39 protein-coding genes are annotated in these 44,682 nt (G+C 37.2%); 12 read left to right on the top strand and 27 right to left on the bottom strand.

The features are described from left to right. Positions 1-287: 287 nt before the first annotated feature. The 9 genes from ASG31_RS05625 to ASG31_RS05585 all read right to left on the bottom strand — a co-directional run bounded on the left by ASG31_RS05625 (position 288) and on the right by ASG31_RS05585 (position 9,224). Entirely contained in the window at positions 288-1,868 is a 1,581-nt protein-coding gene (locus ASG31_RS05625) for an autotransporter assembly complex protein TamA (protein WP_117585819.1), read from the bottom strand. 72 nt (positions 1,869-1,940) lie between these two features. Beyond that, on the bottom strand, positions 1,941-2,783 hold the full coding sequence (locus ASG31_RS05620; RefSeq protein ID WP_056029037.1) for a WG repeat-containing protein: 843 nt from the start codon (positions 2,781-2,783) through the stop codon (positions 1,941-1,943). Positions 2,784-2,800: 17 nt separating this feature from the next. Then, complete coding sequence (locus ASG31_RS05615) at positions 2,801-3,595, bottom strand: SDR family oxidoreductase (protein WP_056029035.1); 795 nt, start codon at positions 3,593-3,595, stop codon at positions 2,801-2,803. 78 nt (positions 3,596-3,673) lie between these two features. Further along, positions 3,674-4,252, bottom strand: a complete 579-nt coding sequence (locus ASG31_RS05610; protein ID WP_056029045.1) for a Uma2 family endonuclease — start codon at positions 4,250-4,252, stop codon at positions 3,674-3,676. A gap of 10 nt (positions 4,253-4,262) precedes the next feature. Continuing rightward, positions 4,263-4,844: a Uma2 family endonuclease gene (locus tag ASG31_RS05605; protein WP_056029033.1), complete on the bottom strand. Its 582-nt coding sequence runs from the start codon at positions 4,842-4,844 to the stop codon at positions 4,263-4,265. 40 nt (positions 4,845-4,884) lie between these two features. Next, complete coding sequence (locus ASG31_RS05600; RefSeq protein WP_056029031.1) at positions 4,885-6,108, bottom strand: 3-phosphoshikimate 1-carboxyvinyltransferase; 1,224 nt, start codon at positions 6,106-6,108, stop codon at positions 4,885-4,887. Next, positions 6,105-7,313 (bottom strand): hypothetical protein, encoded by a 1,209-nt coding sequence (locus ASG31_RS05595; protein WP_056029029.1) that lies wholly within the window; start codon positions 7,311-7,313, stop codon positions 6,105-6,107. The genes ASG31_RS05600 and ASG31_RS05595 overlap by 4 nt, the downstream gene beginning before the upstream one ends. Positions 7,314-7,319: 6 nt before the next feature. Beyond that, positions 7,320-7,646, bottom strand: a complete 327-nt coding sequence (locus tag ASG31_RS05590; protein ID WP_056029027.1) for a nucleotide pyrophosphohydrolase — start codon at positions 7,644-7,646, stop codon at positions 7,320-7,322. Positions 7,647-7,811: 165 nt separating this feature from the next. After that, positions 7,812-9,224 (bottom strand): hypothetical protein, encoded by a 1,413-nt coding sequence (locus ASG31_RS05585; protein WP_056029025.1) that lies wholly within the window; start codon positions 9,222-9,224, stop codon positions 7,812-7,814. Between the two features lie 181 nt (positions 9,225-9,405). Between ASG31_RS05585 and ASG31_RS05580 the strand changes: the two genes are divergently transcribed. From ASG31_RS05580 to guaB, 6 genes are all read left to right on the top strand, one after another. Beyond that, a complete protein-coding gene (locus ASG31_RS05580) occupies positions 9,406-9,657 on the top strand; it encodes a type B 50S ribosomal protein L31 (protein WP_056029023.1) in 252 nt (83 codons plus the stop codon). A 210-nt stretch (positions 9,658-9,867) separates the two neighbouring features. Then, positions 9,868-11,028: a GlmU family protein gene (locus tag ASG31_RS05575; RefSeq protein ID WP_056029021.1), complete on the top strand. Its 1,161-nt coding sequence runs from the start codon at positions 9,868-9,870 to the stop codon at positions 11,026-11,028. Positions 11,029-11,125: 97 nt separating this feature from the next. Beyond that, positions 11,126-11,635, top strand: a complete 510-nt coding sequence (locus ASG31_RS05570; protein ID WP_056029019.1) for an RNA polymerase sigma factor — start codon at positions 11,126-11,128, stop codon at positions 11,633-11,635. Then, the gene (locus ASG31_RS05565; protein WP_231433820.1) at positions 11,610-12,263 is read left to right on the top strand and encodes a hypothetical protein; all 654 of its coding nucleotides are present in this window, start codon (positions 11,610-11,612) and stop codon (positions 12,261-12,263) included. The genes ASG31_RS05570 and ASG31_RS05565 overlap by 26 nt, the downstream gene beginning before the upstream one ends. A gap of 12 nt (positions 12,264-12,275) precedes the next feature. Next, positions 12,276-13,553 carry a DUF4252 domain-containing protein gene (locus tag ASG31_RS05560; protein ID WP_056029017.1) on the top strand — a complete coding sequence of 426 codons (1,278 nt, stop codon included), beginning with the start codon at positions 12,276-12,278 and terminating at the stop codon, positions 13,551-13,553. Between the two features lie 149 nt (positions 13,554-13,702). Next, positions 13,703-15,163: an IMP dehydrogenase gene (guaB, locus tag ASG31_RS05555; protein WP_056029015.1), complete on the top strand. Its 1,461-nt coding sequence runs from the start codon at positions 13,703-13,705 to the stop codon at positions 15,161-15,163. Between the two features lie 74 nt (positions 15,164-15,237). Here guaB and ASG31_RS05550 read toward each other — a convergent pair whose 3' ends face one another. Continuing rightward, positions 15,238-16,305 carry a DUF4407 domain-containing protein gene (locus ASG31_RS05550; protein WP_056029013.1) on the bottom strand — a complete coding sequence of 356 codons (1,068 nt, stop codon included), beginning with the start codon at positions 16,303-16,305 and terminating at the stop codon, positions 15,238-15,240. A gap of 151 nt (positions 16,306-16,456) precedes the next feature. Here ASG31_RS05550 and ASG31_RS05545 point away from each other — a divergent pair, with 151 nt between their 5' ends. Continuing rightward, positions 16,457-16,858 carry a hypothetical protein gene (locus tag ASG31_RS05545; protein ID WP_131725504.1) on the top strand — a complete coding sequence of 134 codons (402 nt, stop codon included), beginning with the start codon at positions 16,457-16,459 and terminating at the stop codon, positions 16,856-16,858. A gap of 6 nt (positions 16,859-16,864) precedes the next feature. Here ASG31_RS05545 and ruvC read toward each other — a convergent pair whose 3' ends face one another. The 4 genes from ruvC to ASG31_RS05525 all read right to left on the bottom strand — a co-directional run bounded on the left by ruvC (position 16,865) and on the right by ASG31_RS05525 (position 20,270). Further along, positions 16,865-17,419: a crossover junction endodeoxyribonuclease RuvC gene (gene ruvC, locus ASG31_RS05540; RefSeq protein WP_185113196.1), complete on the bottom strand. Its 555-nt coding sequence runs from the start codon at positions 17,417-17,419 to the stop codon at positions 16,865-16,867. A gap of 52 nt (positions 17,420-17,471) precedes the next feature. Then, positions 17,472-18,569, bottom strand: coding sequence for a serine hydrolase domain-containing protein (locus tag ASG31_RS05535; RefSeq protein WP_056029007.1), 1,098 nt, complete (start codon positions 18,567-18,569; stop codon positions 17,472-17,474). A 67-nt stretch (positions 18,570-18,636) separates the two neighbouring features. Beyond that, a complete protein-coding gene (locus tag ASG31_RS05530) occupies positions 18,637-19,521 on the bottom strand; it encodes a hypothetical protein (protein WP_056029005.1) in 885 nt (294 codons plus the stop codon). A gap of 41 nt (positions 19,522-19,562) precedes the next feature. Next, positions 19,563-20,270, bottom strand: a complete 708-nt coding sequence (locus ASG31_RS05525) for a diphthine--ammonia ligase (protein WP_056029003.1) — start codon at positions 20,268-20,270, stop codon at positions 19,563-19,565. Positions 20,271-20,334: 64 nt separating this feature from the next. Here ASG31_RS05525 and ASG31_RS05520 point away from each other — a divergent pair, with 64 nt between their 5' ends. After that, entirely contained in the window at positions 20,335-20,949 is a 615-nt protein-coding gene (locus tag ASG31_RS05520) for a tetratricopeptide repeat protein (RefSeq protein WP_056029001.1), read from the top strand. Positions 20,950-21,013: 64 nt separating this feature from the next. Here ASG31_RS05520 and ASG31_RS05515 read toward each other — a convergent pair whose 3' ends face one another. Then, positions 21,014-24,361 (bottom strand): methylmalonyl-CoA mutase family protein, encoded by a 3,348-nt coding sequence (locus tag ASG31_RS05515; protein WP_056028999.1) that lies wholly within the window; start codon positions 24,359-24,361, stop codon positions 21,014-21,016. 233 nt (positions 24,362-24,594) lie between these two features. Here ASG31_RS05515 and ASG31_RS05510 point away from each other — a divergent pair, with 233 nt between their 5' ends. The 4 genes from ASG31_RS05510 (at position 24,595) to rpsB (ending at position 26,872) form a co-directional block, all read left to right on the top strand. Continuing rightward, complete coding sequence (locus ASG31_RS05510; protein ID WP_056028997.1) at positions 24,595-24,927, top strand: hypothetical protein; 333 nt, start codon at positions 24,595-24,597, stop codon at positions 24,925-24,927. Between the two features lie 127 nt (positions 24,928-25,054). Then, complete coding sequence (rplM, locus tag ASG31_RS05505; protein ID WP_047397369.1) at positions 25,055-25,510, top strand: 50S ribosomal protein L13; 456 nt, start codon at positions 25,055-25,057, stop codon at positions 25,508-25,510. Between the two features lie 6 nt (positions 25,511-25,516). Continuing rightward, a complete protein-coding gene (rpsI, locus tag ASG31_RS05500; RefSeq protein WP_056028995.1) occupies positions 25,517-25,903 on the top strand; it encodes a 30S ribosomal protein S9 in 387 nt (128 codons plus the stop codon). Between the two features lie 207 nt (positions 25,904-26,110). Continuing rightward, positions 26,111-26,872, top strand: coding sequence for a 30S ribosomal protein S2 (rpsB, locus tag ASG31_RS05495; RefSeq protein WP_056028993.1), 762 nt, complete (start codon positions 26,111-26,113; stop codon positions 26,870-26,872). A gap of 381 nt (positions 26,873-27,253) precedes the next feature. Here rpsB and ASG31_RS05490 read toward each other — a convergent pair whose 3' ends face one another. From ASG31_RS05490 to ASG31_RS19165, 12 genes are all read right to left on the bottom strand, one after another. Next, on the bottom strand, positions 27,254-27,475 hold the full coding sequence (locus ASG31_RS05490; protein WP_056028991.1) for an addiction module protein: 222 nt from the start codon (positions 27,473-27,475) through the stop codon (positions 27,254-27,256). Positions 27,476-27,656: 181 nt separating this feature from the next. Next, on the bottom strand, positions 27,657-28,094 hold the full coding sequence (locus tag ASG31_RS05485) for a DUF6759 domain-containing protein (protein WP_056028989.1): 438 nt from the start codon (positions 28,092-28,094) through the stop codon (positions 27,657-27,659). 52 nt (positions 28,095-28,146) lie between these two features. Next, positions 28,147-29,760, bottom strand: a complete 1,614-nt coding sequence (locus ASG31_RS05480) for a DUF1501 domain-containing protein (protein ID WP_056028987.1) — start codon at positions 29,758-29,760, stop codon at positions 28,147-28,149. Positions 29,761-29,764: 4 nt separating this feature from the next. Beyond that, a complete protein-coding gene (locus ASG31_RS05475; protein WP_056028985.1) occupies positions 29,765-31,399 on the bottom strand; it encodes a DUF1800 family protein in 1,635 nt (544 codons plus the stop codon). Between the two features lie 170 nt (positions 31,400-31,569). Next, on the bottom strand, positions 31,570-32,268 hold the full coding sequence (locus ASG31_RS05470) for a DUF6759 domain-containing protein (protein WP_056028983.1): 699 nt from the start codon (positions 32,266-32,268) through the stop codon (positions 31,570-31,572). Between the two features lie 18 nt (positions 32,269-32,286). Next, entirely contained in the window at positions 32,287-32,967 is a 681-nt protein-coding gene (trmB, locus tag ASG31_RS05465) for a tRNA (guanosine(46)-N7)-methyltransferase TrmB (RefSeq protein WP_056028981.1), read from the bottom strand. Positions 32,968-33,048: 81 nt separating this feature from the next. Next, positions 33,049-33,852, bottom strand: coding sequence for a DUF6759 domain-containing protein (locus tag ASG31_RS05460; RefSeq protein ID WP_241493137.1), 804 nt, complete (start codon positions 33,850-33,852; stop codon positions 33,049-33,051). A 182-nt stretch (positions 33,853-34,034) separates the two neighbouring features. Further along, a complete protein-coding gene (locus ASG31_RS05455) occupies positions 34,035-34,826 on the bottom strand; it encodes a hypothetical protein (RefSeq protein WP_056028977.1) in 792 nt (263 codons plus the stop codon). Between the two features lie 116 nt (positions 34,827-34,942). Beyond that, positions 34,943-38,356, bottom strand: a complete 3,414-nt coding sequence (locus tag ASG31_RS05450) for a T9SS type B sorting domain-containing protein (RefSeq protein ID WP_056028975.1) — start codon at positions 38,354-38,356, stop codon at positions 34,943-34,945. A gap of 112 nt (positions 38,357-38,468) precedes the next feature. Then, on the bottom strand, positions 38,469-41,315 hold the full coding sequence (locus ASG31_RS05445) for a T9SS type B sorting domain-containing protein (protein ID WP_056028974.1): 2,847 nt from the start codon (positions 41,313-41,315) through the stop codon (positions 38,469-38,471). A 140-nt stretch (positions 41,316-41,455) separates the two neighbouring features. Next, positions 41,456-44,263, bottom strand: coding sequence for a gliding motility-associated C-terminal domain-containing protein (locus tag ASG31_RS05440; RefSeq protein ID WP_056029041.1), 2,808 nt, complete (start codon positions 44,261-44,263; stop codon positions 41,456-41,458). A gap of 80 nt (positions 44,264-44,343) precedes the next feature. Then, a complete protein-coding gene (locus tag ASG31_RS19165) occupies positions 44,344-44,613 on the bottom strand; it encodes a T9SS type B sorting domain-containing protein (RefSeq protein WP_410493181.1) in 270 nt (89 codons plus the stop codon). Positions 44,614-44,682 lie beyond the last annotated feature (69 nt).

The following is a 44,682-nucleotide window of genomic DNA, read 5'->3' as shown; positions in this document are numbered from 1 at the left end:
CTCATTACTCATAGAACTTTTCTTCTCAGAAATAAATATTCTTCTTAGCTCGCTTCCCTAGCCCTGATAGTAGCGGCATCCTTTTTTGTCTTGAAGGGAACTTAAAGAGTGGGAGACAAAAAAGATATAGCGGATAGCAGGAATCAGCTCCTGATAAAAATCCTTTACAACTTTGTCCTATAATTTTATCGTGGAGTTATGTCTTGTGTAAATGCGTGGGATGAGCTTTTTTAAGGAGGGGGGAACCGATAATTGTAACGTAGTTCAATTATCAATACGATTGTTATTTAAAATCTGCTTAGAATTCCCCAATGTATTTTTATGTCGTTGAATTTAAATGGATTTCCGAATTCATTACCGTTTGAAAGCTGGAAACTCATTAATCCGATCGGAATAAAGAAATTAAAGCCAAGGCCCACACTGTAGAGCTTTGGTTTTACACTTAAAGATTTGTTGTTCAACTGGCCGTATTGCCCGAAAACGTCAAAAAACGCCTGATTGCCGATCAAATAGCGGTATTCTAAACTTCCGTAATAGAAGAAGTCGGCGGTGAGAGAGTTTTCGTTAAAGCCGCGCAAAGAATTCCATCCACCGAAGCGGTATAGCTCGTTGGCAGTAAAATCGACTTTCGAATCGAGCATCGCTCCTTCTGCTTTTATATTCAAGAAATGATTGCCTTTAATACGATAATTGTGCTCGCCAAAAAAGTAAAACTGATTTTGCGGAGATTTAATATTCTCTTTGGTATAAGTGGTTGTAAGGTAATCGTATCCGAAATTGATTTTGGTTTTGTAAAGAAAAAGGTCAATGTCACTTGGCTCGGTCATATCGAAATACACCCCTAAACCTTTTTTGTTGTAATCTTTTCCCTGAACATAAAGGCTGTCTATAATCGTTGAGTTTTCAAACGTTGCTCTGAATCCTATCTTCTGGCGGTTATTAATGTGATAGTAAAACGCCGGCAATGCCTTTACATTGGCGAAAGTAGAATCCTGACGGAAAATATTGACTTTCATATTCAAGCCTACATTGGAATTGAATAGGTAGGGAATATCGGTTTGAAGATCGAAATTCTGTCCTTTATCGGGGTTTCTCTGCCAGTAAAGATTGATGGTTTCAAAACCATTGAACATATTTTTGAAATTCACATTCAGTGTACCGTTAAGCGTAAATTTCTCAGTTTTGTCATTTCCAAAACCAATCACGCCATCAAAAGTATTTGTTTTTTTCTTTTCTAAAAAGAGGTATATTTGGGTCGAGTCTTTGGTGAAAAGCGTCTGAGGCTGCCTTTCGAGTGATAAAAAAGGATGCCCCTGAAACTGTTTGTTTACAGCAATCAGATTTTTATCGTCATAGGTTTTACCTTTAAATTCTCTGTTTAGATTTCTCATAAAACGCTTCGGAACTCTGGTGTAACCTTTCATTACAAAACCGTCAATTGTGCGTTTATCGTTTTTGTTGATATCTAATTCAACTACCGGATAGCCATTTTTCTTGGTTTTTACGGTGGATTTTAATCGGCTGAAGGCAAAACCATCATCAATGTAAGCTTTGTTGATTTTCGTCTTGGTAGAATCTAGATTTTTGGTAAAAAATTCTTTTTCAGTCTTCAGTTTTTTGACAATAGAATCTGAAAGTGAAACGTATGTTACATTATAATTTTTTCCTTTATCATAGAAAATTTCAGTGCTGTCGCCTTTTATTTTAACTTCTTTCAATTCAGTGAAAAAATAGTTGCTTTGAGCCAGAGAATCGAGAAATTTTACGGCTGTAGCAGAATCTTTTACCTTTTTTTTGACTTTTGTTTCTGTGTCAATAAGAAAGTACTGTTTTTTTTGCGCCTGCGATTTAGAGCACAGAAAAAACATCGCAAAAATGCAAATCGAAAATAATTTTACAAAGAAAAAATTATGGGTATGTATATTCTTTTCCTGTCTCATCTATAAAAAATTCTTTATCCTTCCTTTCCGCCAGTAAATACCCATTTTGATAGCTTGAGGCGAGTTTATTATACTTTTTTTATTAATAAATTTTCTTTCTTGGATATTGTAAATGATGTAATTTCCTTCTTTGTCTTGCACTTTAATTAATGTTCCGGATTGTAGAATCGGGAAATATGGCATATAACTCTTCAAAAGTAATTTTCCATTGCGGGAAAAATATTCGGTTGGCGCATCACTGGGATACATAAATTTCCCGATAAAATAAATCTCTTGATTTCTCTGTTGGTTGGTAAAACTTTTAGGTTCTGTGAAATCAAAATTTATGGGAACTATTATATCGCCAGATTCATTGGCTACTCCAAATTTATTATTTTTTTTTACTTCGAAAAAGAGGGGAGTATGAGTGATTATTTTAATTCCTTCAAACTGATCAGGTACTTTTTTCTGAAAATCATCAATTATTTTTCTGTCTTCATCTTCTCTAATGATTTTTTTTCTTAGAATTTCGTCTTCGTCAGCGAAGAATACACTTGTCGCAGAGTTTTCACTGTTGCTTGACAGATTTGTACACGGAAGATTAATGTTAGTGGACAGAATGCATTTCATGTTTTTTTTCTCAAAAACTTTTGCTAAAGAAACATTCTTGTATTTTTTTTCTTCCTTATCAAAGATTTTATATTCTGCAAAAGGATAGGCTTGATCATATTGTGCCGGAATAACCAATTTTTTATTCTCATCCATAAATCCCCATTTGTTCTCAATTTTTACTGGAATAAGAGGTTTCTGTGGAAAATAAAATACAGGAACTAAAAGTAATATGTTTTTTATCAAGCGGATCATTCTATAGATAACTTTTATTAAGTAAGTTTATTGTATTTCTTCATGAGATTCTCATAAGTTCCCTGTGGCAAAATCCACTTTAAAGGAACGCCAATTTTCTGTCCGAATTTACCGAAATAATAATGAGCTTTCCATTTGTTTTTGGTTAAAAGTTGATTGATGTATTCAGCAACTTCCAAAGGTTCTGTTCCGTCGCCAACGTGGGAATTCATCAAAGCGTAAACTTTATCAAAAACGTCTTTGTAAGGTTCAGTCACTTTCGTTTTTACACGGTTCTCAGCAATATTGGTCTTAATATCGCCCAAATGAAGCGAACAAACATTCACGTTCCAAGGATAAACTTCATATCTCATTGCTTCCGTAACTTTATCCAAAGCCGATTTCGAAGCTGAGTAAAATCCGCGGAAAGGCAATCCCATCTCACTTCCAATACTTGATACGTTAATGATCTGTCCGAACTGATTTTCACGCATCTTCGGCATCACGGCAGTCATCATCTGAATGGCTCCTACAAGATTCAGATTAAATAATTTTAAAATATCTTCTTTTGAAGAATCCTCTACGGCACCTACCATTCCCATTCCTGCATTGTTGATGAGAACGTCGATTTTAGTTTCTGTTTTTAAAACTTCAGCAATTGCATTCTGAACTGCATCGTTATCTGTGATATCAGTTGGAATTGATTTAAAATACTGACTATCAGTTAATTTACGGCTCAATCCGTAGACACGATGACCTTTCTTTCCGAAATATTCTGCGAGCACGAAACCTATTCCTGAGGATGTTCCGGTGATGATGATGGTTTTCTTCAATGTTTTGTTTGGTTTAATTTTTATAAAATAAAACTTTGCCTGTGAAGCAAAGTTGTTTCAGCATTATGTATATGATCACTAAAATTCATAAAGATCCTGAGTTGAAAATCTAAGATCAGGAAAATGAATTGACTGCAACATTTCTCCGTCAGCAACCGGTTTTCGGCTGATGTATTCGCCATTTTCCAAACTGTATATTAAAATAAATTTTTCGCTGGAATCTACTACCCAGTATTCTGAGACACCTGATTCTTCATATAAACTGAATTTCAGATTCATTTCTTTTTTAGAGTTTCCTGGAGAAAGGATTTCTATAACTAAATCCGGAGCGCCAAGACAACCTTTGTCATCAATTTTATTTCTGTCACAAATGATACAAATATCAGGCTGTACAACAGTTATAATTTCTCCCATCTTGTTTGGAAATCTTACATCGAAAGGAGCGAAAAACATTTCACAACTTTTGTTACTAAATAAATTTCCGATATTTAAACTCAATTTTCTTGCAATTCGTTGATGCATCGGAGACGGAGACGGACTCATTTTCAAAATTTTACCTCTGAAAAGTTCCACACGATCCTTAATTTTCCACATGAGGTAATCTGCAAACGTATATGTTGCATTCATATCGAGCTGGCTGAGACTTGTAATTTCGATGGGTTTCATTTTAAATATTTTCAAAAATTTCTGACGCCGGAAACGCTAAATCTGCAAAAATGTATGATTTGATTTCTTCGTCTTCTGTAATTGGTTTTTTTCCAATAAAAATTCCATTTTCCAAAACAAAAATCTGTATCGTTTTTTCAACCGGATGCACAACCCAATATTCTAAAACACCAAATTCTTCATAGATACTGTATTTCAGGCTTAATTCTTTCTTTGAATTTCCCGGGGAAATAATTTCTACAATTAAGTCTGGCGCACCAACACAACCTTTATCATCAATTTTTTTTGGGTCGCAGATGACACATAAATCTGGCTGGAAAACACTTTTTGAATCCCCGTTCTTAGATGGAAATCTCACGTCAAATGGAGCTGGAAAGACTTCGCAGGGATTGTTTTTAAAAAAGTTGTAAAAAATTCCACTAAATCTAAACGAGATTTTTTGATGAACCGGAGACGGGGCAGGGCTCATTTTCAAAATTTTACCTCTGAAAAGTTCTACTCTTTCCTTGAGTCTCCACATAAGATAATCAGCGTACGTATACGTTGCATCCATATCGAGCTGGCTGAGACTTGTGATTTCCATTGGTTTGATTTTTATTAAACTCCTTAATAAACAAAATTAATCATTTTGAAATTAGCAATTCGGATAAATCCTCCCAAAACATCGGATATGATTTTTCCACCACATTTTCATCTTCAATATTCAATTCCTTAATAAGGCAAAAAGGTGCAAAACTCATTGCCATCCTGTGATCCTGATAGGTTTTGATGGAAATATTTTCTCTGGGTTCTGTGAAGTTGATTGATTTAATAGTTGAATCTCCAATTTCAGTTTCGCAACCCAGTTTTTTTAATTCGATATTTAAAGCTAAAAGTCGATCGGTTTCTTTTACTTTTAATGTTCCCAAACCTGAAATTTCAAACGGAATTTTCAGAGCTGAAGCTGTGACACACAGAGTTTGTGCGATGTCCGGACAGTTATTCATATCCAAAACAATCCTTTCAGGAAACTTAAAATCCTTAATAGGTTGGAGTGTCAATTGGTTTTCTTCTTCAATGAAAATGGTTTTAATTCCAAAAAAATCTTCATAAATCTTCACAATTGCAGAATCTCCCTGAGTAGAATTTTTGTAAAAACTTTTCAGATGAATAGTTTCCTGTCCAATCGCTGCGAGTGAATAAAAATAAGACGCAGAGCTCCAGTCGCTTTCTACTTCATAGTTTATAATTGATGAATGATGATTGATGAATGATTCAACTTTAATCGTGTTTCCTTCGAAACTATTTTTAATTCCAAAATGAGTTAAAATATTGAGAGTCATTTCGATATAGGAGCGTGATGTAACTTCGCCCACAAGATTTATCTCGAGACCATTATCCAGTTTTCCGGCAATCAGCAGGAGAGAAGTAATAAACTGACTTGAAATATTAGCCGGAACATCAACACTTTTCTGTGTAATTTTTCTGCCTCTGATTTTCAATGGCGGAAAACCATCATTTTCTAAATATTCGATTTCTACACCAAGATTCTGTAATGCGGTAACCAAATTTTTTATCGGTCTCTCCTTCATTCTTCCTGATCCTGTAAGAATGGTTGTCTTTCCTTGCTGAATCGAATAGTAAGATGTTAAAAAACGCATTGCCGTTCCTGCATGATGAATGTCTACTGTTTCGGATTTTTCAGATAAAGCTTTTTGAAGTAATTGTGTATCCTGAGAATTGGATAAATTCCTGATTTTTATATTTGAAAACAGACTTTCCAAAATCAATAAACGATTCGAAATACTTTTCGAACCGCTGATTTGTATGGTTTTACTGCTTTTAAGTGAAGATTTTTTCAGTATCATTTTGAATAATATAATTTACCGTTTTGATCTGCGTAGCAGAAAAATTTATAGTCCTTATCAAACATTTTGAAGAGCTGGAAGCCCTTCTTTCCATAATCTCTTCGGAAAAAATAGGGGATCATTTTAGATTCAGGAGTTATAAATTCCTGAGTTTTATTCATAAATACCAGATATTGATAGTTTTCTGAATTTTTAACTAAAAAACCGCTGGCAAAAACGCCATGACCGTCAGCAGTCATGATTTTATCATATTTCGGCATAATCAGATACTTATTTTCTCCTGTAAGAAAATATCCGAATTTGTTTTTCTCTTTTTTGATGTAAGCGTAATCGTAAGAGGCATCAGTCGTTTCAAATGATAATTCTTCAGGTGTTTTATCCTCAAAAGATGCTCTCACACGAATGATTTTTCCTTCCGAGTTTTCCGGAACGGGTTTTTTAGCTGCCTCAATACCTGGCATTCTTGTAGCTTCATACGAGGAATAACCTGAGCGACCGTAACCGTCTCGGTAATCATTGTTGTATGCCAGATCTTCAGTTTTTGATGATTTAATTTTGCCGTTTTCAAAATCAATAATCAGCTTCTTTTTTGTTTGGTTTTCATCATAAGTTATAGAAAAAGATTTTGGAAAATTCTTATAATCTGTATCTACGTCTTTGGAATTTTCAAAGAAAGTTTTGATAATTTTTTTCTGGTTTTTGTCAATTTGGTATAAACCGTAATTGTTTTCAGAGGAGTAGAGAAGTAAAAGAGCCGTTTCTTTTAGAGCAATTCCTTTTGTCTCGCTTTCATCTATTACGACAATGTTGTTATAAGACCGATCGAGAATTTGTTCACCTTTCAGGTTATATAAATTCATTGAAAGATAATTTGGATTTCCGCGCGAATGCTTGTACGATTCCTTATCTATTATGGTAACAGCTTTTATGAATTGTCCTTCGTTTTGAAAATACGCAAAATCAGTATCTTTTAAAATAATTCTGTCTTTCAAAATGTATGATTTTTTTAGTGTCGGAGTGGATTTGATTCCTGTAAAATCATTATTGTAGCCAACCGCAATCTTATCAAACTGTGCAGGAACAACCAATTTTCCGCTTTCGTCAGAAATTCCAAATTTGTCACCTTGACGATAGGGTACATAAATCTGTGAGCTGTAAAAGGAAAATGTCAGAAGAAGGAGTAAGAAAGTAATGCGGAAATTCATGAGTTTCTATTTCAGTTTTTCATTATTCTGATGGCGGTCTTTATCGCGATCAGTTTTTATCTTCATTTTTTTGTCGAATGCTTCCTGCAGATTGACACCGGTTTGATTGGCTAAACATAAAGTTACAAACATAACATCGGCTAATTCCTCGCCCAAATCTTTGCTTTTGTCGCTTTCCTTTTCGCTTTGTTCGCCGTATCTTCTTGCGATAATTCGGGCAACTTCGCCCACTTCTTCCGTCAGCATTGCCATGTTGGTCAGTTCATTAAAATACCGGACACCAATGGTTTTAATCCATTCGTCCACCTGTGTTTGAAGCGTAGTAATTTCCATGTTTTTTAAAGATTCAAGACAAAAGTAAAAAGATTAGGATAAAAGATTCAAGATAAAAGTAAATAGAGCCAAAGGATACAATGGTTAACTTTAGTAAAAATGTTTTACATTAACTATTACCCATTGCTCATTACTAATTACTTATCGCTTATTACCCATTACCTATCATTGATAGGCTCCCAAAGTTATATTTGAAGTTCTCGAAACACCCACGATATCTGTCGGAACTGATGCTGCAATAGTTGCGTTGCCTTTATTTCTTGCCGGAGAATCTGCTTTTACACGGAGGTTCATTTGAGCTGCAAAGAAATTGATAAATTTAGGATCTTCGTTTTTTAAACTTTGAATTACCACTGTCGGGTTGTTGTCAAATGGAAATCCAGCTTCAGAAGTTCCGGAATATTTCAGCAGTGAATTTCTGATTAGAAAATTAAACTGTTGCCCTGGTGTCTGTTCAAAATTTACAGCATTGTTTCTGTCTGAATAAACAATTGAATTCCAGATGTTAAGCTGCTGTAGAGCCCCCTGCTCAATCTGTCCGCTTTCGTTTTTCCATTCGTTTGTGGCAAAAATTCCCAATCGGTTTCTTGAGAAAAGCAGATCTGAATAATTTGCTATTGTAGAATGGATGTAGGAATGATTTCCACCTTTAAAGATCGAGACGCAGGCGTCTCCACAGTTGTTCATGACTAGATTTTTTGCGTTTACGGTGGAAGCTACTGCATAAATACCGTTATCTAAAAAGTTATGAATAAAAGAATTGTTGATATTGGCAGTTGCCTGTCTCATATCCAAACCATTAATCCCCCCGAAAAGCCTTGTGTGATTCATATTAATGGTAGATCCAGCCTCCATTTTTACAGAATTCCAGTTGTTGGGAATCGTGTCATAATAAGTTTCATTACGGTCACCCCGCATGATGATCTGCTCAGTTTGATTTCCGTTCAGATTTAAAGAAGCACCATTTGAAATCTTCATTCCACTGTTTTTGTGGAAATAAATTTTTGTGCCGGATTGCACATTTAGTGCTACACCGCTATCTACTGTAAGATTTCCGTAGATGATTTTAGCTTTAGAATTGGTCCAGTTTGTATTTGCTGAAATTACATTGGGATTGGATGGCGTTTGAATAAAAAATTCTGCATCCTGAACTACTGAAAATAAATTCACATGCTGTTGCCCAGCAGGACTTGTGAATAATATTCTGTCTTCGGCAATCGCTTCCGGTCCGGTAGCTGAAGGTGCAATTTCAACAAAAATATAGAGACTGTCTTTTTTTCGTAAAGGAACATCTTTAAAATCGTAACCGGGTTTACCGTCTACATTGATTTTGTACAAAGAAGCTGCACCTTTTTCAAGATGGATTCTTGGGATCAGAACGTCCTTGTCTTCATTATTGTATACTTTTACGGCATACGTTTCAGACCTTACCTGATGATAAACAGTATCACAAAATACCGTATCTCGGCTGAAACTGAGTTCCTGAGACGGAGTATCAAAAGAAATCTCGTCTCTGTTGCAGGAAACTGCTAGTAAAAGAATCCAGAACGCGCTTAGAAGAATGATTTTAAATTTCATTGAAATTCAGGTTTAAGAGTTCCAAATTTAACGAAAAATACTTCAGTTTTCTTATTTCGGAAAAATAATGTTCAAGGTGTTTGGATATTTTAAAAAAAATTGTATTTTTGCAACCTAAAATTTAGCAGAAGAAATACCATTACTATTTCGAAAGCAAACTTTAATTTTTTAAAAATTTATTATGAAAAACGGAATTCACCCAGAAAATTATAGACTTGTTGTTTTCAAAGATATGAGTAACGACGAGGTATTTTTATGTAAGTCTACTGCAGACACTAAAGACACAATCGAGTATGAAGGAACTGAGTACCCATTGATCAAAATGGAAATCTCTTCTACTTCTCACCCTTTCTACACAGGGAAAACCAAATTGGTTGATACTGCAGGTAGAGTAGACAAGTTTATGAACAAATACAAAAAATTCTCTAAGTAATTTTTTTGATTTTACAATATTTTAAGGTCTTCCGGTTTTTCGGAAGACTTTTTTGTGCAGTTTACTCAGAATTAAAATTCACATAGCACAACTTTACTTAATGATTCGTATTTTTGTTAAACTCGAAACTCGAAACTCGAAACTCGAAACTCGAAACTCGAAACTCGAATCCCGGACCCCGAAACATAAAACCTTAAACCCGAAACCCACATGCAACTCGTATTCTCCGATGCACAATATTGGGAAGATTTTCTTCCGCTTACTTTTACCCGTCCTGTCGCAGAAATGCGTTGCGGAATTCTTACGTTTTCCGAAAGATGGCAGAAAATTTTAGATTCAAATGAAATTTCGTGGTTTACAGAACTATATCTTCAGCAGAAATTCAGAGAACCTGAGAAAAAAGAAAGTCTGTTTTTAGTTCCCAATTTTTTACCTACAGAAACGGTAATTCAGCAAATTAAACACTTGCAAATGGGCGAAGCTTTGGTCTATGAAGACGAGCTGGTTGCCGCAAAAATCAATATGGATGGTTTTTCTTTGAATCAGATTGAGAAAATGATTGATATTAAAGAAGAACTCGTTTTCTTTAAGAAACCAACCGATCTTTTTACTTATAACAAAGAAGCGATTGATTTTGATTTTGAATTACTGACGAAGGGAAAAACATCGCAGGAATTATCTTCTACCAATGGGTTTTTAGGAAATAGAGAAGATTTATTTATCGAAGAAGGTGCGGAAGTCGAATTTTCAACCATCAATACCAAAACCGGAAAAATTTATATCGGGAAAAACGCCGAGGTGATGGAAGGCTGTAATCTTCGTGGTCCGATTGCGCTTTGTGAAGGTTCGAAATTTAATTTGGGAGCAAAAATTTATGGTGCTACAACAGTGGGTCCACATTCAAAAGTGGGCGGCGAAGTGAGTAACATTATTATTTTTGGATATTCCAATAAAGGTCATGATGGTTTTGTCGGAAATTCCGTGATTGGAGAGTGGTGTAATTTAGGTGCAGATACCAATTCTTCCAACTTAAAAAACAATTACGGAAACGTGAAATTGTGGAATTACAGAACTAAAGATTTTCAGGATACTGGATTGCAGTTTGCCGGTGTAATTATGGGAGATCATTCTAAAACAGCGATCAATACGCAATTAAATACCGGAACTGTTATCGGTGTGGCTTCCAATATTTTTAAAGAAGGTTTTCCTCCAAATTTAATTGAAAACTTTTCGTGGGGTGGCTTTAAAGACGATGAACGTTTTAAATTAGACAAAGCCTACGAAGTCGCAGAAAAAGTAATGGCAAGAAGAAAATTACCTTTAACAGATCACGATAAAGCGATATTTAAGCATATTTTTAATGAATATTGATCGATAATTATAAAAACTTCAATTTTTTTTTGAAGTTTTTTTCTTTTCCGTGTAATATATTTCCGATTCAGATTGTCTTACTAATAGAAACCACTTTATGACCCATGAAACTTTTAGGAATACGGTATTTATTCTCAGAGATGAGATGTTCCGTTTTGCGAAAAGGTTTGTGATGAGCAGTGATGAAGCCGAAGATGTAGTTCAGGATTTGATGATCAAATTCTGGCAGAAAAAAGAGGAACTGGCGCAGTTTGGAAATTTTAAATCTTATGCCTTAAAATCGGTTAAAAATGAATGTCTGAATAGATTGAAACATCACGATGTAAAATTAGGCTTTGCAGATCTGCAGCTTCACCGTTCAGAACTGTACAGCATGGATGTGAATAATATGAAAGAGCAGATCATCGGCTTTATCAATCAGCTTCCTGAAAAACAGAAAATGGTCATTCATCTGAAAGACGTGGAAGAGTATGAAGTGTCGGAAATTTCTGAAATGCTGGAAATGGAAGAAAACGCAGTAAGAGTAAATCTCATGCGCGCCAGACAAAAAGTAAAAGAACAAATCTCACAATTGATGAGCTATGAGCAACGACAAATTACAGGATAAATACAACGAGGTCTTCCGGGATTTAAAGGAAGAAAAAATGAACTGGGATTTTGAAGATTTTCTTCAGAAAGCAGAAGGAAAAGATGATTCGGCTACCGTTATTCCTATCCAAAATAAGAAACCAACCTTTCCTAAATGGTTTTGGATGGCAGCAAGTGCCGTGATTGTTTTCGGATTGGGATTAATTTTCAGTTTAAATGAAAGCACAATTTCAGAAAGGGAAAATTTAGTCAAAAACGAAGTTTTAAAACAGAAAAGCGAGTTTGTTGCAGAAAATCATGAGCACGAAACGCAAATGGCAGTCAATTTTGCAGACTCCGTAGCAGGAGAGAAAAGAGATTCAATCTTCGTGGAAAATACAATTGCCGAAAACGATGCTCTGGACGAAATTCTCTCGAAAAAAGCCAGAATGAAAAAGAAAGTTAAGCCAAAATATGTGCAGAATTCTGTATCAGCTCAGGATTCTTCGGGGTACAGAGATTCCTATGTGATTGTGAACGGCAGAAAAATATCAAGTGAAAAAGAAGCGTTGGACGTTACCACTTTTTCGCTGATGAAAATGGGAAAAGAATTCAGAAAAACTGTGGCTTCCTTTAACAAAGATGAGGGTTTTACAGAAGAATATTAAAATAGAAATACAATGAAAAATATAGTCTTATTCATCCTGCTGTTTTTGGGCAGCTTTACAACTTGTACCGCCCAGAATGAAAAAATTGATCAGCTCTTCAATGATATGCAGAAAAACGGAGTGACCTCAATTGAAATTAAAAAACCAATGTTTGCGCTGCTCAACAGCATTGATATCAGCGATGACTATTTGGGAAAAATTAAACCGATAATGCGTGATGTGGATGGTTTGAAGCTTTTGGTTTTTTCTAAAATTACGTTCCCGGATCATTTAAAATCTGAAAACAGAGGTCAGATAAAAATGAATGAGGAGAAAAGTGAAAGAGTGTCAAAACTTCTCTCTGATCTCAATCTCAACGAATTGATGTCATTGAAAAGTGACGATGTTTCAATGAAATTTCTTGCAGAAAATGCAAGAAACGGCATTCTTGAAAATCTGATCTTCAATGTAGATTCAAAAGATGAAATCGTAATTTTTATGCTGAACGGAAAGATGAAGATGGATGATGTGAATAAAATGATCAGCTCGTCAGAAAATATGCTGACTGTAAAAAACGCGAAGAAAGAGGTAAGTATAAACAAAAACAGCGTCTACCTCAGCGGTGAAGACAGGAATGTAGGCGAGTTCTCAGGAATCAGTGCTTCAACAGGGGTTGTGGTAAATTTTAAACAGGAAAATCCAACAAGTGTAAAAGTGGTGGCTGATGCTGATAAAATGCAGTATATCATTACAAAAGTAGAGGGTGGGATTCTGAATATTTACATTGACAATAAAGATCAGAAAAATTTAAAAATCAAAAACATCAGTGTTAATGTTTCTGCACCCAAAATTGAGCAGATAAAAACGTCTTCAGGAGCAATTTTCAATTCTATCAATAATATCAACGAAAAACGTCTGGCAATAGATGTTTCCTCGGGATCCGTTGTGAACGGAACATTGAATATCAAAGATCATGCTGTAGTTGAAATAAGTTCTGGTGCGGTGATCAATTCTCAGATCAATACCAACGAAATTTCGGTTAAATCTTCGAGCGGTTCTACAGCAAACCTGAAAGGAAGTGCAAAATTCGGCTCGGTTGATATGAGCAGTGGTGCGGTTTTCAATGCAGAAGGTTTTAAATTTGATCAGCTGAAGGTTCAGTCTACTTCCGGCGCCAGAATTTCCACACATGTTCTCGATGAGCTATATGCAAGAGCATCATCGGGAGGTGTGATCGAGTACAAAGGAAATCCCAAAATTGATTCAGATATCAGCAAAATCTCAGGCGGAAGTCTCAGAAAAACAGATTAAACAGTTCATTTTTATATTTAACTTTAATAACCATCTTGTTCAAGGCGGTTATTTTTGTATTCATTTTATGTATTGTTAAGTTTTATTTAAACTATTTAAAAGCATTTTCATAATCCGTTTAAAAGTCTTAATTTTGCAAGAAAGTAAAGATGTCTATTCATAACAAAATTGTAGAGACAGCCATCACTTTCGATGACGTGCTTCTAGTCCCTGCTTATTCTGAAGTTTTACCTAATCAGGTTTCATTAAAATCAAGACTTACCGACAAAATTACCCTTAACGTTCCTATCGTTTCCGCTGCAATGGATACGGTGACGGAGGCAGATTTGGCGATTGCACTGGCAAGAGTGGGTGGTTTGGGTTTCATTCATAAAAATATGACCATCGAAGAGCAGGCTGCTCAGGTCAACAGAGTAAAACGTTCTGAAAACGGAATGATCTCTGATCCCATAACGCTTTCAAAAGATCATACCTTAGGCGAAGCCAAAAGTTTAATGGCTCAATATAAAATTTCCGGTCTTCCGGTGGTGGATGCTGATAACGTTCTTATAGGAATTATTACCAACAGAGACGTAAAGTATCAGGAAAACCTTGAGGAAAAGGTTGAGAAATTTATGACGAAGGATAACCTTATCACTTCTGATAAAAATACCAATCTGGAAATTGCCAAAGAAATTCTTCTCAAAAGCAGAATTGAAAAACTTCCTATTGTTGACTCTGAAAATAAACTGGTTGGTTTGATTACCATTAAAGATATCGACAATCAGCTGGAATACCCCAATGCCAATAAAGACGAAAGAGGACGTTTGATCGTGGGAGCCGGAGTTGGCGTGGGTGAGGATACTTTAGACAGAATTGCTGCTTTGGTGGAAGCGGGAGTGGATATCATCGGTATCGATTCTGCTCATGGGCATTCTAAAGGTGTTTTAGATAAAATTTCAGAAATCAGAAGAACCTATCCTGATCTTGATATCGTAGGCGGAAATATTGTAACTGCCGAAGCTGCAAAAGATCTTATAAAAGCTGGGGCAAATGTCCTGAAAGTTGGGGTAGGGCCCGGTTCTATCTGTACAACGAGAGTTGTAGCTGGGGTGGGTGTTCCTCAGTTGTCAGCAATCTATAATGTCTACGAATATGCCAAATCTCAAAACGTTGCCGTGATTGGCGATGGCGGAATTAAACTTTCCGGAGATATCGTAAAAGCTATCGCAAGTGGCGCAGGAGCAGTAATGCTGGGTTCACTTTTAGCAGGAACTGATGAGGCTCCGGGTGAAGAAATTATTTTCCAGGGAAGAAAATTCAAAACTTATCAGGGAATGGGAAGTCTTTCTGCTATGAAACGTGGCGGAAAAGAAAGATATTTCCAAAGCGAGGCTAAAAAATTCGTTCCGGAAGGAATTGAGGGCAGAGTTCCAAGCAAGGGCAAGCTGGAAGATGTAATCTTCCAGTTGACGGGAGGTTTAAGAGCCGGAATGGGATATTGTGGAGCCAAAGACATCACAGCTTTACAAACCGAAACCAAAATGGTAATGATTACAGGAAGTGGTCTGAAAGAATCTCATCCACACGATGTGATTATCACTTCGGAAGCTCCCAATTATTCTTTATAAAAATCTGAATTTACAATAAAGCAAAAACGGCGGTCATTTATCTGACCGCCGTTTTTAGTTGAAGGACCATAATGTCACTTCAGTTTCTCTCTAAAATCATCAATTCTGAAATCTGTAATTGCATTACCTTTTTCAATTTTTTCTTTTGAATAAAGCCTGAAATCATTTTCGGTTTTTTCCAAAAGATAATCATAAGGTCCCACCGAAGAAATTAGTTTAACCAAAACCGGCGATATTTCCAGACAGATAAAAAGTCCCATGATAAAGGCGGCGGCCGTAGCAATGATGGCTGAGTTCTTCCCCAACTCATCCAAAGCCTGTAGTCTTGCCGCAAAACCGTTGAATTTGTCTTCAAATGTTTCGGTAGACTTTCTCTCGGTCTCCAGATTGGTGTAAACTTTTGAAATTTCTTTATCGAGATATTCAAGTCTCGGGGCGATCTGTTTCTGGTAGTTTTCCAAGTCCTGTCTCCGTTGCTCTTTCAGCTCCTGTTTTCTTTTGGCATTGATTCCGAAACCTACTTTTCCACTCGTTAGATTTGATTGTTTTCCTAAAATCTCTTTTTCAAGTTCTACAGCTGCAGAATCGTAAGATTTTTGGTATAATGCAATTTTTTCGGAGATCTGTTTTTTTTCTGTCTCAAAAGGGCCGCTCTGCTGAAGAATTCTGCCGTTCATCTGCTTTTGCAGTTCAGTTTTATTTCGCTGAATAATCGTGTTCAACTGTTTATTTACTTCTTTTTCAAAAATTTTAAGTTCTAAAGGTTTAGAAATAATAATTCCTAAAAATGTAGCCAAGATTAATCTCGGGATAGACATCAAAATCTGATTCCACCACGTACCAGTTTTCTTGATAGACGAAACGATGTACCGGTCAAGATTAAAAATCATCAGGCCCCAAAGAATTCCAAAACCTGCAGAAGCCCAGATGTTGTCAAAAATGGTGTACATTGCGTACGCAGCAGATAATGTAGCAAATACTGCGGTAAACAAAACGATTCCGCCAATCCCGGCAAATTTATTCCATTCGCTGGGTGTCTTTCTTAAAATATGGATGTTGCCTCCGGAGCAGAGCAGCAGAAATTTCTGAAACCAGTTGATCCTGTGACTGTAATGAGGTAGAGTAACCTGCGTTGTTTTCATTCATTAAAATTGTAACAGATAAGTAGAAAAAAACATACCAATGTTACAAATGGTAATAGGTTTTGCCAAGTAATTATAAATAAATTTGAAAGAGGTAAATTTGAATTGCATAATAATTGCAGTGAAATACACATTCTATAAAAATAAAGTTATGAAAAACTGCATTAAGTTCTCACTGTTATCACTGGTTTTTGTACTGGCTTCCTGTAAAAATGAAGATCCGGTAGATAAAGAACTGAAAGATGCTGCCGCAAGCATGAACAAAATGACTCCGCAGGATTTAAGTGACGGAATAAGGTTAGACAGTGTTTCTGCCGGTCATCTCAGCCTTCGTTATAATTATACTTTGACGGAAGATGTGAAAGAAAATGTAACGGCAGAAGACATACGCGTCTTTAAGGAAGATGCCAGAGAAGCAGCAAAATCCAGCTTGAAAGCATCAGAAGATATGGCCGATCTGAAAGGTCATAAGATCAAATTTGACTACATCTATTACGATAAAAATGGGAAGAAAACAGCAGATTTCTCAGTTTTACCTGAAGATTACAAATAGCTGAAACTATTTTAAACGGTCAGGATTCTGTTTCAGAAAACTTTCCCATCCAGAAAAAGATTTTGTACTGGAGATCATCCCCGAATTAAAATGATGACAGACTGCAACCGCCAGTCCGTCTGACGCATCGAGGTATTTTGTGGGGAATTCTTTGAGGTTTAACAAGCTTTTGAGCATCCCCGCAACCTGCTCCTTACTTGCATTTCCGTTTCCGGTGATGGCCATTTTTACTGATTTGGGAGAGTATTCAGAGATAGGAATATTCCTGTATAAACTTGCTGCCATCGCTACTCCCTGTGCTCTTCCCAGTTTCAGCATGGATTGTACGTTTTTCCCAAAGAAAGGTGCTTCAAGTGCCACTTCATCAGGATGGAATTCATCGATTAAAGCTAAAGTTTTATCGAAAATATATTTCAGTTTGGTTTCGTGGTTGGGATACTTTTTCAAAATCAATTCGTGAATGGAAATCATTTCCATCTTTCCTTTTTTTACCGAAATTAAACCAAATCCCATAATCGCTGTTCCGGGATCAATTCCTAAAATTATTTTCTCTGCTGAAATCATTGGGGCAAAGATATGGGAAGTTTTAGTTTATTTTAATTCAAAACTGTTTTTAATTCTTTTCATCTACATTCTCAAGAAAATCAACAGCTTCTTTGATTTTCTGATGAGGCTTAAACGCAGCATTTTTCCCTTTCTCCTCATTCGCAATATTAGATAGAATGATAACGGAAGTTTTTGTTTTGGGATAATAAATATTGAGTGACGGCGCACCTTTCACGTAGCCGCTGTGAAAGTAAGTGACAGGTTTATCGTTGCTCATCATAATTCCCAAACCGTAACCCATTGTTCCGAAAACAGGATGTTGTCTTTCGGTACTTTTAGCCATGAATTTTTTCAGTGTTTCAGGTTTAATTATTTTTCCGCCGTACAAAGCACTGTTCCACAAATGTAAGTCGTCAACCGTCGACAAAACACCGCCTGCAGGAATTCCGATTTCTTTTTTACCTAATCTTTTCGGCATTCCGTCAACCACCTTTTGTGATTTTGAATTGCCCACATAAGTTTTGGCAAAATTTTCACCCCGAAAAACTGTTCCTGTTGAAGAGTTTTTCATTCCCACTTTTTTAAACAGATCAAGAATATTTTCATTGAATTTTCTTCCTGAAACTGCTTCCACAATTTTTCCCAGAGCATTGAAGCCGTCGTTGGAATAATTAAATCCCGAACCGCTTTTAAACATGAGTTTTTCGCCAAAATTATTCAGTCCCGAACTGTGATTTAAAAGTTGATGAATTGTGATGTCTTCATATTCTTTTTTCTGAAATCCTTTGATGTATTTTGAGACCTTGTCATCCAAACTAAGTTTGCTGTCTTCCATTTGAAGCAAAATTAAAACTGCTGTAAACTGTTTGCTGATGGAGGCAATAGAGAAAACAGTTGAGCGATTAATTTTTGTCTGATTTTCAAAATCTGAGAAGCCGTTATTTTTTCTGTATAGCTCAATACTGTCCTTAAAAATACCGACACTTCCATTAAACTGATATTGATTAAAAACCGAATCGATCTGTGAAGCAATGAGTTTCTTTTTAAAATCCAAAACTGCCGAATCGGCGATGGCTTGGGAGTTGATGGGTTTTTTCAGTACTTCTTTTTCGCAGGAGAATAGAATAAAACTGAGTAATGAAATAAAAAATATTCTGGAAAGCATCAAATTTGTTTTTCCTAAAAATAAGAAAAAAATTGACAATTTCGGGAATTAAATGTTTGCAAGCTTCTTATTTCGGTTTTATAAAAACAAGATAAACATCCTCGTAATCATTCTTGTTTGTGAAAAACTTTACAAATTCTTTAGGAATATATCGGACGATATATTGGTTAGGAAATAGTGAGTAACTCCTGGTGAACGTTTTGCTGTCTAAGATTTTGCCATCAGCTATAACAAGCGAATTTTTCCCAGCCAAAGGAGATTCGATAATGCCATAGTAATTGCCCCATCCATTATTTTCAAGTTTGACTGTTTTTTTCTTTCCAAGGTTTTCGATATTAATAATTTCGAGTTTCGTACTGTGGTAGAAATCCTTTGGAGAAAATTCCAGTAGACTTTCATATTTTAGAATTTCTTTTGGTACTTCAAGGTGATAATAGCCATTTTCATCTGTTTCTGCAGTGTAGATGTTTGTTGTAGTGAGAAAGCTTACACTGCCAACAAGAGCCTGGTTCTCTTTTACAGAGACCATTTTTCCGGAAATTATAAAATTGCCATTTTCTTTTTTATCCTGCTGTTTTTCATTTTGTTGTTGTGTCGGTTTTTTAAAAGTTTGTTCTGCAACAGGTTTTATCGTCTGAGCAGGATATACATTTATTATACTTGCTGTTAAAGCCATTCCGGCAGCAATTTTAGAAAAATTTGTATTTCTTTGTAAATGTTTTGTCGGAGAATTTTTTTTCGCCTGTTTATCTTGGGTTGTCTTTTTAGTGAAATTTCCGCAAACTTGCTGCACTTTATTTTCTACAAAAAAATTTTGTAATTCTGAAGATGTAAATTCTGAAAAATCAACTACATTTTTATTACAGATACTGCAAAATTTTCCGTCGGGAACGTCCTGCATATTGTCTAATTTTTCAATGCAGGGATCTGCGATTCTAATAAAATTATTCATTGGTATTTAGCTTTCAATTTTAAACGAAAAGATGCCAACATTTATTTCTCTGTCAAATCACAAAACCAAAAAACATATTCCCCGCCGTCACTTTCGTCAGTTTTTGGTTTTGGATAGGTTTTTATTACCGTTTCTCCGATTTCAAATTCGATTGGATTTTTAAAAATCGGCCCATCAAAAGTGAAGGTATGAAACTCGCCGTTTTCTCCGCAGGGATCAACGTTTACCGGTAAATCTTTAATGAAATCTTTATCAATAATTCTTCCTGCAAAACTTTTATCTAAATACGTTTCGTTTACGCAGGTGACAATGGTTTTAAAACCTAGATCTAAAAATTCATGGATGAGGTCGGTTGTGTTTTGCTTCCACAAAGGAAAAAAAGCTTTCATTCCGATGGTTTCGAGTTGTTTTTCACGATATTCCTTTAAATCTTCCAGAAAAATATCTCCAAAAATAGAATGCGTAACCCCTTGAGATTTGATTTCATTCATGGTTTCAGACATGATTTTCTGATATTCTTCCATCGAAGGCTCTTTAGGAATTTCCATTTTGATTAAATTTAAACCTAAACTTTCAGCCTGTTTTTCCAGTAAAGAAACCGGAACGCCGTGCATTGAAATTCTTTGAAATTCTTTATTGATGCTGGTCAGCAATGAAGTGACTTCAAATTGATCCTCTTTTAAAATTTTGTATAAAGCAAGTGCAGAATCTTTTCCGCTGCTCCAGTTGAAGATAGCTTTGGGTTTCATGTTAATCAAATTCCCCCAAAAATAGTAATTATGATTTTGGTTATATTTGAAAATAAATTTTAAGATGAAAAAAATATTACTTCTTACATTTATTGTTATCTCTTTCTTTTCCTTTGCACAAAGTGTTAAAGTGCTAAGACAAGAAGCAGTTAAAGCGATCAACAATAATGACTTTTCAACAGCTAAAACTTACTATGAAAAAATTTTAGAGAAAGGTCATAAAACTTGGGAGAACTATGTTCTTTTGGGAGATTGCGAGTTTAAATTGGGTAATATTGGTGCAGCATGGAACTATTATCAAGAAGGTTATAAAAAAGCAAAAGTTCAAGACTATGCAACTATAAATGTTAGAATGGGAACTATTTTAATGCAACAAAAAAAATATGAAGATGCTTGGATGGAATTTTTAAAAGTAGAAATTACTAGACCAAATGATCCAGCCGCAAAAAAATTACAGGCAACTGCTCTGTATCATATGGAAAAATATGATGATGCATTATTTACTCTGAATCAAGCGGAAAAATATGATGATTCAGATTTAGAAATTAAATATTATAAAGGTTTGATTTTATTTAAGCAAAATAAAGTTGAATATGCTTGTAAAAATTTTAAAATGGCAAAAGGTTTAGATATTCCTGATTTGAAAATTTTGACCGCACAACATTGTAACAAGCCTTAATAAAAGAAAAGCCGTAGAAATTTAATCCACGGCTTTTTTTTTAACTGCCTGTCCGGCTACGGACCTACATATTTCTCCTATACTTACCACCCACTTCAAACAAAGCGTTGGTAATCTGCCCAAGCGAACAGTATTTTACCGCATCCATCATCACATTAAATAAATTCTGCTGATTGATCGCTGCGTGTTGCAAAGTTTTCAAAGCAGCTTCTGATCTGTCTTCATTAGATTTCTGGAAATTATGAAGGGTTTCAATCTGAACCTGTTTTTCTTCCTCAGTCGAACGGATCACTTCTCCTGGACGAACCGTTGGCGAACCGTCTTTTCCTAAGAAAGTATTTACCCCGATGATCGGATATTCTCCGGTGTGTTTCAACCATTCATAATGCATCGATTCTTCCTGAATTTTTGAACGTTGGTACATCGTTTCCATCGCACCAAGAACACCACCTCTTTCTGTAATTCTGTCGAATTCTGCGTAAACAGCTTCTTCAACTAAATCTGTCAACTCTTCAATGATAAATGAACCTTGAAGCGGATTTTCGTTTTTCGCTAAACCTAATTCTTTATTAATAATCAACTGAATTGCCATCGCTCTTCTTACAGATTGCTCAGTCGGAGTTGTAATCGCCTCGTCATAAGCATTCGTGTGAAGTGAATTACAGTTATCGTAGATTGCATAAAGCGCCTGAAGCGTTGTTCTGATATCGTTGAAATCTATCTCCTGAGCGTGAAGTGAGCGTCCTGAAGTTTGAATGTGGTATTTCAACATCTGGCTTCTTTCGTCGGCTCCGTATTTCAGTTTCATTGCTTTTGCCCAAATTCTTCTCGCGACACGTCCGATTACCGAGTATTCAGGGTCGATACCGTTGGAGAAGAAGAAAGATAAGTTCGGAGCAAAATCATTGATGTCCATTCCTCTTGACAAATAATATTCGACATACGTGAACCCGTTTGCCAGTGTAAATGCCAACTGAGAAACCGGATTTGCTCCCGCTTCTGCAATATGATATCCTGAAATAGAAACCGAGTAGAAGTTTCTTACTTTTTCTGTGATAAAATATTCCTGAACGTCACCCATCAGTCTCAGAGCAAATTCAGTAGAGAAAATACAGGTGTTTTGAGCCTGATCTTCTTTTAAAATATCAGCCTGAACGGTACCACGAACGGTTGCGATTGTTTTAGCTTTAATTTCAGCGTAAGCTTCAGCAGGAATTACTTCATCTCCCGTGATTCCTAATAGTTTTAAACCTAAACCATTATTGGAAGGAGGTAATTCGCCGTTATATTTTGGTCTTTCTAAACCCTTATCGTCGAATTTTGCCTTTAAAGCTTTTTCAACATTCGCTTCAAGTTTATGTTCTGCAATATATTTTTCAACATTCTGGTCAATCGCTGCATTCATAAAGAAAGCCAGCAACATCGGCGCAGGTCCGTTGATCGTCATTGAAACGGAAGTCATTGCATTCACCAAATCAAATCCGGAATACAATTTTTTCGCATCATCTAATGTTGCGATAGAAACTCCCGCATTTCCAATTTTCCCATAAATATCTGGTGGTAGAGCAGGGTCTTGTCCGTAAAGCGTCACCGAGTCAAACGCTGTGGATAGACGTTTTGCATCCATTTCCGCAGATACGTAATGGAATCTTCTGTTGGTTCTTTCCGGTCCGCCTTCTCCGGCAAACATTCTCGTTGGGTCTTCACCAGTTCTTTTGAAAGGATAAATTCCAGCGGTGTAAGGAAATCCTCCAGGAAGATTTTCCTGACCTTTCCATTTAATCAAATCTCCCCAATCGGTATATTTTGGTAAAGATATTTTTGGAATTTTTAAATGAGATAAAGATTCCGTTGAGGTTTCTACCTTGATTTCTTTCCCACGAACGAAATAAGAATAAAACTCAGCCTTGAAAGCCTCTTTCGTGTCATCCCAGTTCTTCAAAAAGTCAATGTTTTCCTGTTGAAGGTCTTTTTCTGCTTTCTGATATTCAGTATCTAAAACTTCGTTTGAAAGGAATTTTTTAACCCCTTCAATATGATACATTTTTCTTGCTAATTCTGCCTGTTTTTCAACATTGGCGTCATAGATTCTATTATTTTCAACAATTTCAGAAAGATAGCGAACTCTTTTTGGAGGAATTATCGTGATATCTTCCGAAATTTCCTGTTCAACAAATCCTTGAAGATTTAAATCAGAATATTTAGCATTAACTTTTTCAATTAATCTGTTGTATAAATCAGTTGTTCCGTGGTCATTGAACTGAGATGCTTTTGTTGCATAAACAGGCATATCATCCAACGGACTTTCCCATAACAAATGGTTTCTCTGGAACTGTTTTCTTACGGCTTGAAGTGCATCAAGAGCACCACGTTTGTCAGATTTATTTAAAGCAACCAAATCTGCATAATCCAACATGTCAATTTTTTCCAACTGTGTCGAAGCTCCGTACTCAGGTGTCATCACGTACATTGAAACATCTGCAAAATCCGAAACTTCCGAACCCGATTGTCCGATACCTGAAGTTTCTAAAATGATAACATCCGGATGAGCCAATTTCAACACATTCAAAGCGGAATGAATAAACGGAGAAACAGAAACATTGTTTTCTCTCGTTGCCATTGAACGCATATAAACTCTAGGATCGTTGATCGCGTTCATACGAATTCTGTCTCCTAAAAGTGCACCTCCTGTTTTCTTTTTCGAAGGGTCAATCGAAATGATAGCAATTTTTTTATCGGTATTGGAACGTAAAAAACGTCTCACCAATTCGTCTGTCAATGAAGATTTTCCCGCTCCACCAGTACCTGTGATACCGATGATTGGAATATTTAAATCTTTTGATTTTTCGTCAATAGCCTTAACTAATTCCGGTTTTTCTTCTGAGAAGTTTTCAACGGCAGAAATGATTTTAGCAATGCTTGTAGAGTTTTCAAAACTGATATTGTCTAAATCTTCAGCAGTCACTTCTTTACCTGTTGCAAAATCTGATCTTTTCACCAAATCATCGATCATTCCCTGTAAACCAAGTTCACGGCCGTCGTCCGGAGAATAAATTCTGTCGATTCCGTAAGACATAATATCTTCGATTTCTTCCGGCAGAATTACACCACCGCCACCGCCGAAAATTTTGATTTGCGGTGAGTTTTTTTCTCTTAAAAGGTCGTAGATGTATTTAAAATATTCGTTGTGACCGCCTTGATACGAAGTCAGTGCAATTGCGTTAGCATCTTCCTGAATGGCTGTGTTCACCACTTCTTCGGCAGATTTGTCGTGACCAAGGTGGATAACTTCGCATCCTGTTCCCTGAATCACACGGCGCATAATATTGATGGCCGCATCGTGCCCGTCGAACAGTGAAGCTGCGGTTACAATTCTTACTTTGTTTGTTGGAGTATATTTTTGGGTTTCCATATTGTTTGTAGAAAATTTCTAAGTTTCCAAATATAACAATTTAATAAAAATTAATTTTAATAATATATTGAATTAATTTTAATAATATATTGAATTGATTTTCAGTAATTTAATTTAATTTGTTGAATTGAGAATTCCCTTAAAGCCTAACATTTGATAGGTAATTGTGCCAATTTTTCAGTTTTAAATTTAATCTTTTAAAAAAACTTTAATTTTGCGTCTTTATATAAGGTATGAAAAAAGCTGTATTGTATTTTGCACTCGGAACGATTGTCAGTTTCCTGATTAATTATTTTTTTACAGACACCCAAGATCGGGGTCTGGAAGTTTATTATGCTTTGTCATTCGGTATTGCCTGGGGATTGGCCTATTATCTGGATTCAGGAGATTTCAGTCTGCTTCAGAAAATGAGTTTCTCATTTTTAGCGATGATTGCTTTGGTTGTTGTAGGTATACTAATCTTCAATTTAGAACTTGCCATTCCATCCATTCTAAAATTTTCTACGGTCTTTGTTGCGTATTATTTTATTGCAAGTTTCAGATCAAACCGTGCTACCCGGAAGTAAAGATGTGAAAATGAATGCAAAAGATATTCTCAAGACATTTCAAATAATATTTTTCTGTTCAGAAAATAAAGTGTACCTTTGCACACCCTTTTAAGGGAAAATTATGTTTAATCTTTAACTAAAACGTGTGAATACATTAAGTTACAAAACTGTTTCAGCGAACAAAGCTACTGCAAATAAAGAATGGGTTGTGGTAGACGCTGAAGGACAGCCGTTAGGAAGACTAGCTTCTACGGTTGCAAAGATTTTGAGAGGTAAGCACAAAACAAACTTTACACCTCACGTAGATTGTGGTGATAACGTTATTGTTTTGAATGCTGGGAAAGTTACTCTTTCCGGAAACAAGTGGAACGATAAGACTTACATCTGGCATACAGGTTACCCTGGTGGTCAGAAGTCTATGACAGCTCTTGAACTTCAGAAAAAAGATTCTTTAAAAGTATTGGAAAAATCTGTAAAAGGTATGCTTCCAAAAAACAGATTAGGATCTGCATTGCTTAAAAACCTTTATTTATATGAAGGAACTGAGCACAAGCACGAAGCTCAACAGCCGAAAACAATTAATGTTAACGAATTTAAATAATTAATTATGTCTATAGTTCACAAAATCGGAAGAAGAAAAACTTCTGTAGCAAGAGTTTACGTGAAGCCAGGAACTGGTGTGATTACAGTAAACGGTAAAGAGGCTGCAACTTATTTCTCTACAGACGTGATGGTTTACAAATTAAACCAGCCGTTCATCCTTTCTGAAACTGTTGGTCAGTACGACGTTACCGTAAATGTTTTCGGTGGTGGTAATACAGGTCAGGCAGAAGCTATCAGATTGGGTATTTCCAGAGCTCTATGCGAAATCAATGCTGAATTCAGATTAGCTTTAAAGCCAGCTGGTTTACTTACAAGAGACGCAAGAATGGTGGAAAGAAAGAAACCAGGTCAGAAAAAAGCAAGAAAGAGATTCCAGTTCTCAAAACGTTAAGATTTGCTGCTGGCGAATGGCTTCTGGCTGTTGGCTACAGGAATTTATTAAATTTTATTTAAACTTAATCCCGGCGAAAAGCCAATTGCCTAAAGCAAAAAGCCTAACGCCAATTGCCCGTTACGTTTAGCATCCAAACGCTTCTCCCATCTAAAGAAGACGTTGATTGTTTAAAAAGCGGAAAGTAAACTAACAAAAAACAAAAACATGGCAAAAGCAAATGTAAAAGACCTTCTAGAGGCTGGCGTACACTTCGGTCACATGACTAGAAAGTGGAACCCAAATATGGCTCCATACATTTTCATGGAGAAAAACGGTATTCACATCGTAGACTTACATAAAACAGCTGTTAAATTGGATGAAGCTTGTAGCGCTTTAGAAAAATTAACTTCTGCAGGTAAAAAAGTTCTTTTCGTAGCTACTAAAAAGCAGGCGAAAGAGGTAGTTGCTAAGCACGCTGCTGAACTTAATATGCCTTATATTACTGAAAGATGGCCAGGTGGTATGCTTACAAACTTTGTAACTATCAGAAAGGCTGTAAAGAAGATGAACTCTATCGACAAAATGAAAAAAGACGGTACGTTCGAAACTTTATCTAAAAAAGAAAGATTACAGGTTGACAGACAAAGAGCTAACCTTGAGAAAAACTTAGGTTCTATCTCAGACATGGTGCGTCTTCCTTCTGCAATCTTCGTTGTAGATATCATGAGAGAACACATCGCTGTAACTGAAGCTAAGAAATTAGGTATCCCGGTTTTCGGTATTGTTGATACAAACTCTGATCCAAGAAAAGTTGACTTCGTTATCCCAGGAAATGATGATGCTTCTAAATCTATCGATATGATCCTGAGCGTTGTTTCAGAATCTATCAAAGAAGGTCAGACTCAGAGAAAAGCTGATAAAGAAAAATCTAAAGAAGAAGGTGAAGTGGTTTCTGCTGATAAAGATGCAGACTTCGACGCTGAATAATTGAAGATTATCTTTAAAATATTAAAACCGCAGATTTTTCTGCGGTTTTTTTGTTGATCAGAAATTTTTCATGCAGGAAATCTTATTTTCTAAACTTTGCCAATTTTCTCTTCGCCACTGTGAGCATGAAGTATAGCAAGAATTACAATTTGATTTTCTTCCAGAATATAATAAATGTGATAGTGAAATTGCTTTAATAAAACTGTCCTGACATTTTCTGGATGCTTTATCTAAAAGCCTTTGGGCAACTTTAATATCCTTTGTTTTGCCTCCTCAATCCTGTCAAGAACTGAGATGCTAGTTTGGGGCTGATGTTGAGATAATATTCTACGGCTTCTGTTATATCATCGTAAACGCGGGGTCTGTTTTTAAAAACAAGATTCAAAAACCGTACTTCGATCTGATTTCATTAAGCATGGTGTCAAAATCGGCATTACTGGCTGGATTTTTTTTGTAATCTTCTAATCTTTCATCTAATATCTTTTTGTGCCAGTCAGGAATGTCAATCGCATCGGGCTCTAACTGCTCTAAATCATTATATTTCTCCTTGAGCAGTTGCCACTCCTCAATCGAAATAAATGCCAGTTGTGTTTCCTTTTGCATCTTGTATATACTTTAAATTCATTTGGGTTTAAATTTAAAACAAAATTAATCAAATAGATTCAAATTTAAAGCTTCATCGCTAAAGCTCCATCGGAATAAAATTTTGTAGAAAAATAGGATGCTGAAAAATGGCGTGTTCCGAATGAACGTTATCTCTGATCCGAATCAAATGTGATAAAAATTAATTTGTGATCGTTATAGAATAAGAAGTACTCACAAATTTTGTATTCTGATATACCGCCTTGCAAACCATTCCCGATAAATTGTATTTCTGATTTTTCGGAACCATGGTACTTCCAATCTTCCCCGACGGAATCGGGATTTTTTTGAAAAAGTTAGGTCCACTCACTGTTAAAACCATATTGCAGGCAGAATTATTTTCTACACTGATGGAGGTTTCCGGGCTTCCTTCCGAGCCGTTCAGCAAATCCTGCAGAACTTTAGCTGTTTCGGGTTTGTGCGTTTTCATGAGCTGCTCATATTCAGTTTCAGTCTGTCTGATAACAGCTGGTGCTGCCGGTTTCGGTGTATTAACCTTCGCTGCAGGTCTCTGAACGGAATGTTTAGGTTCACATCCTGCAACAGCCCATAAAATCAATAATGCTAAAATCTTCTTCATTGAATCTGGTAAAGATTTAAATCTAAAAAAAATAATCGGTTTAACCCTGATTTTAATGTGAAATGATCATCTTTTTTGTCAGTTCTTCCTGGTTGCTTTTTACTTTAAGCAGATAATTTCCCTCAGGTAGAGATGAAACATTGATCTCCAAACGGTTGGTCACCACATGTTCAGATCTCTGAAGAATGATTCTTCCGCTTATGTCTAGTACCTGATATTTTACATCCGTCTGCCTTCCGTTTTCAAACTCAACATAGACAAACTGGTTGGCGGGAATTGGGTAAACTTTTATTCCGTTTTCTGCCCGTACTTCGTTTGTAGCTAGAGTTGCACAAACCACATCGGCTTTTTGTGCGTCTTTGATGAGGTTTACTTTTTGAGCACCTGTCACATAGTAATCCAGTTCGGAAGTCACCATTAAACTTGTACTTGCTCCCAGCCAATCCTGTAAAAGCGAAGCGAAAATCTGTCGGTAATCGAATCTTCTTTGGTTTTGGTTATAGTAGTAGCTGGTGGCATTTGTAAAAACCGGATGATCGCCCAGAATTCCTGCCGCTGCGGCATTTCCTACTACAAAGAATGGCGCCAGATCACCATGATCTGTACCTACACTTGCATTTTCTCTCACCTGGCGTCCAAATTCACTGAAGGTGACGGTCATGATTTTATTGGAAATCCCAAGCTGTTGAATATCTGCCTGAAATGCTGCTATAGAATTGGAAATATCTGCTAAAAGATTGGCGTGAGTTCCCAAATGTGTGCTTCCTGTCTGTACCTGGCTCACGTGCGTATCAAACCCGCTGATGTTCACCTGGAAAATTTTGGTTTTACTTCCTCCCTGAATCATTCTGGCAACAGTTTTCAGTTGCTTGCCCAAAGAAGAATTTGGATAAGTGGTGGATGAATTTACTCCGGTATTGAAAACTGACATCACCCGGTTGTAATACGCATCCATGCTTGTTGCAACACCTTTGATGTAAGTTAAAAGATCCTGATATTCAGAATTGATAAGATTCAGATTTGTAAACATCTGATTTTGAAAACCGGAAAGGTTGTACTCAATATTTTTTTCTGTCGTATGCTCGTAAAACAGGCAGGGATTGAGATTTCCCATCTGAATAGCCAGAGGATCCGGACTTAAAGTGGTTGGGTTTCCCGCAAGACCCGGATAAAGAGCTCCCAAATATCTTCCGAACATCCCATCTAAAAGATCTGCACTTGTAGAGCCGTCTTTTCCTGAAAACATTAAATTTTCTGACCTGAAATGAGAATAGTTGGGATTCGGATATCCAACGCCGTTCATCAGCAAAAGTTTTCCGGAATCGTAAAGATCTTTAAAGCCTGTCATGGAAGGGTTCAGACCCACCTGCCTGGCAGATGAAACCGTACTGTCCAGGGGGATGTAGCTTCCTGTTCCGGTATTGTTAATTTTAATATTCGGTCTTAAAGCAGCGTAGGTGCTATATTGGCTCACGGGAATCACTGTATTTAAACCGTCATTGGCACCGGCAAGTCTCAGGATAACCAAAACCCGGTCGTTCACAGTATCACAGTTCATCTGAAGATCCATAAACTGATTCATGAACCTTGATGGCATTCCGTTTAAATAAAACGGAGTTCCTATTCCTGCAAGAGAAACTAATTTTAAAAAATCTTTTCTGTTCATGATTTTAGATGATTTGGAATTCCGGAGATTTGATAATAGCTTTCACAAGTCTGTCAATTGGGATTTTTACATTGGTTGCAACGCTTGAATTTACATAATTTGTCCATTCGTTGAGCCAGTTTGTACTGCTTAAATTATTAAGAAAAACATTTTTGAAGTACGTATATCTTTCGCCATCAGGAACTTCTATCATCATCATCTGAAGAAATTCTGTAACGAGTACGTCTGCATTTCCGGGATTTGAAAAATATCCACTGTCTTTTACAAAAGCAGCATTATTCAGTTTAAAATTAAACCCATTGTACGTTAAGCCATTGATAAAATAATCAATAGTGTTGTTGTACCGTATTCTGAGGGAAGACGTTGTTATCCAGTTTTTGTCATAGTGCGGGCTGCTGGAATATCCCGAATATCCGTTCACAGACTGCGGTCTGAAAATAGGCATTCCGGAATTGTTTGAGTACGTATACACTACGTTCATTAAGCTGTGAATGGCAGAAGGATTGGCGGTGTAAAGCGGCATCTGCAGATGAAGCAGGGAAAACATGTGCAGATAGAGTTCCAAAGGACTCCTTACCAGACTTCCAATAATTTTATCACCAATGATGGAATCTTCTTCGTCATAAAAGTGTTTGCTTTTTAAAAGAGTAGTAAGAGTTGGTAAAATATTGTAGTTGTCTGCTTTTAAAGCTGTAGCAAGTGGTACAATAATTCCAGTTTCGATCTCGGTTGTGATCTCACGTCCCACAAAATAGCGGTACATCCTTCTGCAGTATGCTTTGGCAGTTTCATCCTGATTGAAAATCATATTGATGAAATTCTGAAGTTCATCTTTAATGGTGGTCTCCGTTGTTCCGCCGGTAATGACCTGTCCGCCAAAAGCTGAAGTGAATGTTTTACTTCCGGTGTCGTGTTTGTTAATTTTTATTTCACCTTTGGGAAGGTTTGTAATGGGATCGAGCGATGTAAGCCGTGCAGTTTTATCCAGATGAATGGAAGAAGTAAGAGAAAATCCTGTGAACACTTTGGCAGCCTGCTGTACATCAGTTTCAGTGTAGTTGGTATAATTTCCCGTGGCAATTTGCGGGCCTTTTAAAATGGTGAAAAGCTCCAGAAATTCACGGGCATAATTTTGATTCGGGCTTGTATTCTGATTCACGTTGTTATTCAGATAGATCAGCATTCTCGGATTTTGAGTGATTCTTACTGCAAGATCTTTTAAACTTCCGCCTGCATGAAATCTTAGCAACTCTTTGTAATCAAAATTTGTCCAGAAAGAAGTATCGTCATCCGTTACAAATAGAATGTGCAGAAAAAATGCAATTTTATGCTGTGCTGATGGGTCTTTTAATGCACTGTGCAGCCACCAGTAGAGATCATTCCTCACACTGTTTGCTGTAGCCTGAGTATCTGTAATTGTGGGGCTGGCGGCGGTGGGAACAATAGTTTCACCGATATTATTCAGTGGAGAAGGTGGGGTGGGAGCAGAAAATGAGAAGAGCGCGGTAATCGCTTCCTGCGGTGTTTTCGTAGAAAATTCTATTATTTTCGCCTTGGTAATATTGAAGGTTGTGCGTCGCAAAAGATGATACGCATTGGAAAATCCCAGGGAAGTGGTTTTGGGGGTAAGGCTTGGCATGGCTGTATGAAATTTTCATCAAATGTAGTATTTTATTGAATAAAAAAGATATAAATTTACAGTATTATATTAATCTGATAAAATGAATATTTAAAAACCCTTTCACAGTAAGGTTTGCAAAAGGGTTGGCGTTTCGGAATATCTTTAGATAAAAAGTAAGTACACTAATGTTACTTTTTCTTTTTTGTCTTAGAGTGGTTTTTTTTTTTCGGTATTGCTGTTTTTTCTTTTTCTTTTTCCAGAGATTCTTTGGTTACAGTCTCGGGATTACTCAGAATAATAAGGGCGCTTTTGCTGAACTCCTTCATGCTTTTATAAGGTACATCGCATACGTTTCCGGATAGAGTATACATACCTTTATCTAAGACCAAAGTATTTTCACTCATGGCGGGAACGGGAAGATTATAAAATTTCTTTCCGGAAATTTCCAGCACAAGATTGCAGTCTGAATTGTTTTTCAGCAATAATATCACTTCATTACCAGAAATATCCTGATTAAAAATGCTGTTAAGAAGTTTCACTGTGTTTTGTTTGTGTTCTTCAGGGGTTTTGGCGAGAAGCTTTTTGAAAACTGCTTCAGATTCCGGACTGTTTTTTTTGAATGAGTTTTTCGAAGGCAGATCCATAATTACGGGTCTGGCTGCCATCGGTTTGGCATCTTTTCTTCCTTTTACCCAATCTGCATTTTTCAGGGCAATCACACGCTGTTTCAGAATCCTTCTCTTGGGATTTTCAGAATTTGCTTTAGAAATGTATTCTTCAATCTCCGCAATGTTTGTGCTGTTTAAAATATTGTCTTTATGCTCGTTAGCTGCACAAGACTGAATGATGAGACTGAAAAAAACAAGAGGGAACAGAATTTTCTTCATTTGTTTGTGTTTTTATTTTTATGGTTTTATTCTGAATTTGATGTAGGTAATTGTTTTACCTTTTGCAGAAAACAGTTCTTCGTAATACGTTCTGATATCTTTAAGATGGGGTGTATTGGGGTCATATTCTACGGCTCCGTAAATATCGTGATGGGCAGAAATGATTTCGTGGCCTGCACCCTGAAGGTAGCCCAAAGTGTATCCGTGTAAAAATTCAGAATCTGTTTTAAGATGAATAATCCCTCCCGGTTTTAAGAATTTTTTATACCGTTCCAGAAAATCCGGATGGGTGAGTCTGTGTTTTGTGCGTCTGTATTTTATCTGTGGATCTGGGAAAGTAATCCAGATTTCGTCAACTTCATTTTCAGCAAAATAGTGATCTACCAACTCGATCTGGCTTCGCAGAAAACCAACGTTTTTCATACCGTTATCCACAGCTTCTTTGGCACCAAACCAAAATCTTGCTCCTTTGATATCAATTCCTATGAAATTTTTATCGGTAAAAGTTTTAGCCAGCCCCACAGAATATTCGCCTTTTCCACAACCTAATTCAAGCACGATGGGATGATCGTTTTTAAAAAAATCTCTATTCCAGTTTCCTTTGAGTGGGAATCCGTTTAAAGCCTCTTCACGTGTGGGCTGTACAACGTTTGGAAGTGTTTTGTTTTCTGCAAATCTTACTAATTTATTTTTACCCATATTTCAGTTTCAAAGGTGCAAAAATACAAAAAAAGAGACAGCAAGCGTCTCTTTTAGTTGATATTAAGATTGAAATCTTTGCTATTTTGAGCTTCCCAATGCCACCATAATCGGCTTCTGAATGGTTTTCTGTGAAGCATATTGAGCCCCACATACAATACTTGTAAATAAATAGTTTCCTTTGGCAACTACCACAGAATTGTCGTCATGAGCGGGAACAGCGAGTCTGTATTTTGTGTTACCGATGCCTTCCATTCGTACAATAATGTTACAGTCAGATTTATTTTCAATCATTACAATCGCTTCTTTAGAATTGGGATCATTGTCAAAGAGAGAATTCAGAATTTTCACTGTTTTATCTTTGTGCTCGGCAGAGCTCATTCCCATCAGCATATTGAATTCATCTGCTTCAGTATCTACAATCACAGGTGCTTTTGCACCGGCAGGAGTTGCTGTGACATACACATTCTGGCGGTTACTTTTGGTATAATTTACCGGAACTTTGTTGGTTGCTAAAATAGCTCGGTATTTTGCAATTTGCTTCTCTTTAATTTTAGCATTAAATTCTTCGAAGGTTATTTTGGTGGAGGGTTTTCTTTTCAGCATGGCCAAATCTTCCTGCATCTCTTTAACCTTCTTGTCGTTAGGGTCTGCGGCGCTGGCGATGTATTCTTTCATCATTTCCATGACTCTTGGTTTAAGAATGATTCTCTTGGGATCATCGGGATGCGCGTCACGGAGAAAAGCATTGATTTCGTAAATACTTTTGCTTTTAAGGATATTGCTGTAGTCTTTTCCTTTTTTCTGTGCCGAAAATCCTGCAAAAGATAAGGTCAAAAGAAAAATTAAAAGGTTTTTCATGTCTGAAGTAATTTGTTTTTTCAAAAATTTTTTTCAAAAATAAGTATTTTAAAAGTAACAGATCTGTGTAGATTTCATGTGAAACCATTTGACATCACATTGGGTTTTCCTGTGCAATGCTATCTGTCCCGTCAATTCTTGATTTTGAATAATAGGTTTGAAATTTTAGATAACAGAAATTTTATAATGTTAAAATATACACTTGCTTAATTCTTAATAATGTCCTGTAAGTGAGAGTTTTTCAGTCTTCGCTGATAAATGGGCAGATACTTTTCAATCGGCATTTTTATCGCATCAAAATTTCCGGTTTGTACGTACACTTCTATGTTTTCTGAGGTGTATACAAAGTGAAGGAAGTTGTCTATCAGGTTTTCTGGGATTTTAGACTTTGTAAAATAATCTGTTCCTAAAACGTTTTTTATCTGAGTAACCGAAGAGTTCATTCTTTCATAAGCTACGTATCGCTGCTTCTTTTTTCTTTCTCCCGAAAGAACGTCAAAAATGCTTTCAATGCTGAATGTAAGCCCGCCATCACGGAAGCCTGCTACAGGAAGTTCCGGCGAATTTCCGTCTCCTTTCGGTTCGGGAAGGCCGATTACTTTTTTCAGAGCATATTTTTTATCTTCTTTACGGATAGAATTTACATCAAACCTCAGATTTCCCGTAGGACGAAACCTGCTGATCACCACTTCCTGAATATCGTAGTAGGCTATCATTAGCTCTACAAAATTATTTGCGGAAAGCATACCGGCTGTAACTTTTACATCTTTCCTTTCAGTTACGATACTTGTGAATCTGATGATGTCTCCGGGACTTGCAGAAAGCTGAAAATTACCGTTGTAATTGGCCAAAACAGTCTGCATGGTTTGCAAATTGGTAACGTAGACCTGGTTAAGATACATCTGCGAATTGTCTCTCAGAAATACCTCACCGGAATAGAGCTGTGCGTTGATCTGAGCGATAAAACCCAAAAACAAAAGAGTAATAAGCTTCTTCATATAATGTTGCAAAATTACATAACATTATATTTAATAAATGTTTTTGGTTTCGAAAATCGGGTTAAAATTATATTAAACTTGAGGCGATACTGTTAATTATTGTTATTAAAACAAAATTACCTGTCCCAAAGGCTGTCGTTACGGTTTTTAACCAGGAGCCAACTTGTGTATTTCACGTTAATAATTTTATTCTCTGTCCAGGAAATAAAGTACCAGTATGTGGCTGTAGAAACATGTCTTCCTTTCACCAGTCCGTCCCATGTAAATCTGTTCTGCGGCGTTCCACGGAACTGTTCTGCTCCGTACCTGTCAAAGATTCTGAAAACAAGATTTTCTTTATCCATCAAAGCAGAATAGTTAATAACATCGTTTACTGAATCACCATTTGGTGTAATCGTATTGATGAGGTTGATGATCACAAAAGTCTGCTGAACAATCTCGCACTGTTGAGAATCTCTTACATAGATGGTCTGGTTGCCGGTGGGTACTTCTTTAAAAACATTTGAGGCCTGCCAGTTGAAGCCATCAAGAGAATATTCGTAAGGAGGATTTCCGCCGCTTGCAGTTACAGTTACCGTTGTTCCGTTAATATCAATCCCGGTAATAATGAGAGGTGAAGATTGTGATACTGTTACAAACTGTCTGTAGGTACAGCCATCAAACGTGAGATCCACCCAATAATTTCCTGCCGGTACATTTGCCAGCGTTTGAGTAGTTGCTCCCGTGTTCCAGCTGTAAGAAGTAAAGCCAGGGCCTGCATCCAGATTGGTAACAGCTTTAGGGCAGATTGTTTTGTCTGTAAGGATGTCAGATTTTTTCGGAGTTTTTAAAGTTAAGGTAATGGTTGCTACATTAGAGCAGAATCCACTCTTTTTAAATCTGAGATAATATGTTTGTATTCCTGTAAGAGTTACAGTGCTACTGATAGGAGCTGTGTCGTTCTGAGCATCAGCCAAAGTAGGATGATAACTTACTGAAACTAAAGGATCGGTAGTAAACTGACTCACAAATTGTGAAAGATTCAGCTGTTTTACACCGTCTAAATCATCATCACAGTAATTTTGGGAAGCCGTAGTTGCTGAAAGCGCCAGTTTTGTTCCGACACTGAAAGAAACCCACTGTACCACCGAACCGCAACCGTCCGGAGAGGTTACTCTTACGTAGATCGTGGTATTGGCAGAGTAGCTCCAGTTATTGGGCAGGGTATTTGTGTTTCCGTTCATCGCATCGGAGAGATTTGCGTAGTAACTTACATTCGGAAAATAGGCAGAATTGGTGAGGATGATGGGAGTTATATCAGATAAAACAACATTTACCGTTCCGTCAAAATTCTCGTCACAAAGAGCATTATTGTGATTGGGTAATATATTGATGGTGGGAAAATGATTAAGAGTAATTTGTGCAATATTGCTGCAGCCTGCTGTGTTTTTTATCAGAACATAAACAATTGTTCCGGCAGCCGCGGGGTAGTTTGTTGTGGCAGTAATTAATCCCGCCGCATTTTCCGTCTGTGCCGCCGCAAAACTCGTATAATAAGTCTTTACTACCGGGCTGTTGGCTGTCACATTAGCGGTAGTGAGATTAAATGTACCGGTACCGTTGACGCTGCATGCTGTGAGCGTAGCATTGGTAACTGTTACCGGAGCAATGTTCAGGGTTACTGTTACCGTTTCGCAATCTGGGAAATCAGGGTCGTTCCCACAGAATGTGTAAGAAAACGTATCTGTTCCTGCAACTGTAGGATTGGTCACACTGTACGTTATCACTCCCGTAGTTGCGTTGATTGTAGCTGTTCCCAGAGACGGATTTGTAACCAGTGCCACAGTAGACGGTACGGCTGTCTGTGTGGAAGTGGAAAATGTTGGTATAAATGTTTTGGCGGTACAGATGTCATAGCTTACACTTGTAAGTTTGGTGCAGTTCTGTACAGGAATTGGTACCGAAACTAACGGTGCACAACTGCCCATCGTAACGGAAACTGTGTAATTCCCGGACTGCGTGGGTGTATATGATGTTCCCGTTGCTCCTGTAACCGGGCTTCCGTTTCTGAACCATTGGTAGGTATCATAAATAATAGGATCCACAGTAAGTACAACTCCGGGTATGCAGGTTCCTGTTTTTAAAATTACCGGCTGTGTAGGAAATCCTGCGAAAAAGCCGCCATATCCTACCGCATCACTACCGGCAGTAATTCCTGCGGTGATTGCTTTTGTGGAATTTACTGTGATTGTTCCCGTGATGTTGGGAATTCCGTAAGTAACCCAACTGCTGGTTCCGGACATGGTAAAAGGTCCTGTTCCTGCGGGTGGAGCAACGCCATTAATCGTTACGACGGCATCTCTTTCTGTAATTAAATTTAATTTGGTAGGAATATTTAAAACTCCTGAAGGATTTACATTGGTGTGAACAAAATTTTCATTCAGTAAACCCAATTCGTTGATCTGTTTCGGGAGATAACAGTTCAGAGCCGGAATGAAATTAAAACCTCCTGTTGCCAATTCATCTGCTGCTGAAGAATTGCCGGCAAGCGTTTGATAAACGTAGGCATTTTTGCTTGTTCTTAAATATAAATTGTAATGTCCTGATCCCTGCAGAATGTATTTGCTGCCTGGAACAACGTAGTATTGTCCGGTGTTAAGCGTTGTAAGAGGCGGTATTTCATTGTTTACAAAAATTTGTGTATTGTCTTCGGTAGCAATTACCAGAGCGCCTTCCATATTAGACCCGATACTTCCATTTCCCTTCACTAAAGCAAACTCACTTCCCAAACGGTTTACAGGAACAGACTGATCCATCAGAATATCAGAGCTTAACGGAATATTTCCGGCGTACTGGCCATTAAAGTTTCCGTTGGTAACATTTACAGGTTTGGTAGACTGGATTTCTGCTCCAATAAAACCATCCCAGTTTCCTGGTACAGTCCCGTTTCCGTCTAAAATATAAGATTGGCCTTTATTTAATGTAAAGCTTAAAGTAGGATTAGTGGCTCCTGTTGTTCCGTTTGAAAACTGTACCGTATTTTTATATCCGGAAATGGTGACCTGTGTATTGTCTTCTGTTGCCAAAACACTCGTCATAAAGTTGAGAATACCGTTATTCACCGTGATAGGAGCTGTGGCAACATGAAAAGTTGTACCTGTAGAAGGAATTCCTTTTGAAGTAATAATTTCTCCGTGATTGAAGACTGAAAATCTCAAATTGGCATAAAAAGGAAAATCAGCTTTGAGATAAAGACCTTTAGTGGATGTAGTAAAAAGATCAGCCTGAAGGGTAGTAATAATATAGTTTCTTAATACATCAAACTTCTGAGGATTGTTTTTACTGATGGTTACCGTACCGATTATTGTATTGTTGTTGTAAATATTAACGGGAAAGGGTGTTGTTCTGCTTGTTGAGAGATATAAAGTCTGGTAAGGATTTGGATTTCCTGTACGGTCTACCATCGGTGCAAACCAGTGCTCACGATCAAGCTGCGCCAGCGAAACGGTATATATGAAGATTAAAAGAAAAAAGGATAGAATTTTCTTCATCGGAGATATGGTTTCTACAAATTTAATAATTAATTTTTACTAAATGTTTAAAATAACATAAAAAACCACAGCCTAAGGACTGTGGTTTTGAATTATTGATGTAAATTCAGTATTATTCTCTGTTTTTCAAAAGAATCCAACCTGAGAATTTCACAGGTGTTTGAGTTCTGTTGTTTTCGTTCCAGCTGATACTGTACCAGTAATTTCCTGTGGAAATTCTTTTACCGCCTACTGTTCCGTCCCATTTGTAGCCTCTGTCTTTATTTCCTTCAAAGATTTTTACACCATAGCGGTCAAAAATTGAGAAGGTAAGATTAGGTTTGTTTGCGAGTGCAGAATAATCCAAAACATCATTTACACCATCATTATTCGGAGTAATTACGTTGATGATGTTAGGGATTGTAACATTCACCTGCTGAGGTACACAGTTAAAGCTGTCTTTCACATAAACTGTGATATCACCTCTTGTCAAATCAGGAAAGACATTAGATTCCTGCCATTTGTTATTGTCAATTGAATATTGATAAGGTGCAGTACCTCCAGTTACGTACACCGTTACTGTAGTTCCTGATACTTCAATATTTGTAATTACAGGCTGCTGAGTGGGGTAAACAGTCACTTTCTGTCTTGTAGTGCAATCACCTGTCTTCAAATCTACCCAGTAGTTACCCACTGTAACGTCACTGATCGATTGTGTAGTGTCACCGTTACTCCACGTATATGCGTCAAATCCCGGTCCTGCATCAAGAACAGTTCTGTCTTCAATACAGATTTCCTTATCCACTAGAACTGTTGAATAAACAGGAGGTAAAACAATCAGAGTAATCACAGCAACTCTGTAACATCCGTTAGTATTGCTTACTCGTACATATACAACTCCGTTTGGCGCAGCATAAGTGGTAGGTGCTGTGATTTCGTTCGTCTGATTCTGAGCATCTGTTAATGAAGGATAGTACTTTTTGGTTGTTCCCAGTACAAGAGTTACGTTTGCTGATGTAAGATCAAATAATCCCGTAGAAACATTGCTCGTTAAGTAGCAGGATCTCAGTGTTGCATCTATAACTGAAGGACTTTCTGCTATTGTAAATGTAAGGGTGGTCTGCTCACAGTCTACAAACTCAGGAGCATTTCCACAGAATTTATAGGTAATCGTATCTGTACCGGCAAAACCAAAATTAGGTGTATAGCCTATCACACCTGTTACAGGGTTCAGTACTGCTGTTCCGTTTGCAGGAGGTGTAATTATGGTAACACTTGAAGGTGAATACGTCTGTGTAGAAGTGGTAAACTGGGGTACAATGTTATAATATCCCTCGCACACTGTTACTGCCTTGGTCGTCTGCTGAAGACATGTAAAAACTTTATACTCAGGAGTGGTAGCAGGTGGGCATGAGCCTACCGTAATTCTCACGGTATAGTTTCCGGCGATGGTAGGAGTGTAAGAATATGAGTTAGCCCCCGGGATAGCAATTCCGTTTCTGTACCATTGATAAGTGTCATAGCCGTCGTCTACTTCAAGTACGAGTCCTGGAATACAGTCACCGGTCTGCTTGGCAATTAAAGGTATAGAAGAAAATCCAGCGAAATATCCACCATATCCTGAAGTACTGTGCCCACCGTTAATTCCGGCAGTTACCGCTTTGTTAGACTGGATGGCTACGTTTCCTGTAATAGGTTCTATGGCATAAGTAACCCAATTGCTGTTTCCTGTTAATGTATAAGGTCCCTGAGCTGCTGTAGGGGTCAAAGGTGCGCCTCCATTTACGGTGTAGGTAACGGTAGCACCAGCTTCTGTAAGGATGTTAAGTTTCACTATTGTTCCACTTGGTATTACACTTGCGCCTGCAGTTCCGGTTGGCATTTGACCTACCCGGCCTATCTCGTCAATTTTTCTCGGTAAGAAACAGTTCAACGGTGGGATATAATTGAATCCGCAGGTAGCATTACTTCCATCTACTGATACCAACTGATAAAGATAAACATTTTTTGAGGTGCTGATAAACATATTTCTGTGTGAGCCTCCCTGCAGAATGTAGTCTGAACCTGAAATTCTGTACCACTGGCCAGCACTGAGGGTTGCTGCGGGAGTGGTAGATCCGTTAAGGAAAACCAAAGTATTGTTTTCTGTAGCTACCACAATTCCACCTTCGATGTCGCTGGAATTGGGTGATCGGGATTTCACCATTGCAAATGTGTTTCCTAACCTTTCTGTAGGAACAGACTGATCAAGGATGATATCTGCACCCACACTGGAGCTTGCACCAAAGTTCCCTGTAACGTTTCCATTCGTTAAAGTAATAGGCTTGTCGGATACAATTTTAGCACCGATAAAAGCCTGCATATTAGCCGCGACACCTCCCGAACCTGCAAAAATAAAAGACTGACCTTTATTTAAAACAAAAGTATGAGTATTCGTAGTAGGCGTAGCACCCAAAAAAGAAATCGCTATGGTGTTACTCCATGTAGCTGTTACAGTTGTGTTGTTTTCAGTTGCCATTACCCCCGCGGTAAAACTGTTTCCAGTACTATTAAACGGAGATGGGGTAGCTGCAACAAAAAATTCTTTACCGATGCCGGCTTTACCTTTGCTGGTAAGCACTTCTGCATGCTGTGTACTGTTCACCATTCTTAAGGTACAGTAGAAAGGTTTCTCGCCATTTATGTAAAGGCCTTTGCTGATCACCGCAAATGCTTCGCTGCTGTTTGTTGCAGAAATATTGGCGTTAGATACCACATAAGTTTGTGGATTATTTTTACTTATCGTCACTGTTCCCAATGCGATATTGTTACTGTAGATTGTTACAACAAAAGGAGTCACCGAATCTGTAGAAAGATAAAGCGCCTGTGCTGTATTCGCAGTAGATGCATAAAACGGAGCAATCCAATGCTCTGTATCCCGCTGGGCAAAAAGATTCACCGATGAGATCATCAGTAATAAAATTAGTAGAAATTTTTTCATAAGCAGAATTAGGATTTTCGCAAAAATAAGTATTTTATTGTAATGATTTGCTTTAATTTTTAAATATTTTCAAATCATTATTCAAAAAACAGATGCTGTGACGATAATCACAGCATTTATTTTTATAGTGTAAAGAAGATTTATTCTCTGTTTTTAACGAGGATCCAACCGGTATATTTGATTGGAGTTTTCTGGGCATTAGGTTCATTCCAGTTGATGTGATACCAGTAAGTTCCCGTTACCACTCCCTTTTCAAAGAATTTACCATCCCATTTATAGTCATTGAATTTATCTCCTGTGAAGATTTTATTACCATATCTGTCGTAGATCACAAAGCTAAGGTTGTCTTTATATTTCAGTGCGCTGTAATCTATAAAATCATTCACATTATCACCATTAGGGGTGATGGCATTAATCAGATTCGGAACTGTAACTTCCACTGCCACCGGTGCACAGTCGTAAGAATCTTTTACATAGAAGATGTGCTGCCCTCTGGAAAGACCTGTGAAAACATTAGAATCCTGCCATGTGCCAGGCGTGTCTACTGCATATTTGTAAGGTGCTTTTCCTCCACTTACATTTACAGTAGCCGTCGTGTTGTTGATGTCAATTGTAGTAATAACCGGCTCCTGAGCTTTCAGCACTTTTACGGTTTGAATTACGAAACATCCGTTATTTTCAAGTTTCACCCAGTATTCTCCTACCGGTACACCCAAAATAGATGGGGTAGTAGCTCCTGTGTTCCAAAGATAGCTTGTGTATCCAGGTCCTGCGTCAAGATTTGTTCTTGCATCAATACATATTGTTTTGTCTACAAGAATTGCTGATGGCTTAATAGGAATCGCGATGAGCGTAATTTTGGCGTTAGCTTTACATCCTTCCGGCGTAGTAACTTTTACATATACGAAACCTCCTGCGGAAAGATATGCTGTAGGGTTTGAAATGATATTCTGATTGGCATTCAAATCATTTAAAGTTGGATAGTATGTTTTGGTAACTCCGGTGTAATCAATTACATTGGCGGTAGTTAAGTCAAAACTTGCTTTATCAGTATACTGGCATGAAGTTAATGTTTTGTCATTAACAACGAACGGAACTAATGTAAGATTCAGGGTAACTTTTTCACAGTCTACAAATTCTGCTGCATTTCCACAGAATTGATATACAATGGTGTCAGGTCCTAAATAACCTGGTGTAGGAACGTAAGATATTACTCCAGTTGAAGTGTTTACAGTAGCTGTTCCATGGCTGGGCTGTGTAATAATTGATACAGTGCCTGCTACAGGAGTTTGGGTAGAACTTGTAAATGCAGGAGTAATTGTTGTAGATCCACAGATATTTAGATTCTTAACAGTCTGTTTTAAACAGGTATAAACTTTGTAAATAGGAGTTGTTAGTGGTGTACATGTACCCATAGATACTGTTACGGTGTAATTTCCGGCAGCTACAGGAGTGTAAGTATTGGATACTGCTCCGGTAATTGCAACTCCGTTAAGGAACCATTGGTAGCCGTCATATCCACTTTCAACCTCAAGAACAATCCCCGGTACACAATCCCCTGTCTGCTTAGCAATTACAGGTACGGAGTTGAATCCTGCAAAATAACCACCGTAGCCAGCAGTGCTATATCCACCATTTACACCCGCTGTTACCGCTTTAGTAGACTGAACAGCTAAATTACCTGTTACTCCTTCTATTGCATAAGTCACCCAGTTTGTATTACCTTGTAAAGGATAAGGACCTTGCGCTGCAGTAGGCGTAATGGGTGCACCTCCATTTGTGGTGTACGTAACAGTTGCACCAGTTTCAGTAAGAATATTAAGTTTAAGAGTAATTGCTGAAGACGTGTTAGGCATTTCGTTAACTTTACCAATTTCGTCAATTTTTCTCGGAAGGAAACAGTTTAAAGGTGGGATATAATTAAATCCACAGGTAGCATTACTGTTATCTACAGAAACTAATTGATATAAATATGTGTTTTTTGAAGTAGATACAAGCATGTTGTAGTGTCCGTTTGTACCTTGAAGTTGATAGGCATCACCTAAAATTCTGTACCACTGACCTTGATTAATAGTGGCTGCAGGAGTAGTTGAACCATTCAGAAAGATTTGTGTATTATCTTCTGTTGCGATTACTATACCTCCTTCAAGATCCGAATTAGAAGAAAGTGTTCTAACCATTGCAAAAGTGCTTCCTAATCTTTCTGTAGGCACAGACTGATCAAGAATAGCATCGGATCCGGAAGGTGCATTTCCAAAATTCCCATTCATATTACCATTGGTAAGTGTAATTGGTTTATCTGAAGTTATTTTGGCGCCCATAAAAGGGGCAGCACTTGTAGCATTACCGGCAAATATAAATGATTGACCTTTATTTAAAGTGAAAGTGTATGGATTAGAAGGTGGGGTAGCCGGCTGTCCAAAAAAAGTTAATGTTCCTGGCCAGCTTACTGTCACAGTTGTGGCGTCTTCTGTAGCTAAGACTCCCGCGGTAAAACTGTAAAGGGACGTTGCACTTCCTGCATATGGAGTATTTGCAACATAAAATTGTTTACCAATTCCAGCTTTTCCTTTACTGGTTACAATTTCTCCGTGTGCAAGTTGTGCCATTCTCAGTGTACAGTAAAAAGGACTTGCTCCCTTTAAGTACAAGCCTTTATTTAGAACTTTAAAGCCATCAGCAGTGGAAGTGGTAGAAATAAAGTTTGCCACATCATAGGTAACAGGATTATTTTTACTTACCATAATTGGTGCTGTGTTAATCTGCACATTATTGCTGAAAATGTTTACGGCAAATGGTGTGACAGAATCTGTTGAAAGGTATACAGCAGTTGAATAGGTTCCACCTGAGTTATAATATGGTGCAATCCAATGATCAGTATCTCTTTGTGCAAAAAGACTGTTAAATGTCAGAAGCACGAAAACAAAACTTAGTAGAAATCTTTTCATAGTAAATGGAATTAGGATTTTTACAAAAGTAACATTAATTTTTAACATATAATTAAAAAATATTAACAAAAGTTTAAAGATTATTCTCTGTTTTTAATCAACAACCAACCAGAATAGGAAACCGGCAGTTTTGTGTCAGGTTCTGTCCATTTGATGATGTACCAGTATGTTCCGGTTGGGAGGTTTCTGTTTCCGGCTTTTCCGTCCCATTTGTAATTTTTTCCTGAAGATTTGAAAAGAGGCGCCCCATATCTGTCTACTACCTCAATGCTTACGTCCTGTTTGATCTGAAGGTCGGTGTAATCCAGGTAGTCGTTATGGCCGTCGCCATTCGGGGTGATTGCGTTGATTAAATTGATGATCAGAAAGTCTTTTACTACAGGCTCGCATCCGTTCTTAATGTGAGTTCAAATCACATT

The sequence above is a fragment of the Chryseobacterium sp. Leaf404 genome, from assembly GCF_001424145.1.
In the GTDB taxonomy this organism is placed as follows: domain Bacteria; phylum Bacteroidota; class Bacteroidia; order Flavobacteriales; family Weeksellaceae; genus Chryseobacterium.
Note: the sequence above shows the minus strand (reverse complement) of the source record. Positions and strands in the feature narration are given on the sequence as shown.

Excerpts from the sequence above, each read along its gene's own strand:
- ASG31_RS05625 (WP_117585819.1), bottom strand. The coding sequence starts at position 1,868 with ATGTTTTTTCTGTGCTCTAAATCGCAGGCGCAAAAAAAACAGTACTTT.
- ASG31_RS05620 (WP_056029037.1), bottom strand. The coding sequence starts at position 2,783 with ATGATCCGCTTGATAAAAAACATATTACTTTTAGTTCCTGTATTTTAT.
- ASG31_RS05605 (WP_056029033.1), bottom strand. The coding sequence starts at position 4,844 with ATGGAAATCACAAGTCTCAGCCAGCTCGATATGGATGCAACGTATACG.
- ASG31_RS05600 (WP_056029031.1), bottom strand. The coding sequence starts at position 6,108 with ATGATACTGAAAAAATCTTCACTTAAAAGCAGTAAAACCATACAAATC.
- ASG31_RS05595 (WP_056029029.1), bottom strand. The coding sequence starts at position 7,313 with ATGAATTTCCGCATTACTTTCTTACTCCTTCTTCTGACATTTTCCTTT.
- ASG31_RS05590 (WP_056029027.1), bottom strand. The coding sequence starts at position 7,646 with ATGGAAATTACTACGCTTCAAACACAGGTGGACGAATGGATTAAAACC.
- ASG31_RS05585 (WP_056029025.1), bottom strand. The coding sequence starts at position 9,224 with ATGAAATTTAAAATCATTCTTCTAAGCGCGTTCTGGATTCTTTTACTA.
- ASG31_RS05580 (WP_056029023.1), top strand. The coding sequence starts at position 9,406 with ATGAAAAACGGAATTCACCCAGAAAATTATAGACTTGTTGTTTTCAAA.
- ASG31_RS05575 (WP_056029021.1), top strand. The coding sequence starts at position 9,868 with ATGCAACTCGTATTCTCCGATGCACAATATTGGGAAGATTTTCTTCCG.
- ASG31_RS05570 (WP_056029019.1), top strand. The coding sequence starts at position 11,126 with ATGACCCATGAAACTTTTAGGAATACGGTATTTATTCTCAGAGATGAG.
- ASG31_RS05565 (WP_231433820.1), top strand. The coding sequence starts at position 11,610 with ATGAGCAACGACAAATTACAGGATAAATACAACGAGGTCTTCCGGGAT.
- ASG31_RS05560 (WP_056029017.1), top strand. The coding sequence starts at position 12,276 with ATGAAAAATATAGTCTTATTCATCCTGCTGTTTTTGGGCAGCTTTACA.
- guaB (WP_056029015.1), top strand. The coding sequence starts at position 13,703 with ATGTCTATTCATAACAAAATTGTAGAGACAGCCATCACTTTCGATGAC.
- ASG31_RS05550 (WP_056029013.1), bottom strand. The coding sequence starts at position 16,305 with ATGAAAACAACGCAGGTTACTCTACCTCATTACAGTCACAGGATCAAC.
- ASG31_RS05545 (WP_131725504.1), top strand. The coding sequence starts at position 16,457 with ATGAAAAACTGCATTAAGTTCTCACTGTTATCACTGGTTTTTGTACTG.
- ASG31_RS05535 (WP_056029007.1), bottom strand. The coding sequence starts at position 18,569 with ATGCTTTCCAGAATATTTTTTATTTCATTACTCAGTTTTATTCTATTC.
- ASG31_RS05530 (WP_056029005.1), bottom strand. The coding sequence starts at position 19,521 with ATGAATAATTTTATTAGAATCGCAGATCCCTGCATTGAAAAATTAGAC.
- ASG31_RS05525 (WP_056029003.1), bottom strand. The coding sequence starts at position 20,270 with ATGAAACCCAAAGCTATCTTCAACTGGAGCAGCGGAAAAGATTCTGCA.
- ASG31_RS05520 (WP_056029001.1), top strand. The coding sequence starts at position 20,335 with ATGAAAAAAATATTACTTCTTACATTTATTGTTATCTCTTTCTTTTCC.
- ASG31_RS05515 (WP_056028999.1), bottom strand. The coding sequence starts at position 24,361 with ATGGAAACCCAAAAATATACTCCAACAAACAAAGTAAGAATTGTAACC.
- ASG31_RS05510 (WP_056028997.1), top strand. The coding sequence starts at position 24,595 with ATGAAAAAAGCTGTATTGTATTTTGCACTCGGAACGATTGTCAGTTTC.
- rpsI (WP_056028995.1), top strand. The coding sequence starts at position 25,517 with ATGTCTATAGTTCACAAAATCGGAAGAAGAAAAACTTCTGTAGCAAGA.
- rpsB (WP_056028993.1), top strand. The coding sequence starts at position 26,111 with ATGGCAAAAGCAAATGTAAAAGACCTTCTAGAGGCTGGCGTACACTTC.
- ASG31_RS05490 (WP_056028991.1), bottom strand. The coding sequence starts at position 27,475 with ATGCAAAAGGAAACACAACTGGCATTTATTTCGATTGAGGAGTGGCAA.
- ASG31_RS05485 (WP_056028989.1), bottom strand. The coding sequence starts at position 28,094 with ATGAAGAAGATTTTAGCATTATTGATTTTATGGGCTGTTGCAGGATGT.
- ASG31_RS05480 (WP_056028987.1), bottom strand. The coding sequence starts at position 29,760 with ATGAACAGAAAAGATTTTTTAAAATTAGTTTCTCTTGCAGGAATAGGA.
- ASG31_RS05475 (WP_056028985.1), bottom strand. The coding sequence starts at position 31,399 with ATGCCAAGCCTTACCCCCAAAACCACTTCCCTGGGATTTTCCAATGCG.
- ASG31_RS05470 (WP_056028983.1), bottom strand. The coding sequence starts at position 32,268 with ATGAAGAAAATTCTGTTCCCTCTTGTTTTTTTCAGTCTCATCATTCAG.
- trmB (WP_056028981.1), bottom strand. The coding sequence starts at position 32,967 with ATGGGTAAAAATAAATTAGTAAGATTTGCAGAAAACAAAACACTTCCA.
- ASG31_RS05455 (WP_056028977.1), bottom strand. The coding sequence starts at position 34,826 with ATGAAGAAGCTTATTACTCTTTTGTTTTTGGGTTTTATCGCTCAGATC.
- ASG31_RS05450 (WP_056028975.1), bottom strand. The coding sequence starts at position 38,356 with ATGAAGAAAATTCTATCCTTTTTTCTTTTAATCTTCATATATACCGTT.
- ASG31_RS05445 (WP_056028974.1), bottom strand. The coding sequence starts at position 41,315 with ATGAAAAAATTTCTACTAATTTTATTACTGATGATCTCATCGGTGAAT.
- ASG31_RS05440 (WP_056029041.1), bottom strand. The coding sequence starts at position 44,263 with ATGAAAAGATTTCTACTAAGTTTTGTTTTCGTGCTTCTGACATTTAAC.